This is a genomic window from Massilia agilis, from assembly GCF_024756255.1.
GTDB lineage: Bacteria > Pseudomonadota > Gammaproteobacteria > Burkholderiales > Burkholderiaceae_D > Telluria > Telluria agilis.
In genome coordinates this window covers 1,313,416-1,369,098 of the sequence record NZ_JANUHB010000001.1, presented here as the reverse complement: position 1 = coordinate 1,369,098, position 55,683 = coordinate 1,313,416, and the positions used below count along the sequence as shown (strand labels likewise).

Here is a 55,683-nt window from a genome sequence, read left to right as displayed (position 1 = left end):
CCTCCTGCCCGAGCGCAACCGCGCTCTTGCCGCGCACGCCCACGCGCAGGAAGATGGCCAGCAGCTCGGCGCTGGACAATGCAGCCGGCCCTTCGCGCACGAGCCGTTCACGCGGGCGCTCCTGTTCCGGCCAATCGCTGATTCCCATGCACGGCTCTCCCGTTCAAGCCCAGCGGCGCGATTGGCTGCTGCGGCGAAGCAGCATTATGGGCATGGCCGCCGTTGCAGGCTTGAACGTGGCGCAAAGCGGGTAAGGCTCAGCGCATCTGGAACAGTTCCTGGTGAAAGCGTTGTTCGGGCAAGCCCATCGCCGCCAGCCCTTGCTTGATGGATTTGCCGAATCCGGCCGGGCCGCAGAACCAGATATCGGCCTGGCGCCAGTCCGGCACGTTGTCGGCGATGCGTTGCAAATCCAGCCTGCCGTCGCGTTCGTCCCACAGCACGTGCAGCCGCACGCCGGCCTCGGCCGCATCGTGGGTGAGCCGGCCGATGGCTTGCGGATCGTAGGCCGCGGTGGTGTGGAACAGGTCGATGGCGCGCCCGTCGCGGTGCCGGGCCAGCGCCTGCATGCGCGCGATGAAGGGCGTGATGCCGATGCCGCCGCCGATCCAGATCTGGCGCCGCGCCGGGCCGTCGAAATTGAAGCGGCCGTAGGGGCCTTCGACCTTGACCGCGTCTCCCGGCTTGAGCAGCGACGGCAGCCGCCGCGTGAAGTCGCCCAGCCCTTTGACGATGAAGCGCAGCCGGCGGTCGCCTTGCCAGGCCGAGGCGATCGTGAACGGGTGCGCACCCTCGCGCCCCGGCAGGGTCAGGAAGGCGAACTGCCCGGCCTCGTGTCCCGGCCATGTGCCGTCCAGTTCGACGTCGATCGCGACCACGCCAACCACCGGTTGGTGTTCGACGCCCACGATATGGCCCGCAACCGGGTTGCGCCCGGCACGGCGCCTGAGCAGGGACATTACGGCGGCCACGCTGCCGAGCGCCATCAAGAGCGCGACGGCGATGCCGGCCGGTCCCGTCCAGTAACTGAACTTGAGCAGGAACACCGAGTGGAACACCAGCACGAGGTAGGCTGCCGCCAGCAGCTTGTGGACCGGCACAAAGCGGTTGTACGGAAAGCGTTTGATGAGCGCGAGGGCGATCAGCACCACCGCCGCGTAGAAGGCCCATTCACCGACCGATTCGGCCAGGTGGCGCTGCTGCAGGAACAGGCGCTCTACCGGGTCGTCGGGCAGCACGCGCGGCCCGCGCGCCGGGCGCGTGAGCAGGCCCAGGTCAATCAGCCAGTGCGGCGCCTTGGCAATGGCCCAGTGGCTGATCGAGAGGACCAGGCCTGAGATGCCCAGCCATTTGTGCAGCCGGAACATCTTGTCCAGCCCGCCCAGCCAGGGCTCCAGGATCACCGGCCGCACGGCAAGGATCATGGCCAGGCTCATCACGCCGATGCCGATCACGCCGGTGTTCTGCATGAGCACATCGCGCCACTGGAAAAAGGTCTGCTGGCTGGACAGGGCGCCCGGGTCGGTAGCCCACCACACGCCGAACAGCAGGACCAGGGAGCCCCAGAACACGCGCTCGATACTTCTCATGGCACAACTCCATCTTGTTTCCACAACCTGACAGCCTACGCCGCCATTTCCCCGAGGATAAATCGCTTTGCACCTTGTTACAGGTGTGGTCATGCGAAACCAAACCCAGGTCAAGAATCGCGGCTGGCTGGGCCAAAAAAAGAGGCAGCGGCGGGCGGCAGGCCCCGCCGTGGCTTACAATAAGGGTTTGCCCGCCAGAAGAACGAATATGTCCAACGCAACTACCGCAGCCGTCAACGAAACTTCCTACCTGACCCTGCATTACCGCCTTGCCGCCGCCGACGGTACCGATATCGTCACCACCTTCGGCGGCACGCCTGCGACCCTGCTGATGGGCCAGGGCCAGCTGGCGCCGTTCCTGGAGCAGCGCCTGCTCGGCCTGCCTGAAGGGACGCACCAGACCTTCACCTTGACCGCGGCAGAAGGCTTCGGCGAGCGCAATCCGGACCTGATCCAGGCGGTGTCGAAGGCGACCCTGCTCGAAAATTCGGTGCCGGACGAGGAATACAGCGTCGGCGACCTGGTCACCTTCAATGCGCCGGGCGGCGGCCAGTTCGCCGGCGTGCTGCGCGAGCTGCGCGGCGAAACCGCCATCTTCGACTTCAACCACCCGCTCGCGGGCCAGACCCTGCAATTCGAAGTACAACTGATTTCGGTTCTGTAAAGGACACGCATGGAAAACGAAATTCTGCTTGCCCAGCCGCGCGGCTTTTGCGCCGGCGTTGACCGCGCGATCGAGATCGTCGAGCGCGCGCTGCAGCAGTTCGGCGCTCCCATTTACGTGCGCCACGAGATCGTGCACAACGCCTATGTGGTCAACGACCTGCGCAACAAGGGCGCGATCTTCATCGAGGAGCTGGACGACGTGCCGGCCGGGAACACGCTGGTGTTCTCCGCGCATGGCGTGTCCAAGGCGGTGCGCCTGGAAGCCGAGGCGCGCGGCCTGAAGATCTTCGACGCGACCTGTCCGCTGGTGACCAAGGTGCACGTGGAAGTGGCCAAGATGCGCAAGCAGGGTTGCGAGATCGTGATGATCGGCCACAGCGGCCACCCGGAAGTGGAAGGCACGATGGGGCAGGCGGACGAGGGCATGCACCTGGTCGAGACGGTCGAGGACGTGGCCGGGCTGCAGGTGGCCAACCCCGACCTGCTGGCCTACGTGTCGCAGACCACGCTGTCGGTGGACGACACGGCCGATATCATTGCCGCGCTCAAGGCGCGCTTCCCGAACATCATCGAGCCCAAGAAGGGCGACATCTGCTACGCGACCACCAACCGCCAGGAAGCGGTCAAGTTCATGGCGCCGCAGGTGGAAGTGGTGATCGTGGTCGGCAGCCCCAACAGCTCGAACTCGAACCGGCTGCGTGAAGTGGCCGAGAAGAAGGGCACGCCGGCGTACATGGTGGACAATGCGGACGCGATCGATCCGAACTGGGTCAAGGGCAGGCATCGCGTTGGCGTGACGGCCGGCGCGTCGGCGCCCGAGGTGCTGGTGGCGGCGGTAATCGACCGCCTGAAGTCGCTGGGCGCGGCAAGCGTGCGCACGCTCGACGGCGCGATCGAGAACGTGACCTTCCCGCTGCCGAAAGGGCTGGACGGCGGCAAGGCCGACGCGGCCTGAATCCAAGCTGACTGCTTACGCACGTAACCCCGGCGTAGGCCGGGGTCCGGACTCGCACAAGCCGCGTTACGTCAGACTCGGCATGGATCCCGGCTTTCGCCGGGACGACGGTGATTGCACGGTGACCGAATTCCCGTCGCTCCCGCGCAGGCGGGAACCCATGCCGAGCGTACTGTCCCGCGGTCTTTGGGTTCCCGCCTGCGCGGGAACGACGGTTATATGTGAGCGGCGCGTGGCCAGCGTCGCCTGAATGCCAGCTTGGCATGGATCCCGGCTTTCGCCGGGACGACGGTAGGTGCACGGTGGCTGGGATTTATTGCATCCCGGTGGTGCACCCGCACTCCCTCCCGCACCAGCACCTCACACTGTTGCGCCGCGCCATAGTTTATTCCCGCCAATTCTTAATTTCTGATATTAGTTTTTGCGAAACCTCGCTATGATGGCAACGCTCGGAATTCTATCGTTTGCGTCATAGCGAACGGTTGCGGCAACACCACTTTGTCAGGCCAGAGCGGCACTTCGGGAACGGGGTGCCGTTTTTGTTAGTTGAAGAAAAGGCAAGCAATACATGGAGACTTTCATCCAGCAGATCCTCAACGGTCTGGTGCTAGGGAGTATGTACGCCCTGGTCGCGCTCGGCTACACGATGGTGTACGGGGTGCTGAACCTGATTAACTTCGCCCACGGCGACGTCCTGATGATCGGCGCCATGGCCGGCCTGTCGATCCTCAAGCTGCTGGAAGCTTACGCGCCTGGCCTGCCGGGCTACGTGCAACTGGCCATTGCGATCCTTGGCGCCATTCCGGTGTGCGCGCTGGTCAACGTGCTGATCGAACGCGTCGCCTACCGCCGCCTGCGCAACGCGCCGCGCCTGGCGCCGCTCATCACCGCCATCGGCGTGTCGATCCTGCTGCAGACCATCGCGATGATGATCTGGGGCCGCAGCCCGCTGCCGTTCCCGCAACTGCTCTCGTCCGAGCCGATCGTGATCGCCGGCGCCATGATCTCGCAGACCCAGGTGCTGCTGCTGGTGCTGGCCGCCGTGGCGATGTTCGGCCTGGTGCTGCTGGTCGAGCGCACCCGCCTTGGCCGCGCGATGCGGGCAGTAGCCGAGAACCCGCGCGTGGCCGGCCTGATGGGCGTGGATTCGAACCGCGTGATCGTGGCGACCTTTGGCATCGGTGCGGCGCTGGCCGCGGTGGCGGGCGTGATGTGGGGCGCGAACTATGCGTCGATCCAGTTCGCGATGGGTACCGTGCCCGGCATGAAGGCCTTCTCGGCCGCGGTCCTGGGCGGTATCGGCAACATCTACGGCGCCATGATCGGCGGGATCGTCCTGGGCATCATCGAGAGCCTGGGCGCCGGCTACATCGGCGACCTGACCGGCGGCTTCTTGGGCAGCCACTACCAGGACATCTTCGCGTTCGTCGTGCTGATCCTCGTGCTCACCGTGCGCCCCTCGGGCATCATGGGCGAGCGGGTCGCCGACCGCGCCTGAGGGAGGAATCGCACATGGCTCTCCTCACGTTCGACACCCAGCACAAGCCGCGCCAGTCGTACGCCAGCATGGCGGTGCTGCTCGCGGTGATGATCGCGTTCCCGTTCTTCGCCAGCCACTACGGCAACTCGTGGGTGCGCATCCTCGACATGGCGCTCCTGTACATCATGCTGGCGCTGGGCCTGAACATCGTGGTCGGCTTCGCGGGCCTGCTGGACCTGGGCTACATCGCGTTCTTCGCGGTGGGCGCCTACCTGACGGGCCTCTTGGCGTCGCCGCAGTTCGCCACGCTCTTGCAATCGATCGTCGATAACTACCCGGCGCTGGGCGAGGCGCTGGTGGCGATGATGGGGCCCGAGATCGTCCAGAACGGCATCCACCTGTCGGTGTGGTTCATCGTGCCGCTGGCCGCGGCGATCGCGGCGCTGTTCGGCGCGCTGCTGGGGGCGCCCACGCTCAAGCTGCGCGGCGACTACCTGGCCATCGTGACGCTCGGCTTCGGCGAGATCATCCGCATCTTCATGAACAACCTGAACGACCCGATCAACTTCACCAACGGGCCGCAGGGCATCAACATGATCGACCCGATCCGCATCGTTGGCGTGTCGCTGGCGGGCGAGGCCGGTTCGGGCGCCACGGTGAACGTGCTCGGGCTGTCCATGCCGTCGGTGAACGCCTACTACTTCCTGTTCCTGCTGCTGTGCATTGCGACGATCTTCATCACCGGCCGGCTGCAGCATTCGCGCCTGGGCCGCGCGTGGGTCGCGATCCGCGAGGACGAGATCGCGGCCAAGGCCATGGGCATCAACACCCGCAACGTCAAGCTGCTCGCGTTCTCGATGGGCGCGTCGTTCGGCGGTGTGGCGGGAGCCATGTTCGCGGCCTTCCAGGGCTTCGTGTCGCCCGAATCGTTCTCGCTGACCGAATCGATCGCCGTGCTGGCGATGGTGGTGTTGGGCGGCATTGGCCACATTCCGGGCGTGGTCATGGGCGGCATGCTGCTGGCCGCGCTGCCGGAAGTGCTGCGCCATGTGGTCGAACCGGCCCAGCAGGCGGTGTTCGGCAAGGTGGTCATCGAGGCCGAGGTGCTGCGCCAGCTGCTGTACGGCCTGGCGATGGTCCTGATCATGCTGAACCGTCCGGCCGGCCTGTGGCCGTCGCCGAACAAGGAAGACCGCCCGACCGCGGCAACCCAGGACGATGACGTCGAAACGTCGGCAGCGTGAGGGAGAAGACGATGAGTGACCAGATCCTTCTGAACATCGCCGGCGTGAACAAGCGTTTCGGCGGCCTGCAGGCGCTGACCGATGTAGGCATCACGATCAACAAGGGCCAGATCTACGGACTGATCGGCCCGAACGGCGCGGGCAAGACGACGTTCTTCAACGTGATCACCGGGCTGTACCAGCCGGACAGCGGCACCTTCGAGCTGGACGGCAAGCCGTATTCGCCGTCGGCCCCGCACGAGGTGGCCAAGGCCGGCATCGCGCGCACTTTCCAGAATATCCGCCTGTTCGGCGAGATGACCGCGCTCGAAAACGTGATGGTGGGTCGCCATGTGCGCACCCGGCAAGGCGTGTTTGGCGCGATCTTCCGCCACAAGGCCGCGCGCGCGGAAGAGGCGGCGATCCGCCAGCGCGCGCAGGAGCTGCTGGACTTCGTGGGCATCGGCCGGTTTGCCAACCGCACCGCCAAGTTCCTGTCCTATGGCGACCAGCGCCGGCTGGAGATCGCGCGTGCGCTGGCGACCGAGCCGAAGCTGCTGGCGCTGGACGAGCCGGCGGCCGGCATGAACGCGACCGAGAAGCTGGCGTTGCGCGAGCTGCTGGTGAAGATCAAGGCCGATGGCAAGACCGTGCTCCTGATCGAGCACGACGTGAAGCTGATGATGGGCCTGTGCGACCGCATCACCGTGCTCGAATACGGCAAGAAGCTGGCGGAAGGGCTGCCGGCCGAGATCCAGAAGAACCAGGCCGTGATCGAGGCCTACCTGGGAGGTTCGCACTGACATGAGCGAAACGATTCTGAAAGTCGCCGGCCTGAAGGTGGCCTACGGCGGCATCAAGGCGGTCAAGGGCGTTGACCTCGAGGTGCGCAAGGGCGAGCTGGTGACGCTGATCGGCGCCAACGGCGCGGGCAAGACCACCACGCTCAAGGCGATCACCGGCACGCTCCCGCCGTGCAAGGTGGACGGCGCGATCTCGTACCTGGGCCAGCCGCTGGCGGGCAAGCAGTCGTTCCGGCTGGTCGAGCAGAAGCTGGCCATGGTGCCGGAAGGGCGGGGCGTGTTCACCCGCATGACGATCCACGAAAACCTGTTGATGGGCGCCTACACGCGCCGTGACCAGGCGGGGATCGATGCCGATATCGAGAAGTGGTACGCGGTGTTCCCGCGGCTGAAGGAGCGCTCGGCGCAGCTGGCCGGCACGCTGTCGGGCGGCGAGCAGCAGATGCTGGCGATGGCGCGCGCGCTGATGTGCCATCCCACCCTGCTGCTGCTGGACGAGCCGTCGATGGGCCTGTCTCCGATCATGGTGGAGAAGATCTTCGAGGTGATCCGCGATGTGAGTAAGCAGGGCATCACGATCCTTTTGGTGGAGCAGAATGCGAAGCTGGCGCTGCAGGCGGCGCATCGCGGCTATGTGATGGATTCCGGCGCGATTACCATGACCGGCAATGCCCAGGACATGCTGCACGATCCGCGGGTGCAGGCGGCGTACCTGGGCGAATAGCGACCACAAGCGTTGGCACGTCGTCCCCGCGAAGGCGGGGACCCATGCTGAATGTGCTGGCTCGCGGCTCCTTCGCAGTTCGGCCAGCTCAGCATGGGTCCCCGCCTCCGCGGGGACGACGGTTTTATAGCTAACAATGAAAAACGGGGCGGAACCGCGCAGGTTCCACCCCGTTTTTTTATAAACCGTTTGGCCGATTACGCGGCAGCAGCGGTCGCCTTTTTCGCAGCCTGGTTGAACTGGGCAAAGGCGGTGTTGAAGTTCGACTCCATTGCTTCGGCAGCCTGCTTGGCGGTCTTGGTGAACTGCTCGTAGCCGGCGTTGGCGTTGCTGATCGCGGTCTTGACCGCGGCGACAAAGTTCTCCGAACCGGCCGGGGCGTTCTTGCTCACTTCGTCCACCAGCGAGATCACCTTGCGGTTCGCTTCGACGATCTGGTTTTCTGCCGCTTTCGACAGCTCTGCGCCGGCGCCCACCGCGATCGATGCGAGCTGGCGACCGTACGACAGCGCCTTTTCGGCGGTCGGCTGGGCCTGGGCGGCGGTCAGCGAGAAGAATTCTTGCGGGTCTTTCGCTTGCAGCAGCTGGCGGGCGGCAGCCGAGGATTCTTCCAGCGTGGCCTTGGCGGCGCTGATGTTCAGGTCGACCAGCTTCTCCATGCCCTCGAAGGTCTTGGAGGTGAGCGAAGACAGCATGGCGAACTGGGTTTCGAGGTTGGCCTTGGTGGCGTTCGAGAACTGCTCAGGGATTGCAAACATGTGGTTCTCCAATTCTAGGCATTGAGGGATGATTGCCGTGTACTCGGTGAGGCAGAAAACAGCGTTGCTACCTGGCGGCGCTGCGCTATGGTGCACCGCAACAGAATCAATTTTTACTGAGATTGCCGAACACGTCAAGAAGATTTTGATGCGCCGCACAATGTAAAGTTCAAGTGTTGCAAACTTGCATCGGAAACAACGCTTCCTGCATAAGAAGTAACTGCAGTGCAACACCGAGCGGCGCCGCCGCAGTCCCAACCCGCAGAGGGGCAGGATGTGCTCATGCTAGACTGCAATCTTTTCTCTCTGCTAGCTCGTCTGTGACCATCCCCGCCGCCCGCGCGACGCACGCCTGGCTCGCTCCCGTCCCGATCTTCTTCGTGTTCCTGTGGAGCACCGGATTCATCGTTGCCAAATATGGTTTGCCGTATGCGCCGCCGCTGACTTTCCTGATCCTGCGCTGCGGTGCGGCAGTGCTGGCGCTGCTGCCCGCGGTGGTGGTCGCGCGCGCCCCGTGGCCGACGGGCCGCATCGGCCACGTGGCGGTGGCCGGGCTGCTGCTGCAGGCGGGGTACCTGGGCGGGGTCTGGTCCGGCATCAAGCTGGGCATGCCGGCTGGCTTGACCGCGCTCATCGTTGGCATGCAGCCGATCCTGACCGCCTTCGCGGCGCCGCTCATCGGCGAACGGGTACGCCCGCGCCAGTGGCTGGGCCTGCTGCTTGGATTGTCCGGCGTGGCGCTGGTCGTCTATGCGAAGATCAGCCTTGCGGGACTATCGCCGGCGGCCATCGCGTATTGTGTGTTTGCGCTCCTGTCGATCACGGCGGGAACGCTGTACCAGCGGCGCTACTGCCCCCGGTTCGACTTGCGCACCGGCACCGTCATCCAGTTCAGCGCCACCGTGGCCGTGCTGGTGCCGCTGGCGGTGGTGCTGGAGGGCCTGGATCTGCGGCTGTCGCAGGTCCAGTGGAACGTCCATTTCGTCGGCTCGCTGCTGTGGTCGGTGTTTGCGCTGTCGATCGGCGCCATCTTCCTGCTGTTTAAGCTGATCAGCCGCAACGAAGCGACGCAAGTCACCAGTTTGCTTTACCTGACGCCGCCAACGACGGCCATCATGGCATGGTTGATGTTTGGCGAAGCCTTGAGCCCGGCCGGATTGCTGGGCATGGCCATCGCCGTGGCCGGCGTCGCCTTTGTAGTCAAGAAATAGGAGAAACAATGATTCACAACCCTCAGCAGGAAGCGGTCGATGCCGCGATCACGTCGCGCCGTTCGATCCGCGCGTACCTGCCCACCCCGGTCGCGCGCGAGGATCTCGAGAAGATCCTGGAGGTCGCCGCCCGCGCGCCGTCCGGCACCAATATCCAGCCGTGGAAGGTGTATGTGCTGACCGGGGCGAAAAAGGAGGCGCTGTCCGACGCGATCCTGGACGCCTACAACGATCCGGAAAAGAACAAGGAGCATAGCGAGGCCTACTTCTATTACCCGCGCCAGTGGGTGTCGCCGTTCATCGAGCGGCGCCGCAAGGTGGGCTGGGACTTGTACGGCCTGTTGGGCATCACGCGCGACAACAAGGCCGGGATGGCCCACCAGCACGGGCGCAATTTCCGCTTCTTCGATGCCCCGGTGGGCCTGATCTTCACGATCGACCGCGTGCTCGAGCAGGGTTCCTGGATCGATTACGGGATGTTCCTGCAAAACATCATGGTCGCGGCCCGTGCACGCGGGCTGGACACCTGCCCGCAAGCGGCCTTCATCCATTATCCGCGCATCATCGCCGAGCACCTGGGCCTGGGTGAGAACGAAACGGTCGTGTGCGGCATGTCGCTCGGCTGGGCCGACCCGGACAAGGTGGAAAACTCGCTGGTGACCGAACGTGAGCCCTTGGACGCATTCGTGCGCTTTATCGAGTAGGGCATACTAGCGGAGGCCGCCGCGTCAAGCTTTCCCTGCTTGTTTGACGGCGGCTGTTGCAGCTTGGCAAAAGGCGGCGTTCAATAGGAATTTCGCTTGCGCTCGCATCCTGTTTGGATACACTTTCATGCAGTACTCATCAGTTCGCATCGAGGGTTTTTCAGATGTATAAGTTTGCGTTCGCCACTGTCGCCTTCTTGCTGTTCGCCACCGAGCCTGCCGTGGCGGCCGGCACGTCCGCCAAGAGCGCTGCCAGTGCCAAGCCGGCCCGGCACCACATCCACAAGGCCAGCGCCAAGCGCAAGGACCTGGCCCAGCAGATCGCCGACGACAACCGCGAACGCATGGTGCGCCGTATCGAAATGGTCCACGGCAAGCGCAAGGTGACGTGGCAGCGCGTGCGCCGCGCGGCGCCGGCGGTGGCGGCCCTCAGCGCCGGCGACCTGGCGGGCCTGAACCTGACCCATGATCCGCTCGACCTGCGCTCCAACGTGGCCCTGGTGCTCGATCAGGAAACGTCCGAGGTGTTGTTCGAAAAGAATTCAAGCGTGGCCCTGCCGATCGCGTCGATCACCAAGCTGATGACGGGCCTGGTCGTGGTGCAGGCGCACCAGGACATGGACGAGGTGCTGACCGTGACCGAGGCCGATGTGGACCGCCACAAGTTCACGAGCTCGCGCCTGCGCGTGGGCGCGCGCATGAGCCGGCGTGACCTGTTGCACATTGCGTTGATGAGTTCCGAAAACCGCGCCGCTGCCGCGCTCGGGCGCAATTATCCGGGTGGCATCTCGGCCTTCGTGGCGGCCATGAACGACAAGGCGCGCGAGCTGGGCATGAACGACACGCACTATGTCGATTCCAGCGGGCTGTCGAGCGACAACGTGTCGAGTGCGCGCGACCTGGCCAGGCTGGTCGCGGTCGCGCACCAGGAACCGACGCTGCGCGACTACACCACGTCGCCCAACTATGTGGTGACGGCGAACGGGCGGCCCATGCGGTTTGGTAACACCAACTACCTGGTGTCGCTGCCGGACTGGAATATCGGGCTGCAGAAGACCGGCTTCATCAACGAAGCGGGGCGCTGCCTGGTGATGCAGGCGCTGATCCAGGGCCGCAACGTGATCATGGTGTTCCTGGATTCCAAGGGCAAGATGTCGCGCACCGCCGACGCGGGCCGCATTCGCCGCTGGCTCGAGGCGCTCAAGCCGTCCAGCTTCTCGGCGGCAGAGCCGGCCACCACGCTGTCGTCGGTAACGACGGCGCCGGACGTCCGCTGATTTCGTAGTGCGTAGGGTGGGCTCCCGAGCCCACGCTGTCGCACGGGCCGCGTATCGCGCGTGGGCTCAAGAGCCCACCCTACGCTGCGTGGCGGTTCAGGCCGCGCTGGCGGGGCGGTAGCCAAGCGTGGCCGAAATCTGCGCTGCGGTGCTGACCAGATCTTCCAGCCAGTCCTCCTGCAGGCGGTCGGCCGGCGCCGAAATCGACAGGCCGGCAACCAGCTTGCCGGTGTCGTCATGGATGCCGGCTGCCATGCAGCGTACGCCCAGTTCCAGCTCTTCGTTGTCGCGCGCATAGCCACGCGCGCGCACCAGCGACAGCTCGCGTTCCAGCTTGGCCAGGTCGGTGATCGAGTTCTTGTTGTGGCCCGCCAGGCCGGTGCGGGTGGCGTACGCGCGGATCGCCTTGGGCTCATCGACCGACAGGAACAGCTTGCCGGTGGAGGTCAGGTGCAGCGGGGCGCGCCCGCCGATCGCGCGCACCACCTGCATGCCCGAGCGCTCGGAGAAGGAACGGTCGATGTACACGAGCTCGTCGCCCTGGCGGACCGACAGGTTGATGGTCTGCTGGGTTTTCTTGTGTAGCGCGCGCATGAAGTCCACGGCGGCTTCGCGTACCGACAGGCGGCTCTTGACCACGTTGCCCAGTTCGAGCAGGCGCATGCCGAGGCGGTAGGTGCCCGGCTCGACCCGATCGACGAAGCGGGTCACGACCATGTCGTTGAGGATGCGGTGGGCGGTGGAGGGATGGAGCCCGGAGATCTTGGACAGTTCCTTGAGGCTTACCGGGTCCGGATAGGCGGCCAGCGCATCGAGCAAGGCAACCATGCGCTCGATCACCTGGATCGATGTCTTGGCCGGTTCTACGGTGTCCATTTTCATGATGTGGTTGGTGCACTGCAGTAAATCTGCTTCTTTATACCATATGCTGAAACGCGAAGGCAAACACTTAGCCGTTTGACCAGCATGGACTGCCCGGCCGCGCCGCGCACAGGCATAATGGGAGTAGTGCATAATCGGACAATCCATGGACAACCTGACCAGCGAATTCAAGAGCAAGAGCGGGCTGCGGCGCATCCTCAACGCTTTCTACAACTCGTTTGACGGCTTCAAGGCCGCCTGGAGCACGGAATACGCGTTCCGGCAGGAGATCCTGGTGTTCACCATTGCGACCGCGGTGGCGCTGTCGCTGCAGGTGTCGGGCTTCCAGAAGCTGGTGCTGATCGGGGTGCTGGTGGTGGTGCTGATCGTCGAGCTCATCAATTCGGCGCTGGAGGCAGTGGTGGACCGCATTTCGCTGGAGCGCCACCCGCTGTCGAAAAAGGCCAAGGACATCGGCAGCGCCGCGGTGGCGCTGTCGATCGGGCTGGCCGCGGTGACCTGGGCGGTGGTGCTGTACACCCGTTACTTCTAGCAGGTTTGCGCCGGTTCGATCTGGCGCACAATGCCGGTCCGGCTTCACGGCATGATGGCGTTTTACCCTTTCACCTGAGGAGATGACCATGAGCTTACGCTTGGGCGATACCGCCCCCGATTTCGAGCAGGATTCCTCCATCGGCAAGATCCGTTTCTACGACTGGGCAGGCGACTCCTGGGTCGTGCTGTTCTCGCATCCGGCCGACTTCACGCCGGTGTGCACCACCGAACTGGGCCTGACCGCCAAGCTCAAGCCCGAGTTCGACAAGCGCAACGTCAAGGCGATCGCGCTGTCGGTCGACCCGGCCGAGTCGCACAAGCTGTGGACACGCGACATCGAAGAAACGCAGCAGTGCGTGGTGGGCTTTCCCATCATCGCCGACCAGGACCAGAAGGTCGCCAAACTGTACGACATGATCCACCCCGAGCAGTCGCAAACCGCCACGGTGCGCACCCTGTTCGTGATCGACCCGCGCAAGAAGGTGCGCCTGATGATTGCGTACCCGATGAGCACCGGCCGCAATTTCGACGAGGTGCTGCGGGTGATCGACGCGCTGCAGCTGACCGACAGCCACAACGTGGCCACGCCGGGCAACTGGAAGCAGGGCGGCGACGTGATCATTCCGCTGTCGGTCAAGGACGAGGAAGAGATCAAGCGCAAGTACCCGAAGGGGTACACCGCGCCGCGGCCTTACCTGCGCATGACGCCGCAGCCGAACAAGTAAGCGGCTGGTAGGGTGGGCTCTTTAGCCCACGCCGTTGCACGCGGTGCGTGACAAGCGCGTGGGCACGAGTGCCCACCCTACAACCGCGAGAACACGCATAAGCAAATAAGGAAGCTGTTGTTTGCATAACGGCGGCAGCCATTTACCCTTGAGCCAAACTTGAGGGTAAATGATGTCGTTGACTTACGTTATGAGTGGTTTTGCAGTCGGCCTGCTGGTCGGAATGACCGGCGTGGGCGGCGGCTCGCTCATGACGCCGCTCCTGACGCTGCTGTTCGGCGTCACGCCATCGGTTGCCGTCGGCACCGACCTGGCCTTTGCCTCACTGACCAAGACTGCCGGCACCATCACCCACCGCTCCAAGGGCAATGTGCAGTGGGGTATCGTGCTGCGCTTGTGCGCCGGTGCCTTGCCGGCCGCCCTCGTCGCCACCTTCGCCTTGCATCAGTTTGGTGCGCTCACCCCCGCCATTGGCCTGGTGATCCGTTATTCGATCGCCGTTTCGGTGCTGCTGACGGTGGTGGCGTTGATCTTCCGGTCGCGTATGCTTGCCTGGGTGCATGCCAGCCCTGGTCGCCAGCTGCACGGGCGTGCGCTGTCGCTGGCCACCGTGCTTGCCGGCGCCGTGCTTGGCACGCTGGTGACCATTTCTTCCATTGGCGCCGGCGCGATCGGCGCCACCATCCTGCTGATGCTGTACCCACGCCTGACGCCGGCCGAAATCGCGGGCACCGACATCGCCTACGCGGTCCCGCTGACCGCCATCGCCGCCGCCGGGCACTGGTGGCTGGGCTCGATCGACTGGCTGCTGCTGGCCACCTTGCTGGTGGGCTCGGTACCGGGCATCACGCTCGGCGCCTGGGCCTCGCGCGCGGTGCCGGAGCGGGTGGCGCGCACGCTGCTGGCCGTCACGCTGACCGGTGTTGCCGCAAAGCTCATCTATTGAAGACTTCGCTACATAGCCAAATCGTCATATGCAAATGAAGAATGCTTCGTTTGGTTTATGAGTTGGCAGTGCGATGATGGGGACCCTTTAGAAGGAAATGTAATAAGGTCCCCATGTCCCTGTTTTCCGCGCCGCGCAGCAGCCCCGGCCGGGTCATCCCCGGATTCGGGCTCTCGCTCGGCTTCACGTTGTTCTACCTGGCGCTGATCGTCTTGATCCCGCTGTCGGCGGTCTTCCTCAAAACCTTTACCCTCACCTGGGATGCGTTCTGGAGCGCGGTCAGCTCGGAGCGGGTGGTTGCGTCCTATCGCCTGAGCTTCGGCGCCGCGCTAATCGCCGCCTTCCTGAACGTGATCTTCGGCGGCATCGTTGCGTGGGTGCTGGTGCGCTACCGATTTCCCGGCAAGCGCTTCATCGATGCGCTGGTAGACCTGCCGTTCGCTCTGCCCACTGCGGTGGCGGGCATTACGCTCACCGCGCTGTATTCGCAAAACGGCTGGATCGGCCAGTACCTGACCAAGTTCGGGTTGAAGGTGGCGTTCACGCCGCTGGGGGTGGTGGTCGCGCTCACCTTCATCGGCCTGCCGTTCGTGGTACGCACGGTGCAGCCGGTGCTGGAGGAATCGGAGCGCGAGCTGGAAGAAGCGGCCGCCAGCCTGGGCGCCTCGCCGCTGCAGACCTTCGTGCGCGTGGTGCTGCCGTCGATCGTGCCGGCGCTGCTCACCGGCTTTGCGCTCGCGTTCGCGCGTGCCACCGGCGAATACGGCTCGGTGATCTTCATCGCGGGGAACATCCCGATGGTGTCCGAGATCACGCCGCTCTTCATCATCACCAAGCTGGAGCAGTACGACTACGCGGGCGCCACGGCGATTGCCGTGGTGATGCTGATCGCGTCGTTCATCATGCTCCTGACGATTAACCTGCTGCAGTCGTGGGCACGCAAACGGGCGGGCAAGAAATGAGCGCGGTCATCGATCAACAAGCCGCGCCGGCCCGCCAGCAGGCGAGCACCGACCTGCTCGAGCCGGGCTGGGTGCGCTATGCGCTGCTCACGGTGGCGCTCTCGTTCCTGACGCTGTTCCTGTTCGTGCCGCTGGTGGCCGTGTTCACCGAGGCGCTCAAGGGCGGCTGGCATACCTATGTCGAAGCTATCCTCGACCCGGACGCCATCTCGGCCATCAAGCTGACGCTGATCGCGGCCGGCATCTCGGTGCCGCTCAACCTGGTGTTCGGCGTGGCCGCGGCCTGGTGCATCGCCAAGTTCGATTTTCCGGGCAAGAGCGTGCTGCTCACGCTGATCGACCTGCCGTTCTCGGTGTCGCCGGTGATCGCGGGCCTGATCTACGTGCTGCTGTTCGGCGCGCAGGGTTGGCTCGGTCCGTGGCTTTCGGATCACGACATCAAGATCCTGTTCGCCGTGCCGGGCATTGTGCTGGCGACGATCTTCGTCACCTTCCCGTTCGTGGCGCGCGAGCTGATCCCGCTGATGCAGCAGCAGGGCACCGAGGAAGAAGAGGCGGCGCTGGTGCTGGGCGCATCGGGCTGGACCACCTTCCGCAAGGTGACGCTCCCGAACATCAAGTGGGGCCTGCTGTACGGCGTCATCCTGTGCAATGCGCGGGCGATGGGCGAGTTCGGCGCGGTGTCGGTCGTCTCCGGCCACATTCGCGGCGAGACCAACACCATGCCGCTGCAGGTCGAGATCCTCTACAACGAATACAACTTCACCGCCGCGTTCGCGATCGCGTCGCTGCTGGCGCTCTTGGCGCTGGTCACGCTGGCGGTCAAGTCCTTCATCGAATGGCGCCTGCACACGGCCGGCCAGCCGGGCGCCGACGGCAATACGGAGCAATAGCATGACGATCGAAGTCCAACACATCCGCAAGCAGTTCGGCCAGTTCACGGCGCTGGACGACGTGTCGCTGCAGTTCCCGGACGGGCAGCTCACCGCGCTGCTCGGGCCTTCCGGCTGCGGCAAGACCACGCTGCTGCGCATCATCGCGGGCCTGGAACATCCGGACGCTGGCAGCGTGCTGCTCGACGGGCACGATGCGTCGCGCCGCCATGTGCGCGAGCGCCAGGTCGGCTTCGTGTTCCAGCACTATGCGCTGTTCAAGCACATGACGGTGTTCGAGAACGTCGCGTTCGGCCTGCGTGTCAAGCCGCGCAGCGAGCGGCCCAGCGAAGCGCAGATCCGCGCGAAGGTAAAGCAGCTGCTGGAGCTGGTGCAGCTGGACTGGATCGCTGACCGCTACCCCCCGCAGCTGTCGGGCGGCCAGCGCCAACGCATCGCATTGGCGCGCGCGCTGGCGGTGGAGCCGCGCGTGCTGCTGCTGGACGAGCCGTTCGGCGCGCTGGACGCCAAGGTGCGCAAGGAGCTGCGCCGCTGGCTGCGCCGCCTGCACGACGAGCTGCACGTGACCTCGATCTTCGTCACGCATGACCAGGAGGAAGCGCTGGAAGTGGCCGACCAGGTGGTGTTGATGAACAAGGGCCGGGTCGAGCAGCTGGGTACGCCGGACCAGGTGTACAACCAGCCGGCCTCGCCCTTCGTGTACGGTTTTTTGGGCAACGTGAACCTGTTCCACGGCCGCGTGCGCGAAGGCGTGCTGGCCAGCGGCAGCGTGGAGCTCGAGGCGCCGCAGCATGCGAATGTGGCCGATGCGCAGGCCGTGGGCTACGTGCGGCCGCATGATTTGGAAGTGGAGCGCTACACGCCGGACGCCGAGGGCATCGTGGTCACGCTGCGCCGTGCGCACGCGATCGGGCCGCTGGCGCAGCTGGACCTGGAGCGGCTGGATAACGCGGAGCTGATCGAGGCCGTGATCCCGAACGAGCGCTATGGCAAGCTCGCGCTCAAGGAAGGCGAACAGCTCGTGGTGCGGCCGCGCCGCATGCATGTGTTCGTGGACGAGGGGAGCAACATATGAACTTCCAGCAGTTGCGCTCCGTACGCGAGGCTGCGCGGCGCGGCTTCAACCTGACCGAGGTGGCCAACGCCCTGTTCACGTCGCAGCCCGGCGTGTCGCGCCAGATCCGCGAGCTGGAGGAAGAGCTCGGGGTGGTCATCTTCGAGCGCAACGGCAAGCGCCTGACCGGGCTGACCGCGCCCGGCAAGGGCATCCTCAAGATCGTCGAGCGGCTGCTGGTGGAGGCGGAGAACCTGCGCAACGCCAGCGCCGAATACGCGGCCCAGGACAGCGGCACGCTCACCGTGGCCGTCACGCACACGCAGGCGCGCTACGCGCTGCCCGAGGCGGTGCAGGCGTTTCGCATGGCGTTCCCGAACGTGCGCATCGCCTTGCAGCAGAGCGCGCCGGAGCATATCGCGGAGCTGGTGCTGTCCGGGCGCGCGGATATCGGGATTGCGACCGAAGGCCTGTCGGCGTTCCCGGAGCTGGTGTCGTTCCCGTGCTATCGCTGGAGCCACCTGGTCGTGGTGCCGGAAGGGCACGAGCTGCTATCGAAAACGCCGCTGCGGATCGAGGACCTGGCGACGCACCCGATCATCACTTACGACGTCGGGTTCACCGGACGCGGGCACATCGACTCGGCGTTTGTCGAGGCCGGGATTGCGCCGGACGTGGCGCTCACGGCGATGGATTCGGACGTGATCAAGCAGTATGTGGCGCTGGGCATGGGCGTGGGGATCGTGGCGTCGATGGCGTTCGACCACGGGCGTGACAAGGGCCTGCGCGCGATCGGCGCGTCACACCTGTTCGCGCCCAACGTGACGCGGCTGGCGCTGCGGCGCGGCGCGTACCTGCGCGACTATGCGTATCACTTCATCGAGCGCTTCGCGCCCAAGGTGACGCGCGGCGAGATCGAGAAGGCGCTGCTGCCGATGGGAGAGGCGGCGTAGGGCTTGAACGGCGGCCAACGCCGGCTCGTCGTCCCGGCCCAGCTAACTCAAGCACGGCGTCCTGGCGAAAGCCGGGACCCATGCCGAGCGTGGAACCACGCGGCTTACAAATATCGCGTTAGCCTCAAACCGTCGTCCCCGCGCAGGCGGGGACCCATGGACCGTTTGCACGATATGGAAAAGCGCCGACAGTCCGCGCGCTCAGCATGGGTCCCCGCCTGCGCGGGGACGACGGTTTTGGGGGCGGTGGCTTGTGCGAATGCAGGTTGGCTTCACGCGCAGCATGGGTCCCGGCTTGCGCCGGGACGACGGTTTTTTTGGGGGGGCTTGTGCGGACGCAGGTTGGCTGCACGCGCAGTATGGGTCCCCGCCTGCGCGGGGACGACGGTTTTGGGGGCGGGTGCTTGTGCGGACGCAGGTGGGCCGCACGCTCAGCATGGGTCCCGGCTTGCGCCGGGACGACGGTTTTTTTGGGGGGCTTGTGCGGACGCAGGTTGGCTGCACGCGCAGCATGGGTCCCCGCCTGCGCGGGGACGACGGTTGTGGGGGCGGTGGCTTGTGCGAATGCAGGTTGGCTGCACGCGCAGCATGGGTCCCGGCGTGCGCCGGGACGACGGTTTTACTGGCCGGGGTTGGTGTAGCGCGCGTGGATCGCGTCGATCTGGTCCAGCACGTGCTGCGGCAGCGTGATCTGCTCGGCGTCGATGTTTTCCTTCAGCTGCGCCAGGCTGGTCGCGCCAATGATGGTCGAGGCCACGAACCAGCGCGAGTAGCACCACGCCAGCGCCATCTGCGCCGGGCTCAATCCGTTGGCACGCGCCAGCGCCGCATATTCCTTGGTCGCCTCGATCACCGCCGGGCGCAGGTAGCGCGGGCTCCACGTGGGCGGGAAGATCGACAGGCGGCCCACCGCCTTCGGGTCGTCGATGTACTTGGCCGTCAACTGGCCGAACGCGAGCGGACTGTAGGCCAGGAGGCTCACCTTCTCGCGGTAGCAGGCTTCGTCCAGCAGGCTGGTTTCGAACGCGCGCGCGGTCAGGTTGTACAGGTTCTGGATGGTGGCGATGCGCGGCAGGCCCTTGGTCTCGGCCTGCTTGACGTACTCGCACACGCCCCAGGCGCTCTCGTTGGAGACGCCCACGTGCCGGATCTTGCCGGCCTTGACCATCTCGTCCAGCGCGCCCAAGGTCTCTTCGATCGCCACGCCCGGGCGCTCCTTTTCGGGCACGAACGCGTTGGCGCCGAAGATCGGCAGGTTGCGGCTGGGCCAGTGGACCTGGTACAGGTCGATGTAGTCGGTCTGCAGGCGGCGCAGGCTGTCCTCGACCGCCTGGCGCACGTCGGCCGCGCCCAAGTTGTGCTGCGCGCCGCGGATCCAGTCGATGGCCGGATTCGGCCCGGCGATCTTGGAAGCGAGGATGATCTGGCTGCGTTTTCCGCTTTTCTTGAGCCAGCTGCCGATGAAGCGCTCGGTCGAGCCCTGCGTCTCTGCGCGGCCCGGCACCGGATACATCTCGGCGGTGTCGACGAAGTTGATGCCGCGCTCGAGCGCGTAGTCGAGCTGGCTGTGGGCATCGCCCTCGGTGTTCTGCTGGCCGAAGGTCATCGTGCCCAGGCAGACCCGGGTCACGTGCAGGTCGGTGCTGCCTAGCTGGTGCTTTTGCATGGGTACTCCAATCAGGCTTTGAGGGCCGCCGCGCATTCGCGCACGAGGGCCGGGCCGGCGTAAATCAGGCCGCTGTACAGCTGCACGAGCGACGCGCCGGCGTCGATCTTGGCTTGGGCGTCGCCGCCGCGCATGATGCCGCCCACGCCGATGATCGGGATCTCGTTGCCAAGCTCCTGCTTCAGGCCGCGGATCACGGTGTTGGACAGCTCGAATACCGGCGCGCCGGACAGGCCGCCGGTCTCGCTCCCGTGGGGCATGCCTTGCACGGCATCGCGCGAGAGGGTGGTGTTGGTGGCGATGACGCCGTCGATCTTGTGGCGCAGGAGCGCGTCGGCGATGTTGCGGACCTGGTCGGCGTCGATGTCGGGCGCGATCTTGAGCGTGATCGGCACGTAGCGGCCGTGCTGGTCCGCCAGGCGCGCCTGCTCGCTCTTGAGCTGCGACAGCAGGGCGTCCAGTTCGGAAGCGCCCTGCAGCTGGCGCAGGTTCTTGGTGTTGGGCGAGGAGATGTTGACCGTGACGTAGCTCGCGTACGGATAGACCTTGCGCAGGCAGATCAGGTAGTCGTCGGCGGCGCGCTCGATCGGGGTGTCGGCGTTCTTGCCGATGTTCAGGCCCAGCACGCCGAGCTTGTCCTGGTAAAAGCGCGAGGCCTGGACGTTGGCGACAAAGGCGTCCACGCCGCCGTTGTTAAAGCCCATGCGGTTGATGATGCCCTGCGCCTGCGGCAGGCGGAACATGCGCGGGCGCGGGTTGCCCGGCTGCGCGCGCGGGGTCACCGTGCCCACTTCGATGAAGCCGAAGCCCAGCGCGGCCAGGCCATCGATGTAGGCGCCGTCCTTGTCCAGGCCGGCCGCCAGGCCCACCGGGTTGGGGAAGGTGATGCCCATGACGGTGCGCGGATCGGGCGCCGGGCGCGCGTGGTGGCGCAGCAGGCCCAGGCTTTCGGCGCGGCGCAGCGCCGGCAGGGTCAGGTTGTGGGCCGTTTCGGGGTCGAGGGAAAACAGCAGTGGGCGGGTGAGGGCGTACAGGAGCTTGTCGGACATGGGGCACTCGAAAAGGAATGCCCGACATTTTACCGTAGGGTGGGCGGGTCTCCCGCCCACGCGTTCAGATCAGGTCAATCCGGCCTGCGCCCCGGGCAGTTCCAGCGAAGCGTGAACGCGTGGGCAGGAAACCTGCCCACCCTACGGGAGCCGGTCGCGTTCAGCGGTCCAGCACGTCCCACACGCCGTCGATGCGCGCTTCCAGCGGCCGGAAGTTGATCTTGTAGGCCATCTTGGGGCTCTGCTCGATCCAGTAGCCCAGGTACACGTAGGGCAGCCCGAGCTCGTGCGCCTGGTCCACCTGCCACATGACGTTGTAGGTGCCGTACGAGGCGCCGGGCACGTCGGGATCGAAGAAGGTGTACACGGACGAGAGCCCGTCGGACAGCACGTCGATGATCGACACCATGCGCAAGGTGCCGTCCGGCTCGCGGAACTCAACCAGGCGGGTGTTGACGCGGCTTTGCAGCAGGAACTGCGCGTACTGGTCGCGGCTGTCCTGGTCCATGCCGCCGCCGGCGTGGCGCGTGGTCTGGTAGCGCAGGTAGAGCGCGTAGTGCTCGTCCGAGAACGACAGGTTGGCCACCATGGCCACCAGGCCGGCGTGGCGCTTCCAGGCGCGGCGCTGGCCGCGGCTGGGCGTGAAGTCGGCGGTGCGCACGCGCACCGGGATGCAGGCGCGGCAGCCGTCGCAATACGGGCGGTAGGTGAAGATGCCGCTGCGGCGAAACCCGTTCTTGACCAGTTCGGAATACACGTCGGCATTGATCAGGTGCGACGGGGTGGCGACCTGCGAGCGCGCCTGGCGCGCGTCGAGGTAGCTGCACGGGTAGGGCGCCGTCGTGTAGAACTGCAGCGTAGAGAAGGGCAGGTCGTTTAGGTGCGTCATGCAAATGCTCTCTTGGCGACGTGTGAGCTCATTCTAGCGAAAGTTCGCAATTCTCAGCGTTCGGCAGCGAACGGTGGCACCACTTGCCAGTCGGTGATCGCCGGCTCGCGGATGGCTGCGCGCAGGTGCTGGACGAAGCGCTCGCGCGAAATCGGCGCCGCGCCAAGCGAAGCCAGGTGCGCCGTCTCCTGCTGGCAGTCGATCATGCGCACGCCATGCTGGCGCAGGAATGCGACCAGGTAGGCCAGCGCGACCTTGGACGCGTCCGACACGCGCGCGAACATCGACTCGCCGTAGAACATGCGGCCAATGCACACGCCGTAGGCGCCGCCGACCAGCTGGCCGTCCAGCCACACTTCGGACGAGTGCGCGTAGCCCATCTGGTGCAGGCCGGTGTAGCCGTCGATGATGTCCTCGGAAATCCAGGTGCCGGGACCGTCCTTGCGCGGGGCGGCGCAGGCGCGCATCACGGCTTCGAAGCAGGTGTCGAAGCGCACGTCCCAGCGTCCGCCGGCGGTGCGGCTGCGCTCGACGCGGCGCAGCGTTTTCTTGAGGCTGTCGCTGATCTTGAAGTCATCGGTGTACAGCACCATGCGCGGGTCGGTGCTCCACCACAGGATCGGCTGGCCCTCGGAGAACCACGGAAAGATCCCGTTCTGGTAGGCCAGCAGCAGCCGCTGTGGCGACAGGTCGGCCCCGGCCGCAAGCAGGCCCGGCGCGTCGATGGTCAATGCCTCGGACACGTCGGGGAACGGCGTATTTGTCTCGAGCCAGGGGATCATGGGGGTCAGCCGGGGGCGCCGGCCATGCGCATGGGGCGCACGATGTCTTGACTATGGAAACCGTAGCTGCCGCCTTCCCTCATTTTGACGCGGTCCGCAAAGAACAGTTCCAGCGTGGTACGGATGGTCGGGAAGGCGAGCTCGTCCCAGGGGATCTCGCGCTCGGAAAACAGCTGCACCTCGAGGCTTTCGATGCCGGGCGCAAAGTCGAGGTCGCGCAGGCGGGCCAGGTAGAACAGGTGCACCTGGTGCACATGGGCAACGTTGAGCAGGGTGAACAGTTGTCCGAGCTCGATGTGGGCCCCGGCTTCCTCCTCGGTTTCGCGCACGGCGGCCTCGGCGGTGGTCTCGGCGTTTTCCATGAAGCCGGCCGGCAAGGTCCAGTAGCCGTAACGGGGTTCGATCGCGCGCTTGCACAGCAACACCTTGAGTTCGCCGTCGCCTTCCCAGACCGGGATCGAGCCGATCACCAGCTTGGGATTCTGGTAATGGATGGCATCGCAGTGCGTGCACACGTAGCGCGGCCGGTTGTCGCCTTCGGGAATGGCCAGCGCGACCGGGTGGGCGCACTCGGAACAGAATTTCATAGGTAGCGCGAGAAATGGTATTGCGCTTACTTTACACTGATTGCGCCCGCTGCGCCGCAGTTGACGGACGCGCCAACCCGGCAGTACCGCGCGTCGCATCTGCCGCCACCATGCGCGCCTGCCGGCAACAATGCGTCTTGCATGTGCGCTGCCGGAGGTCATCTGCTGCAATCGCACATCGCGGAAGGATTAAGTTTGCCTAATCCAGCGAAGGGGCGTATAATGCGAAGCATCAGACGCGGGGTGGAGCAGTCTGGCAGCTCGTCGGGCTCATAACCCGAAGGTCACAGGTTCAAATCCTGTCCCCGCAACCAGATTCAAAACGCCGCCGGTGCTTACAGCCCGGCGGCGTTTTTCATTTCCGTCCTCAAAATCGCATGCCGAGCCCGGCATACAGGCCGCCCGTCTTCAGGTTATACATGAGCTGGGTCTTCTGGAAGTCGGTGCTCAGGATGCGGTAGCCGAATTTGGCATTGATGTCCTCGTCGATGCGCCAGGTGGCGCCCAGCAAGGCCTGCCAGGTGCTGTTGCTGCCACCACCGCCATAGTCGGCGTAGATGTTGATCCACCAGTCGCGGTCGAGCCGGTGCTCGACGCGAAAGCCGGCAATGCCGTCGGTCCAGTGTTCATTGTGGCTGCACTTGACGCACGAGAACTGGGCGACGCTCTGCGGCTGGGTCACGTCGATGTCGAGCGAGGAAAAGCGCACCCCGGCCACCAGGTCGAAGTGGGTGTCCGGGTCGTTCGACAGCCGGTAGGCGCCGGCCAGCTGCGCGACGCTGTAGGTGCCATCGGGCGAAGTGCGGCCAGGCTCGCCGTGGCGCAGCGGGTCGGAGTCGCGCGACTGGCCGATGCCGGTGAGGTTGACCAGCACGCCCCAGCGGCCGCGGCCCGCGTCCATGCTGAAGCTGGCTGCGTTCAGGCGCATGTTGCCGAAACTGTCGTTGAAGTGCGCGACCGGCGCCGCCGGGGATGGCCGCAGGTAGCCACTGGCGGCGGTGGCCCACAGGGCCGGACCGACCTCGAACTGCCATTGATCGGACATGGACTCTTGCGCGTGCGCTGCCGCCACCAGCGCGAAGGCGCCGATGGCCAGGCCGGGCTTGCTAAGCGGGTGCGACATGGCGTTGCTCCTCGGACGGGGGACGCGCGCGGCCGGCGCGCCTGCTCTGCCATTTGGAGACGCCGGATGCGGCGGCGGTTGCAGCCGCCGCTCTGACAGGGATCAATGCGCCCGTGAAGCTGGTTACGGCGTGCCGCCCTGGCTGGCGCTCTCGACAGTGTAGCCGCGGCTCGTCATGCACCTGGCAAACGCGCGGTTGAAGACATCGGCAGTGTTGTTTTGGGCCATCTGGGTGCCGCCGGCGCCGGTTGCACCTGCCGCACCGCTTGCTCCCGTTGCGCCGGCGCCCGACATGCCCGCACCAGCCGCGCCGCCGGTCGATGCCGCCCCAGCAGCGCCCGTTTCACCGGTACTGCCGCTGGCGCCCATGGCACCGCCGCCGCCCGCCATGCCGCCCTGGGCGCCCGTCTGCCCGCCACCGGCCATACCGCCCTGCGCGCCCATCTGGCCGCCACCGCCGCCGGTTTGCCCGCCGCCCGACGTGCCCATGGCGCCCGCTTGCGCAGGCTGGGTGCCGGTTTCGCTGCCGGCGCCGGTTGCGCCGCCACCGGACGAACCCATCGCCATCGTCGGCGCTTCAATCGGGACGCTGGTAATACCCTTGCCCGGTTGCAGGGGCGTGGCGTTTTCGGCCAGGACGTAGGGGTCCAGTCCGGTACGCTTGCGCGCGGTGGTAACGCAGGCCGATTCGTCCCTGCTTTGCCGGTCCGCGCTCTGGCCATGGGCTGGCCGGGCCTGCGGCAGTTGCATCTGCGCCTGGGCCTGCGCCAGCGCGCCCCCGGTCGCGGCCAGCAGCGCAGCTGCCAGCGCTAAACGTATTGTTCGGTTCATGACAAAAGTCTCCTGTATCCGGTGGCGGATTGCCTGCCGCTGCATCGAATGTAGGCAAGCGGCACCGCCGCGCCAATTGGACCTTGGCCTTATCGTTTTCCCCTGAGCAGCTTCAGTTCGTTTGTCTGCGGCAAGCGTCGGCGCCCTCGATTTGCATCAAGTCCCGTGCATGCTGACGCGACAGTAGCGCACCGGCGCTGTCGAAGGAGTTGCTGGGGCTGCCTGAGGGCGCCCGTGGTATTCATGGATGCGGAGCGTGATCGATGATTACTGTTGACGAAATTAACGAAGCGTGGGGTTGGTGCGGGCTGACCGCCGTCGAAGTGCTCGGTGAAAACGCCTTCGGCAACCTGATCATCCGCGACGAGGATGGCCGGTTCTGGCGTCTGCGGCCGCAGGACCTGTGCTGCGAGCCACTGGCCGAGGACCAGGCGGCGTTCGACGCGCTGGCCTACAACCAGGCTTTCCTGAACGACTGGTACATGCCCGAGGTGGTGCACCTGGCCGAGACCACGCTGGGGCCGCTGGCGGCCGGGCGCAAGTATTGCCTCAAGATACCGAGCGCGCTGGGCGGCCATTACGGGCGCGACAACCTGGCCACCGTGCCATTGACCGAGCTGATCCGTTTTTCGGGGGAGGGCGCGCAGCAGTTCGACGGCCTGCCACGCTGGGACTGAGCGGTTCGGCCAGGCGCCAATGTGTTTGCCGCACGGGCGCTAGTTGCCGAAGGCGTGGCTCAGGCCCAGGTGGAACAAATCGCGGTCGTTCGATTCGCGAAAGGTTTTCACCCGGTGGAACGCAAACCAGGCCTTGGTGTTCTCGGACAGGTTGCGTTCGAACTGCAAGGTGATCAGCCCGTGCACGCCGGTGCGGTTGCCCTCGCGTCGGTTTTCCGCAAAGTAGGGGCCGATGCCGGCCTGGGCCGACCAGCTGGGCGTGAGCGGCTGCACGAACCAGAACTGCGCCGCCACGCCGCGCCGGTCCACGCGCACCCGGTCGTCGCCTTCGAAAATGCCCTTGAACGACATGGCCCACTTGCCGCCATACTGCTTGGCTTCGAAGATGGCGCCGTTGGCGTCCTGGGTGCCGGACTGGCTGGTGAACGAGCGGCCATACGAGGCGCCGAGCCACAGGCGGCTGCGCGCGAAGTCGGTTTCCGGAAACGGCGGCACGTCCGTGAAATGGCGGCCGATGCCGACCATCAGCGCGTCGGAATGAAAGGTGTCGCGAATTGCTACGTGGTTGTAGCCCAGCCGCAGGTGCGCGCCCTTGGCCCACCAGTCGAGCGGGTAGCACAAGGCCGCGCTGTACAGGATGCCGCGGCGCGCCTGGTCGATCTGCACGCCGCCCTGGGTGGTGGTGTTCATGCTCGTGTACGGCCCCACCGACAGTTCGGCCGTGAGCGCATCGCCGAACCGGCGGGTGTAGGTGAACTGGAAGGCGAAGCCGTCACGGTGGTTGTTGTCCGGGTGGCCCTCGTTGTAGTACACGAAGTCGATGCGCGCAGTGGATTTGCCTTCGATCGTATCCTCGCCGACGATGTGCGGGTTCAGGTCGCGGCCGGCGCGCACCTCGAAGGCACGCCAGCGCATCCCGGTGTGGCCGGTGGCCTGGGGGCCGTCGATGTGGCCGTTGCCTGCCTGGACGGACAGGTAGGCGCCGCGCTGGTCGGCGTCGAACAGTTGCGCGTACGACGGCGCACAGGCGGCGAGCAGCGGCAGCAGCAGGAGTTGCGATTTCATCGTCATGCCTTTCCCCGTGGTTCTAGCCAAGGGGAACAGTATCGCGACCGGGCTGTCAGGCGGTTTGCGCTAGGGCAAGACTAGTTCGCTTGAGCCTGCTTGCATGGATCAGCCGGCTGGCTGGTTGAGGCTGGCCCACAGGTAGGCGGCGGCCATGGTCCGGTGCGGCGCGTAGCGCGCCAGCAGCACTTCGGTGCGCGCCAGGTCGGGCTTGCTGTCCTCGCCCAGCAGGCGCTGCAGCGCCGCGCGGATCGCCACGTCGCCATGCAGCGAGCAGTCGGCGTAGCCGTAGCCGCGCAGCAGGGTGTAGTTGACGGTCCAGGGACCAATGCCTTTGACCTCCAGCAGCGCGTGCGCGGCGCGCACCGGATCGTCGTCGCGCGCGAGCGACAGTTCGCCGCTGTCCGCCAGCCGCGCCACGCGCAGCAGCGTCTCGGCCTTGGCGCGCGAGAACTTGCGGCTGGTGAGGGCGTCGAGATCCAGTCGCGCCACGTCGGCCGCCTCGGGATAGCACCACAAGCCGCTCGCGTGCTGGCGTCCGGCCTGCTGGATGAAGGTGCGGCGCAGTGCGATCGCAAACGGCAGGTTGATCTGCTGGCCGATGATCGCCCAGGTGAGTGCCTCGAACACGGTGGCCGACTGCACGATGCGCAGGCCCGGCATGCGCTGCACGACCGCGCCGAGCAGGGCGTCGCCGTGCACTGCTTGCATGAACGGTGCGGGATCGATGCGCAGGCCGAGGATGTTCAGGAGGGCCTCGTGCGCCACCGCGTGCAGCCGCTTGCTGACTTTGCCGCCGGTGTCGATGCGGCATTGCGCGGCCTGGCTGCCGATCTCCACCTCGAGTACGACCGGCACGCCGTCGAACATCACGCCCTTGCGCAGGGAGGTGGCCGCTACCTGTTCGGCGACGCACTCGCCGTCGCGGCGATGGAAGTCGAGCACGTCCTCGCTGCGGTAGGCAGCGGGCAGCGGGATCGCCAGCGTGGCCGCCATCTATTTGCCCGCGGCCACGGCCGGGGCGCGGCCGAAGCGCGGCGTGAAACCGGTGACGAGGGCGGTCCCGACCAGCACGATGGCCGCGCCGGCGACGGTGTACCAGCCGACCACTTCGCCCAGGAACAGCGAGCCCCACAGGATGCGGAACACCGGGTTGAGGAAGGTGACGGTCAGGGCCGAGGTGGGGCCGATCTCCTCGATCAGGCGGAAGTACAGCAGGTAGGCGATGCCACTGCACAGCACGCCAAGCGCGACCACGCTGGCCGCGACGGTGAGCGTGGGTTGGCCTGGCTGCGGGAAGAACGGCAGCGCAGGCAGCACCAGCAGGGCCGCGGCCCACATCGAGCCGTGGGCGTTGGCGAACGGCGCCACGCTCCTGGCCGAGCGCGCGTAGGTGGTCGCAATGCCGTAGCTGCAGGCGGCGGCGAGCGTGGCCACCAGCGCGATGCCGGCGCCGGGCTTGGCGGACACCTTGTCGAAGCCTGCCAGCACGGCCACGCCAACGGTGCCCAGCACCAGCCCGAGCGCCGTGCGGGCCTTGATCGGCTGGCGACCCCAGACCGCGCCGATGATGGCGCCCCACATCGGCGCGGTCGCGTTCACCACCGACATCACGGACGCGGACAGCGTGCGCGCCGAGAACGCGAACAGCAGGAAGGGCAGGGCGGAATTGAAGAAGCCAAGGACCAGGAAGTGCTTCCAGTTCTCGCGCAGGTTCAGGGGAGCGGCGCGGCGGCGCAGCACCAGCCCCACCACCATCAGGAACAGCGCGGCGAGCAGCACGCGCCATTCGATCAGCACGGCCGGGCCGAGCACCGGTGCGCTGATGCGCATGAACAGGAACGAGCCGCCCCAGATGGCGGCGAGCGTGACGAGTCGAATCAGGTTGGCAGTGTTCATTCTTGTTGTGTGGTGTGACCAGGCGCGTATTGTGACGACGGCCGGCGCGCGCGGCCAGCCGTTTCTTGCGTTCGAATCAGGGCAGGGTGCAGCCTGCGGTGCCAGCCGGCGCGGCCACCGCGTGCGGCACCAGCAGGCCGGCAGGGACGGCGTTCTTCACCGCCGTCATCTCGGCCAGGATCGAGATCGCGATTTCGGCCGGCGTCTTGCTGCCGATGTAGATGCCGACCGGGCCGTGCAGGCGTGCCAGCTGTTCGTCGGTGAGGTCGAACAGCTTGAGGCGTTCGCGGCGCTTGGCGTTGTTCAGGCGCGAGCCGATCGCGCCGACGTAGAAGGCATCGGACTTGAGCGCCTCCATCAGCGCCAGGTCGTCGAGCTTGGGGTCATGGGTGAGCGCCACCACGGCGCTGCGCGCATCCAGGTGTGCCTCGATCACCAGGTCGTCGGGCATCACATGCACCAGCTCCACGCCGGGCACGTCCCAGCCGCTGCGGTATTCCTCGCGCGGGTCGCACACCGTGACCCGGTAGTCCATGGCGCTGGCGACCTGCGCCAGGAAGCGCGACAACTGGCCGGCGCCGATAATGAACAGGCGCCAGCGCGGGCCGTGCACGGTCACCAGCAGGTTGCCGTCGATATGCAGCGCGCTGTCGGCGCTGGCGCTGGCCAGGCTGACCGCGCCGGTCCGCAGGTCGATGCGGCGCTCGACGGTGTGGCCGTGCGCGAGCCGGTCGAGCAGTTCGGGAATGCCGCTGGCGGCCGACAGCGGCTCGACCACCAGCTGGATCGTGCCGCCGCAGGGCAGGCCGAAGCGGCGTGCCTGGTCGGCGCTGATGCCGTAGTCGCGCAAGTAGGGGATGGTCTGGCTGATGCCGTCGCGCGCGACGCTGGCGATCAGGTCGTCCTCGATGCAGCCGCCCGAGACCGAGCCGACGATCTCGCCGCCCTCGCGGATCGCCAGCATGGCGCCCGGCGGGCGCGGGCTCGAGCCCCAGGTCTTGATGACGGTGACGAGTTCGCAGCGGTGGCCGGCAGCAAGCCAGGCGGCGGCGGTTTTCAGTACTTCGAGGTCGATGCTGTCCATGGGCGATTGCCAGTGCCGTCGATGCGGAAATGGCAATCATAGCGTAGGGTGGGCAGCTTTGCTGCCCACGCGTCCAAACAATCTCGGCACAGCCCGTGGGGCGGTAGCATCGGCGGCGCTTGAACGCGTGGGCAGCAAAGCTGCCCACCCTACGCCATCACGGAACCAGCGGCCTTTTGGAGGAGCGCTTGGTTTTCACTTCGGCGACGGCCCGGTTGATGGCAGCAACGCGCGCATCCACCGACGGGTGGTTGGCGGTGTACCCGTTGAGCACGGTGGCGGGCACGGTGGACGCAAGCCGCTTCCAGAAGTCGTCGTCGCCGTCGATGTTGTAGCCGGCGCGGGCCAGCATGTACACCGCCAGCCGGTCGGCCTGCGCGTCCATGTCGGCGGGCATGGCCTTGATGCCGCCGCTGCCGATCAGCATGGAGTCGTCCGGCTTGACGCGCACCAGGTTGTCGATGATGCTGCCGATGGTGGCCGAATTGCGCTGCGCCGCGGCGTGGCCAAGCACGTTGTGCGCAAGCCCGGTGGCGAGCACGTAGGCCAGTTCGTCGTCGCCGCGGGTGAACTCCATCATCCCGCGCGTGACCATGATGCGCTGGCCGTCGGCATAGGAGTTGACGTTGTCGGCGTTGCCCAGCTCGATGGCGTAGGCGCAGGCGCGCGTGACAGGAATCGTCAGCTCGCGGGTGGCGCCCTTGCGTTCGATGGTGAGCGGCAGCGCAGCCTGCGATGCGACCAGCGGCGCGAAGATGGCGCCGGCGCCGGACAGCGCATGGCGGCCGGTGGGCAGCGGCTTGGCGCCGGCGGCGACCAGGCCGTCGCCGACCTTCAGGCCCGCGCGCGCGGCGCCGCTGCCGGCGAGGACTTCGGTGACCTGCAGGCGCTCGTCCATGCCGAAGGCGACGTGCGCCGCTTCGTTGTATTCGCCCGGGTAGGAGTAGCGGTTCTTGGCGGTGAAGCCGAGCAGGTTGCGCGCGTGCGTCTTGCACAGCTCGGCGTTTTCGATCAGGAGCGGCGCCGCCACGTGGTACAGGCGTTCCTGCAGGGCCGCCATGCGCGTGAGGGTCTCGACGTTGGCGGCCATCTGCGGCGTCATGGCCGGCGCTTCGCGCGTGGGCTGGGCCGCGGTGGACGGGCCGGTCGGCTTCATCGGCGCCTGGGTGGCGCAGGCCGACAGCAGCAGGGCAACGGTGATTCCAAGCGCCGCGGGGCGCAGGCGATGGATGCGGCTCATGATTCTCCTCATTTATCCTTTTCCGGTGCTGCCGAAACCGCCGGCGCCCCGTTCAGTCGATTCGAACTCCTCCACCACGTTAAAGCCCACCTGCAGTACCGGGACGACGACCAGCTGGGCCAGCCGGTCCATGGGCTGCAGCGTGAAGGCCACCTGGCTGCGGTTCCAGGTCGAGACCATCAGCTGGCCCTGGTAATCGGAGTCGATCAAGCCTACCAGATTGCCCAAAACAATGCCGTTCTTATGGCCGAGCCCGCTGCGCGGCAGGATCATTGCCGCGTAGCCAGGGTCGGCCAGGTGGATCGCCAGGCCAGTGGGCACCAGGACGGTCTGGCCCGGTTCCAGCGTGAGCGGGGCGTCGATGCAGGCGCGCAGGTCCAGCCCCGCGCTGCCGGGCGTGGCGTACTGCGGCAGCTGGTCCTTCATGCGCGGGTCGAGGATCTTGATGTCGATGGATTTCATGCGTTGTTGTCAGGTAAGCAAAGAGCGCTGTTCGAGGCGCTTGGCAATTTCGGAGACCAGCTGGCGCGCCAGCACCAGCTTGGGGGCGCGCGGCAGGACCGTGTGGCCAGTTTCGTCGAACAGCACGATGCTGTTGTCATCCTGCCCGAAAGTGTGGTGGCCGATATTGCCGACCAACAGAGGAATGCCTTTTTTCTCGCGCTTGGCCGCGCCAAATTCGAGCAGGTTTTCCGATTCGGCGGCAAAGCCCACGCAGTAGGGCCATCCGGAGATGCTGGTGGTGGCGGCCACGGTGGCCAGGATGTCCGGGTTCTGCTCGAACCGGAGCTGGGGCGGCGCGCCGCCTTCCTGCTTCTTGACCTTCTGGTCGCTCGGGTTGGCCACGCGCCAGTCGGCCACGGCCGCCACGCCCACGAAGATATGCTGGCCGGGTACGGCGGCCATGACCGCGTCGTACATCTGGCGCGCGCTCTGCACGTCGATGCGGCGCACGCCGTGCGGCGTGGGCAGGGTGGTGGGGCCGGACACCAGCAGCACCTCGGCGCCGGCCTCGCGCGCGGCGCGCGCGACCGCATAGCCCATCTTGCCAGAGGAGAGGTTGGTGATGCCGCGCACCGGGTCGATCGGCTCGAAGGTCGGGCCGGCGGTGATCAACACGCGCTTGCCGGCCAATACCTTGGGCTGGAACGAGGCCACGAGCTCGTCGAGCAGGTCTTGCGGCTCGAGCATGCGGCCCAGGCCGGTTTCGCCGCAGGCTTGCTCGCCGGCGGCAGGACCGAGCACCTGGACGCCGTCCGCGCGCAGCCAGGCGACGTTGCGCTGCGTGGCCGGGTTCTCCCACATCTCCACGTTCATGGCGGGGGCGACCAGCAGCGGTACGTGGCGCGGGCGCGCCAGGCACAGGGTGGAGAGCAGGTCGTCGCAGGCGCCGTGCACGAGTTTGCGAATGAAGTCGGCCGAGCAGGGTGCGATGAGCACCGCGTCGGCCCCGCGCGTGAGGTCGATGTGGGCCATGTTGTTGGCCACGCGCGGGTCCCACTGATCGGTATAAACCGTATGTCCCGACAGCGCCTGCATGGTGACCGCGCCGATGAAGTGCGTGGCGGCCTCGGTCATCACCACCTGCACGCTGGCGCCTTGCTTGACCAGCGCGCGGCACAGCTCGGCGGCCTTGTAGCAGGCCACGCCGCCCGACAGGCCCAGTACGATCTTCTTGCCGTTCAGGTCCAGGCTCATTGGAGTGCCCCCCTCATTGCTTGTTCACGCGGCGCAGCTCGTCGAAGATGAACAGGATCGCGCCGATGGTGATCGCCGAGTCGGCGATGTTAAAGGCCGGGAAGTGGCCGAAGCCCTCCCAGTGGAAGTCGAGGAAGTCGATCACGTGGCCGTAGGCCAGGCGGTCGATCGCGTTGCCCAGCGCCCCACCCATGATCAGTGCGAGCGCCCAGCAGAACAGGCGCTGGCCGGCGGCGCGGCGCAGCAGGTAGAGGATGAAACCGACCGCGCCGATCGCGATTGCGGTGAACAGGTAGCGCTGCCAGCCGCCCTGGTTGGACAGGAAGTTGAAGGCGGCGCCCTCGTTGTAGGCCAGCACCAGGTTGAAGAAGCTGGTGATGGTCTTTTCCTCGCCGTGCATGAACAGCGTGGTGATGGTGATCTTGGTGAGCTGGTCGAGGAGGATGACGATGAAGGCGATGCCCAGCCACGGCATCAGGCTGTTGGCGCGGGAAGCGGGGGCGCTTACGAAGGCCGGTTTCTTTTTGGTTGCCATATTGTCGTTGTCAGGGTCGAGGGCCGCCCGCATCGCTTGCCGGGGTGCGGGCGGGACCGATCACTTTACGCGAAGCGGCGATCTTCGCCGGCGCCGAACAGGTTGCTCACGCAGCGGCCGCACAGGCCCGGATGCTCGTGGTGGCTGCCCACGTCGGCGCGGTAGTGCCAGCAGCGCTCGCACTTGGGCGCTTCGGACGCGGTGACGGCAACCGATTCCTCGGCCTCGCTGGCGGCCTGCAGCGCCTTGGCCTGCGAGGTGATGAACACGAACTTGAGATCGTCGTCCAGGCTGGCGAGCAGCTTGTACTTCTCGCCGGCAGCCTTGATCACGAGCTCGGCCTGCAGCGACGAGCCGATCTTGCCTGCGGCGCGCAGCTCTTCCAGCTCCTTGGTCACGGCGGCGCGTACGGCGCGCAGCTCGGTGTACTTGGCCAGCAACGTTTCGCCATCGGCCACCTGGGGGAAGGTCCACAGGGTCTGGGTGAAGATGGTCTCGTCGCTGGCCTGGTAGCCTTCGCTTCCTGCGAACACGGCCCAGGCTTCCTCGGCGGTGAAGGACAGGATCGGGGCCATCACGCGCAGCAGGCTGTGCGTCATGTGCCACAGCGCGGTCTGGGCCGAACGGCGCGCCTTGGAATCGATGGCCGTGGTGTACAGGCGGTCCTTGAGCACGTCGAGGTAGAAGCCGCCCAGGTCTTCCGAGCAGTAGTTCTGCAGGCGCGCCACGACCGGGTGGAACTCGTAGCGGTCGAAGCTGGCGGCCACGTCCTTCTGCAGCTGTTCGGTCATGGCGATCGCCCAGCGGTCGATCTCGAGCATGTCCGCGACCGGCACGGCGTTGGTGGCCGGGTCGAAGTCGGAGGTGTTCGCAAGCAGGAAGCGCAGCGTGTTGCGGATGCGGCGGTAGGCTTCGGTCACGCGCTTGAGGATCTCTTCGGACAGGGCCAGCTCGCCCGTGTAGTCGGTCGAGGCCACCCACAGGCGCAGGATGTCGGCGCCCAGCGTGTCGCTGATCTTCTGCGGCGAGAGCACGTTACCGAGCGACTTGGACATCTTGCGGCCGTGCTCGTCGACGGTGAAGCCGTGCGTGAGCAGGGCCTTGTACGGCGGGCGGCCGTCGAGCATGGAGGCGGTCAGCAGCGACGAGTGGAACCAGCCGCGGTGCTGGTCCGAGCCTTCCAGGTACAGGTCGGCCGGGAAGTGCGACTCTTCCTTGTGCGAGCCGCGCAGCACGGTGAAATGCGTGGTGCCGGAGTCGAACCAGACGTCGAGCGTGTCGCGGTTTTTTTCGTAGTGGGCGGCGTCCTCGCCCAGAACGTCTTTCGGATCGAGCTTGTGCCAGGCGTCGATGCCGTCTTTTTCGATCAGCTTGGCCACCTGCTCCAGCAGTTGCGCGGTGCGCGGGTGCAGGTCGCCGGTTTCCTTGTGGATGAAGAAGGCCATCGGCACGCCCCACTGGCGCTGGCGCGACAGGGTCCAGTCCGGACGGTTGGCGATCATGCCGTGCAGGCGCGCCTTGCCCCAGTCGGGGAAGAACTGCGTCTGTTCGATGCCCGCGAGCGCGGTCTCGCGCAGGGTGGCGCCGCCGTCCTTGGGCGTGACGTCCATGCCGGCGAACCACTGGCTGGTGGCGCGGTAGACGATCGGGGTCTTGTGGCGCCAGCAGTGCATGTAGCTGTGGTCGAACATCTTCAATTCGAACAGCGCGCCCGCTTCGGTCAGCGCGGCGCAGATCGGCTTGCTCGCCTCCCAGATCGTCATGCCGCCGAAGAGCGGCAGGGTCGAGGCGTAGCGGCCGTCGCCCATCACCGGCTTCAGGATCTCGTCGTCCTTCATGCCGTGCGCTTTGCAGGACTGGAAGTCCTCGATGCCGTAGGCCGGCGCCGAGTGGACCACGCCGGTGCCGCTGTCGGTGGTGACGTAGTCGGCCAGGTAGACCGGCGAGGTGCGGTCGTAGAACTTGTCGGCCTGGTTCAGCGGGTGCTTGAAGCGGATGCCGGCCAGCGCTTCGCCGACGGTGGTGGCGATGACCTGGCCTTCCAGCTTGTAGCGTTCCAGGCACGACTGGACCAGGTCTTCGGCCAGGATCAGCAGGATCGGCTTGCCGTCACGCTCGGCCTGCACCAGGGCGTAGGTCACTTCCGGATGCACGTTGAGCGCCTGGTTGGACGGGATGGTCCACGGGGTGGTGGTCCAGATGACGATGTAGCCGTCCCACTGCGGCAGCTTGGGCAGCGCGAACGCGGCGGCCAGCTTCTCGGGTTCGGCAAACGGGAAGCCGACGTCGATGGCCGGGTCGCGCTTGTCCTGGTATTCCACTTCCGCCTCGGCCAGCGCCGAGCCGCAGTCGAAGCACCAGTTCACGGGCTTCAGGCCGCGGTACACGTAGCCCTTGTCGAGGAGTTTGCCCAGCGCGCGCAGTTCGTCGGCCTCGTTACCGTGGGCCATGGTCATGTACGGGTTTTCCCACTGGCCGAGCACGCCCAGGCGGATGAAGCCGGCGCGCTGGCGGTCAATCTGTTCAATCGCGTAGGCGCGTGCCTTCTGCAGCACTTCGGCGGTCGGCAGGTTTTTACCGTACAGCTTTTCGATCTGGATCTCGATCGGCATGCCGTGGCAGTCCCAGCCCGGCACGTAGGGCGCGTCGAAGCCGGCGATGGTGCGCGACTTGACCACCATGTCCTTGAGGATCTTGTTGACCGCGTGGCCCAGGTGGATGTCGCCGTTGGCGTACGGCGGGCCGTCGTGCAGCACGAACTTGGGGCGGCCGGCGGCAGCCTTGCGGATGCGCTGGTAGATTTTCTTGTCCTGCCACTGCTTCACCCAGCCCGGCTCGCGCTTGGCGAGGTCGCCGCGCATCGGGAACGCGGTGTCGGGCATGTTGACCGGGTATTTGCTCTGGGGCTTGTCGGCCGCCTTGGCGGGCTTGTTCTGGACGGGTTTGCTGTTATCGGACATATGCTGTTTCAAAAGTGGATTCGGTCGTGACACACAGGTGCGCGGCGCTGGCCGCTGGGCGCGGGCGTCAAATTCGGTCGGTGGCGGTCAGGGCTCCGGCGCGCTGGGCAAACCAGGCGCGCGCCTGCTGGCCATCGTGCTCGATCGCGGCGGTGAGCGTGGCCAGGTCACTGTATTTTTCTTCGTCGCGCAGGCGGGCCAGGAACTCGACGCGCACCAGCTTGCCGTAGCACTCCTGGTGGAAGTCGAACACGTGTACTTCCAGCAGGGTGCGGCCCTGGTCCTCGACGGTGGGGCGCACGCCCAGGCTGGCGACAGCGGGCAACGGCCGGTCGGCCAGGCCATGCACCTGCACCACGAAGACGCCGGACAGGGCGGGGCGGTGCACGACGCGCAGGTTCATGGTCGGGAAGCCCAGCGTGCGGCCGAGCTTGGCGCCGTGGATGACGTGGCCGGACATCGAATACGAGTGGCCGAGCAGGTCGCGCGTGGTGTCGAAGTCGCCGCGGCCGAGCGCGGCGCGCACTTCGGATGAGGAGATGCGCAGCGGCCCGTGCATCACGGCGGGCAGGGACTCGACGTGGAAACCGTACTCGCGGCCGGCCTCGATCAGCGTCTGCACGCTGCCGGCGCGCCGGGCGCCGTAGCAGAAGTCCTCGCCGACCATCAGCCATTTGACGTGCAGGCCCTGCACCAGCACGCGCTCGGTGAACTCGCGCGGGGAGAGGGATGCGAAGTGGTCGTTGAAGTGTTCGACGATGACGCGGTCGACGCCGGCATTGTCGAGGGCGCTGAGCTTGTCGCGCAAGTTGGCGATGCGCGCCGGCGCCTTCGATTCGTCACCCATCTTGGCGGCGAAGAACTCGCGCGGGTGCGGCTCGAAGGTCATCACGGCCGCTTCCAGCCCGAGCCGCGCCGCGGCGCCGGTTACGTGCGCCAGCAAAGCCTGGTGGCCGCGGTGGACGCCGTCAAAGTTGCCGATCGTGAGCGCGCACGGGGCACGGGCCCTGTCGTTGGGAAGTCCGCGAAATACCTTCATTCGGGTGCTGGGTCAATCCGGAGCGAAATATCAGATTATACGGTCAAGTGGGCTGTTGCACAGTGATGAAGCGGGGAAAGGGCGAATTCGGGCGTGTCCAGTGGCAGGGGCGGGTAGGGTGGGCAGGTTTTCCTGCCCACGCGTTCAGCGGGAAGACGGGTAGGGTGGGCAGATTCTGCCCACGCGTCCAGCCAGCAGCAGCGCCGCCCGGGACGTCATCTTGACGCCGGCGTGTGTTGAACGCGTGGGCAGAATCTGCCCACCCTACGGGAACAGGCGAAAAAAAAGCTGCCGGCGCGGAGCCGGCAGCTTTCAGCGATGCTTCAGAACCGCGATCAGGACATCGGGTGGTTGATGGCCATGATCCAGTAACGGGCCAGGTCGGCGGCGCCTTCCTTGCCTTCCACGCCCTTGAGCGTGTTGATCGCCTGCTGTTTCTTGCCGGCGACGGCGTACGCTTCGCCCAGGTGCAGCTTGGCGTCCTCGATGTTCTTGACGGTGCCCGACTTGATCGCCTCGTCCATCATCTTCAGGCCCTTGTCGGTCTGGCCAGCCTGCACCAGGCCGTAGCCCAGCGCGACCAGGGCGTCGCCGTCCTTCTGCTTCTTGAACTCGGCTTCGTCGGTGGCGGCGTTCTTGTTCTGCTCGGCCAGGGTCTTGGCAGCCAGGTCCTTCAGGCGCTGGTGACGCGCCGCGTCCGGGCCTTGGCCGAGCGCGCCGGCCTTGTAGCCCTTGTCGATCACCTTGACGGCTTCGGCCGGAGCCTTGGCTTGCAGCACCAGTTGGCCCATTTCCATGAACTCGCTCGGCTTCTTCATCAGGTTGTTGGCCAGCTTCAGGCGGTACACGTCCACCAGCAGGCGGCCGGAGAAGCCCGGCTTGCCCTGCACGCGGTTGAGCAGGTCGTCCCAGTAGCGCGCCTTCGGATAGCTGGCGGCCAGTTTCTCGATCGTGTTGACGTAGCCGGCCTTGTCGTTCTTCTTCAGCTGCACGTTGGCCAGCATGCCCAGCTGGTCTTCGTTCAGGCCGCCGCGCTTCTCGGCGCTCTTCAGTTCGGTCTCGAGCGCGCTCCAGTTGCCCTGCTTGTAGTAGTTCTGCAGCAGGTAGGCGCGCAGCTTCGGATCATCCTTTTCCTTGAGCTGCTTTTCGATCGCGGCGTTTGCCTTGTTCAGGTCGCCACCACGCATGTAGATGCCGATCAGGCCCTCGGAGAACTGGGCGCGCTCGGTGGCCGACAGCTTGCCCGAGGCGAGCAGGGCTTCGAATGCCTTGGCGGCCTGGTCGTAGTCGCCGGCGGCCGAGGCAGCGGCGGCGCGGGTGCGCTCGATCAGGTAGGTTTCGTTCGGGGTCTTGCCGCTGACGCTGTCGAGCGAGTGCAGCCTGGCCAGCGCGTCTTTGTTCTTGCCTGCCTTCATCAGCTGCTGGGCTTCCTGCAGCGGCTTGCCGATTTCGGGGCGCACGGTTTCGGCGGCGTAGGCAGGGGCCAGGCCGACGACCGGGGCAGCAGCAGTAAATCCGAGTGCGGCCATCACGAGGCCGAGGTGTGCGAGACGGAACTTGGACATGTTTGTGAAAATCTTTCCTCAAAATAGACACGGCAGGGAAACCCTGCCGTGTTCGTCACAGTCTTAACTGCTTACTGGAACTGCTCGTTGCCAACCATACCGATCTTGGTGACGCCGAGGCGCTGGGCCGAAGCCATCACGCCAGCGACCACTTTGTACTCGACCAGCTTGTTCGGACGCAGGTGCACTTCCGGCTGATCTGGCTGGGCGGCCACATTGGCAAGCTTCGCTTCCAGTGTAGCACGATCCGGCACAGGAACATTATCCCAGAGGATAGTGCCGTCGAAGTCCACGTCGATCGTCACCACCGTCGGTGGCGTCGTCGGCGGCGGAGGGTTACCGACCGGCATGTTCAGGTTGACCGAGTGCATCTGCTTCGGAATGGTGATGATCATCATGATGATCAGCACGAGCATGACGTCAATCAGCGGCGTCATGTTCATTTCCATCATCGGTTCCGGATCAGCGTTGCTTGCTCCGGAGCCCGAGCCGACGTTCATACTCATAGTGTTTCCTTTCTGGTGACTGGTAGCCGCCGCGGCCCGGGGGCCGCGGCGAGGGACTTAGCCCTTGTCAGGCGGTTCGATGACGAAACCGACCTTCTGCACGCCAGCACGTTGTGCGGTATAGATCACGCGGCCGATCGACTCGTAACGCGTGCTCATGTCACCGCGCACATGGACTGCCGGCTGAGGGACCTTGACCGATTCTTTCTTCAGGTTCTCAAACAGCTCGTCCGTGTTGGCCATTTTCTTCTGGCCCCAGTAGATGTCGCCATCCTTGCTGACCACGATGTTCACGTCTTCCGGCTTGTTCTTGACAGGCTGGTTGACTTCGTTCGGCAGCTTGATCTGCAGCAGGTGCATCACTACCGGGCTGGTGATCAGGAAGATGATCAGGAGAACCAACATGATGTCCACGAGGGGCGTCGTGTTGATCTCCGACATCACGGTATCTTCTTCTCCGCTATCGGAGCCGACACTCATCGACATGATTAGCCAACCTTCTTAGCGCCTGCTGCAGCGTTTGCGGTGCTCATCACGCCCGACACCAGCACCGAGTGCACGTCAGCCGAGAACGAGCGGATGTCTTCCATGGCCGACTTGTTGCGGCGGACCAGCCAGTTGTAGCCCAGCACGGCCGGCACTGCCACGAACAGACCGAAGGCGGTCATGATCAGTGCTTCACCCACCGGACCTGCGACCTTGTCGATCGAGGCGTTACCGGTCATACCGATGTTGGTCAGCGCGTTGTAGATGCCCCAGACGGTACCGAACAGGCCGATGAACGGCGCGGTCGAACCGACGGTTGCCAGGAACGACAGGCCGTCTTGCAGGCGCGATTGAACCTTGTCAACCGAACGCTGGATCTGCATGGTGACCCAGGTCGACAGGTCGATCTGCTCGAGCAGGGCGCCATCGTGATGCTGGGTGGCCTTGGTGCCGGTTTCAGCGATGAAGCGGAACGGCGAGCCGTCTTTCAGGGCAGCCGAGCCGGCAGCGATCGACGGGGCTTTCCAGAACTTGGCAGCGGTTTCCTTCGACTGCTTGAAGATCTTCATCTGGTCGAGCAGCTTGGTGATGATGATGTACCACGAGCCCATCGACATCAGCGACAGGATGATCAGGGTGCCGCGCGAAACGACGCCGCCGTTCCAGACGGCCTGGAAGCCGAACGGGTTCTCTGCTTCTTCAGTGGTGGTCTTGGCAGCAGCCGGAGCCGAAGCTTCAGCAGCCGGGGCAGCCGCATCAGCGGCAGCTGCCGGAGCGCTTGCCGCCGGGGCCGAAGCCTGGTCCTGGGCGTAGGCCGGTGCGGACACCAGGGCAGTAGCCGCCGACACCGAGAACAGGACAGCCGCCAGGAGAGCGGACAAACGGGTATTCTTAAACATGCTTCCTCCAAAAATTAAAATAGACAGTTCGCTGAACAAATGACAACGAAATTTAACTAAGTGAGACGAACAGCGGTCTCGGTTAATCCAGCGTCCAGACGTACTGCACCGGCTGCCAGGTTTCTACCGGCTGGCCATTTTCAGTTGCCGGCTTGAAGCGGCACCTGCCCAGCGCTGCCTGAGCAGCCTTATCCAGGTCACGGAAGCCGCTCGACTTCGTAATCTTGGAATCTTTCACGCTGCCGTCAGCGCCAATCAGGAACGACACCGTCGACGTACCGGTCTCCTCGTTACGCAGCGACGATTTCGGGTAGTCCGGCTTCGAGCACGTATTGAAGTCCACCACCGCCGCGGTCTTGCTCGGGCCAGCGGCCTTCGCGGGGGACGGCGGGGCCGGCGGGGCCGGGCGCTGCAGCTGGTTGGTCGGCGGCGCCACGGAAGTGGCGTTGCTGATCGGGCTTTGCTGCGGCGGCGGCTGCTGCACCTGCACTTCCACCGGCGGGATGAACGGAGGCGGCGGGGCCTTCATCTCGGGCGGCGGCGGCGGGGGCGGCGTCTCGGGCGGTGGAGGAGGTTTGACGTCCTCGATGATCTTTGTTTCCACTGCCTCTGCCATCTTTGTGATCATACGCTTGCCGAGACCGTTGATGATCCCCCAGGCGACAATCACGTGCAAGACGATGACAATGGCGATACCAGTGAAATTCTTCCCGGGTTCCTTCTCGTGCGAAAAATTCATCCTGCTTTCTCCAATACCAACTCTCTCGTTTTGGTCCAACTAAACCCACAAAACACGACAAAAAACTAGGGCCGCATCCGGGACATCGCGGAATTATACCTACGAATTCTTTTTTGCACAGACATTTTTGGGGGGGCAAAAGCTCGCCTATTTCCCTGTAAAAAGGGCCTAAAAGCACGCATTCTCACGGGGTCACCCCTTGCTACAGGTCGGTGATCAGTCTATACAAATCGAGACGTCTGCATGGGGTGCTTCCTGGATGTGTAGAAGATCAGGGCGTTTTCGCCGGTTTGCCAAATTTTTCACGCCGTTTTTGCTGTTCAGCAAATATCATATGTTGCCAAAGTGGCGTTTCTACTAACTATAGCCAGTTTCAGTCGAGGGCGTCGTACTATTGAAAGTCGCTCCCCTAGGAGAGGGCATGACTTCAGGTGATAGGGTGGCAATTTATTGATATGCGTCAAAGACAACAGTGCCGCCAGGAAATAGTCTGGGCGGCGTCGGAGGACGCCGCCCAGGGGCGGCGGGGAGCCGCGGCGAAAGCAGGCCAGGCGGCCGGCTCGGGGCGCCGGACCGTGGGCGCGGCGCTGTGCTTCGGCTAACTCGGCATGGGTCCCGGCCTGCGCCGGGGCGACGGTGCAAGCGCGGGAGGGGCCGGCCAGCGAGACTTCTACTATTAGTTAACAGGGGAGAAGTCAGCGGCCCCGCTTTTCGCGGCGGCAGTCGATGAAGTTGACCACGTGCCCGCTCGGGTCCATGGTCTCGAGCCGCACGTCGAAACCCCACAGCCGCGCCACGTGCTTGAGCACCTCCTGCGCCTGCTGGTTCAGCGGCCGCCGCTGGAACTGGGTGTGCCGCAGCGTGAGCGCCCGGTCGTCGCGCGTATTGACTTGCCAGACCTGGATGTTCGGCTCACGGCTGCCCAGGTTGTACTGCTCGGCCAGCTTCTGGCGCACGTAGCGGTAGCCCGACTCGTCGTGGATGGCCGAGACCAGCAGCTTGTCCTGGCGGTCGTCGTCCAGGATCGAGAAGAAGTGGAAGTCGCGGATCAGCTTGGGCGACAGGTACTGGGCGATGAAGCTCTCGTCCTTGAAATTGCGCATCGCGAAGTCGAGCGTCTTGATCCAGTCGCTGCCGGCAATGTCCGGGAACCAGGCGCGGTCCTCCTCGGTGGGCTCCTCGCAGATGCGGCGGATGTCGCTCATCATGGCAAAGCCGAGCGCGTACGGGTTGATGCCGCTGTAGTAGGGGCTGTTGGCGGGCGGCTGGTACACCACGTTGGTATGGCTCTGCAGGAACTCGAGCATGAAGCCGTCGCCGACGATGCCCTCTTTATATAGTTCGTGCAGGATCGTGTAGTGCCAGAACGTGGCCCAGCCCTCGTTCATCACCTGGGTCTGGCGCTGCGGGTAGAAATACTGCGAGATCTTGCGCGTGATGCGCACCAGTTCGCGCTGCCATGGTTCGAGCAGCGGCGCGTACTTCTCGATGAAGTAGAGCAGGTTTTCCTCGGGCTCGGGCGGGAAGCGCTGCGGCGCATAGCCGGCGCCTTCCTCCTCTTCCTCGCGCCGCGGGATCGTGCGCCACAATTCGTTGACCTGCGACTGGGCGTATTCCTCGCGTTCCTTCTGGCGCGCCGTTTCCTGCGCCATCGACAGCTTGGCCGGGCGCTTGTAGCGGTCCACGCCGTAATTCTGCAGCGCGTGGCAGGAGTCGAGCAGCTCCTCGACCGCATCGATGCCGTGCCGGCGCTCGCACTCGGCAATGTAATTCTTGGCAAACACCATGTAGTCGACGATCGCCTCGGCGTCGGTCCAGGTGCGGAACAGGTAGTTCCCCTTGAAGAAGGAGTTGTGGCCGTAGGCGGCGTGCGCGATCACCAGCGCCTGCATCGTCAGGCTGTTTTCCTCCATCAGGTAGGCGATGCAGGGGTTGGAGTTGATGACGATTTCATACGCCAGGCCCATTTGCCCGCGCCGGTAGCTCTTTTCGGTGCTGAGGAAGTGCTTGCCGAACGACCAGTGGCTGTAGGACACCGGCATGCCGACCGAGGCGTAGGCGTCCATCATCTGCTCGGCCGTGATGATCTCGAGCTGGTTGGGGTAGGTGTCGAGGCCGAACTTGGCGGCCACGCGACGGATTTCTTCGTGCGCCTGCTCGATCAGGTCGAAGGTCCACTCCGACTGTTCGGGCAGGGCGCGCGGATGGCGGGGATCTCTTGGCATGATTGCCTCTGCTTAGCGTGTGGCCTGCTTCTTGAACAGTTCCCGGAACACAGGGTAGATGTCGGCCGGCGTGATGATCTTTTGCATGGCGAAGTTGGCATTGTTCTCGGCCACTTCGGTATATTGCTCCCACAGGTTCTGCGGCGGGCCGTCCGTGATCTCGACATAGGTGTAGTACTGCACCCGCGGCATGATGTGGTTGACCAGGATCTGCTTGCACAGCACCGAGTCGTTGTCCCAGTTGTCGCCGTCGGAGGCCTGCGCCACGTAGGCGTTCCAGTCGCCCTGGCCGTAGCGCTCGGACAGGATCTTCTGCAGCATGTGCAGCGCCGACGACACCACCGTGCCGCCCGACTCGCGCGAGTGGAAGAACTCGTCCTCGTCCACCTCGGCCGCAGCCGTGTGGTGGCGGATGAAGACCACTTCGATTTTCTCGTACACGCGTTTCAAGAACAGGTACAGCAGGATGAAGAAGCGCTTGGCGGTGTCCTTGCGCATCTCGTCCATGGAGCCGGACACGTCCATGATGCAGAACATCACCGCCTGGGTGCTGGGTTTGGGCACCTTGATGCGGTTGGTGTAGCGCAGGTCGAACGGGTCGATGAACGGGATCGCCAGCAACTTGGTGTGCAGGTGGTGGATCTTGTGCTTGAGCTCGAGCACGCGCACGTCGTCGTCATCAAAGCCGAGCTCCTGCAGGCGCTTGAGTTCCTGCTCGGCCTGCTTCATGGCCTTGCGCGTCGGCCCGCCCACCGCGATGCGGCGGCCGAGCGCGCCGCGCAGCGAGCGCAGCACGTGGATGTTTGATGGCGTACCGGACACGTTGTAGCCGGCACGCTGGTTCTTGAACTCGACCGTCTGCGCGAGCTGGGTCTTGACCATGTTCGGCAGTTCAAGATCCTCGAAGAAATAGTTCATGAATTCTTCGCGCGTGAGCTCGAAGATGAAGTCGTCCTCGGTGGTCTGCTCGCTGTTGCCGGCGCGCCCGCGCCCCGATCCGCCGCCGCCCGACTTGGGCCGGTTGATCTGGTCGCCTTTCTGGTATTCGGTGTTGCCCGGGCTGACGACCTCCCAGACGCCGCCGTGGGCATGGCCGAAGTGCGGCTCGTTCACGTCCTTGACGGGAATCGAGACCTTCTCGCCGTTTTCGATATCGGTGATCGAGCGGCCTTTGATCGCGCGCCCGACCGCATCCTTGATCTGCGCCTTGTAGCGACGCAGGAAGCGCTCGCGGTTGACCGCTGACTTATTCTTGCCTTGCAAGCGTCGGTCGATGAGGTAAGTCAAAACATGCCTCCTGGTTATCGCGGCGGGCCGGGTGCCCCGGTCCCCCTATCTTAATACGCTGCGTGGCGGCGTGTTGGCTGCGCACGGTTGCAGGCAGGGCCAGTGTGCGCGCGCAGCAGGCGCATGCACATCGGTCAATGTCCTGCGCCGGCGTGGGACACTTCCCACTCAGCCACGGCTGTGCGCTGACGCTCGGCGGTGCGGCCATGCACCCGCTGCTCGAACGCGTGGGCGGGGAACCCGCCCACCCTACGCGGGAACGGCAGGGTGGGCAGGGCGTCCTGCCTATGCGTTCAACGCATGCGCGCGTGCGCGCGCCGACAGCCTTACGACGATTTCCTCACACGCAGATACCATTCGCACAGGAGGCGAACCTGCTTGGCGGTATAGCCTTTCTCGACCATGCGGGCGACGAAGTCGGCATGCTTGTTGGCGTCTTCGGCGCTGGCCTTGGCGTTGAACGAGATCACCGGCAGCAATTCCTCGGTGTTCGAGAACATCTTCTTCTCGATCACGGTGCGGAACTTCTCGTAGCTGGTCCACGCAGGATTCTTGCCGTTGTTCGTCGCCCGCGCGCGCAGGCAGAAGTTGACGATCTCGTTGCGGAAATCCTTCGGGTTCGAGATGCCGGCCGGCTTTTCGATCTTCTCCAGCTCGCTGTTGAGCGCCTCGCGGTCGAACGACTCGCCGGTGTCCGGATCGCGGAATTCCTGGTCCTGGATCCAGAAGTCGGCAAACGTCACGTAGCGGTCGAAGATGTTCTGGCCGTACTCGGAATAGCTTTCCAGGTAAGCCGTCTGGATTTCCTTGCCGATGAAGTCCACGTAGCGCTGCGCCAGGTGCTCTTTAATATAGGAGAGGTAGCGCTGCTCGGTCTCGGGCTGGAACTGTTCGCGCTCGATCTGCTGTTCGAGTACGTACAGCAGGTGCACCGGGTTGGCCGCGACCTCGGTGCTGTCGAAGTTGAAGACCTTCGACAGGATCTTGAAGGCAAAGCGCGTGGACAACCCATTCATGCCTTCGTCCACCCCGGCGTAGTCCACGTACTCGTGCAGCGACTTGGCCTTGGGGTCGGTGTCCTTCAGGTTCTCGCCGTCGTACACCAGCATCTTGGAGAAGATGCTCGAGTTCTCGGGGTCCTTCAGGCGCGACAGGATCGCGAACTGCGACATCATGCGCAGCGTGCCCGGGGCGCACGGCGCCTTTTCGAGCGACGAGTTACGCAGCAGCTTGTCGTAGATCTTGATCTCATCGGACACGCGCAGGCAGTACGGCACCTTGACGATGTAGATACGGTCGAGGAACGCCTCGTTGTTGCGGTTGTTGCGGAAGGTCTTCCACTCCGACTCGTTCGAGTGCGCGAGGATGATGCCCTCGAACGGGATCGCGCCAAAGCCCTCGGTGCCCTTGTAGTTGCCTTCCTGCGTGGCAGTGAGCAGCGGGTGCAGCACCTTGATCGGCGCCTTGAACATCTCGACGAATTCCATCAGGCCCTGGTTGGCCAGGCACAGGCCGCCGGAGTAGCTGTAGGCGTCCGGATCGTCCTGCGGGTATTCCTCGAGCTTGCGGATATCGACCTTGCCGACCAGCGAGGAGATGTCCTGGTTGTTCTCGTCGCCTGGCTCGGTCTTGGCGATCGCGATCTGCTTGAGGATCGACGGATAGCGCTTGACCACGCGGAACTGGTTGATGTCGCCGCCGAACTCATGCAGGCGTTTGACTGCCCACGGGCTGGGAATGGTGCGCAGGTAGCGGCGCGGAATGCCGTAGTCCTCTTCGAGGATCGTGCCGTCTTCATCTTCGTTGAACAGGCCCAGCGGCGATTCGTTCACCGGCGAGCCCTTCAGGCAGTAGAACGGCACCTGCTCCATCAGCTGCTTGAGTTTTTCGGCGATCGATGACTTGCCGCCACCAACCGGGCCCAGCAGATACAGGATCTGCTTGCGCTCCTCGAGCCCTTGCGCGGCGTGGCGGAAGTACGAGACGACCTGCTCGATCACTTCCTCCATGCCGTAGAACTCGCGGAATGCCGGATATATCTTGATGACCTTGTTGGCGAAGATGCGCGACAGCCGCGGATCGAGGCGCGTGTCGACCAGGGTCGGCTCGCCGATGGCGGCCAGCATGCGTTCCGGGGCGCTGGCGTAGGTCAGGGGATTCTTCTTGCAGAGTTGCAAGAACTCGGACAGTGAATATTCCTCTTCCTTGGTACGCTCATAGCGGGCGGCGTAGTTGTCAAATATGGTCATGTGCATGTCCTCTAATGTGCTTAACAACGATCACTGTCACGGCAGTGCGTTGGCGACTGCCCAGGCCCCGGTCTTTTGGCGTACTCCTTTTTTGGGTCGCTACCGCAGTGGCGTCAGGATGCTGACGTTGACGACGGTGAGCGATTTTCTTGTTGTTGTACCGGATTTGGCTCCGGTCCCCCCGCGCATGTTGAGAGCGTCTTCTTACGTTTATGAAATTCACTATATGCCTATTGGTGCCGGAAGTCAAAGCAGTGTCGTGCGTGCCTGCATGGTGGTGGTAACCTAATGATTTTTAAGATAAAACTCCATTTTTAATTGGCCGCGAAAACGCCTTTGAATGCCCCGTTTTTGGCCCTCTTGAGGCCGCCAAAAAAGCATTTTCGGAGGCCGTTTTCACAATCCCGATTTCACAAATGGTAAGTCGATATTGCACGATATGGCCAAGCTGTGGCGCACCGTTACCGCAGCCGTTTTTGCAGAAATTCCAGAGTGAAACGAGACGTCGGCGCGCATGCGCTACACTTGTCGGCGCGCTCCTACTTAACTGATCTCTGACAGGAAAAACCTATGCTGACTGACCAGCTCCGCAACATTGTTGAACGGATGCCAAAGGCCGAATTGCACATCCATATCGAAGGCTCGCTCGAGCCGGAGCTGATTTTTGCGATGGCGCAAAGAAACGGCGTTTCCTTGGCCTATCCCTCGGTGGAAGCGTTGCGCCAAGCGTACGCGTTCACCGATCTGCAGTCGTTCCTGGACATTTACTACGCTGGCGCCAGCGTGCTGCTGACCGAGCAGGACTTCTACGACATGACCGCGGCCTATCTCGCACGCGCGCATGCCGACAACGTGCGCCACGCCGAAATCTTCTTCGACCCGCAGACGCATACCGCGCGCGGCGTGCCGTTCGAGACCGTCATCAACGGCATCTCGCGCGCCTGCCACGACTCGCCCGTGAGTGCGCAGCTGATCATGTGCTTCCTGCGCCACTTGTCCGAGGAAGAGGCGATCGCCACGCTGGAGGACGCCGCGCCGCACCGCGACAAGTTCATCGGCGTGGGCCTGGACTCGTCCGAGGTTGGCCACCCGCCGGAAAAGTTTGCACGCGTGTTCGACCGCGCGCGCGAGCTTGGCCTGCACCTGGTGGCGCACGCCGGCGAGGAAGGCCCGCCGGCCTACATCCGCAACGCGCTGGATATCCTCAACGTCGAGCGCATCGACCACGGCGTGCGCTGCCTGGAAGACCCGCTGCTGGTTGAGCGCTTGGTGCGCGAGCAGGTGCCGCTGACGGTGTGCCCGCTGTCGAACATCAAGCTGCGCGTGTTCGACGTGATGGGCAAGCACAACCTGCGCGACTTGCTGGACAAGGGGCTGGTGGCGACCGTGAATTCGGACGACCCCGCGTACTTCGGAGGCTACGTCAACGACAACTACGAGGCCGCTTTCGAGGCGCTGGACCTGGATGCATCGCATGCGAAGCAACTGGCCAGGAACAGCTTTGCGGCTGCGTTCCTGGAGCCGGAGCAGAAGCGCGCGTTCCTGGCCGAAGTCGATGCCTTCTTCGCTCAGCACCCTTAATCAACGTCGTCCCCGCGTAGGCGGGGACCCATGCTGAGCATGCGGCTACGCTACGCAGCCATTCACCGCTGACGTTCTATGGGTTCCCGCCTCCGCGGGAACGACGTGTCGGGGCTAACAATGGAAACTACCGAAGCATGTTCACCCAATCCCTGCGCATGACCTTGCGCGACTGGCGCGCCGGCGAGCTGCGCTTCCTGCTGGTGGCGCTGATTGTCGCCGTGTCGGCGCTGTCCGCAGTCGGCTTCTTCGTCGACCGCATGCGCACCGCGCTCAATCGCGATGCGCACCAGCTGATCGGCGCCGACCTGCTCGTGAGCGCCGACCAGCCGGTGCGCGCCGACTGGCGCCGCGAGGCCGAGCGGCGCGCTCTCGTGCTTGCGGACACTGTGACCTTCCCCAGCATGGCGCAGGCAGGTGAGGGCGATGCCTCGGTCGCCCAGCTCGCTTCGGTGAAGGCGGTCTCGAAGGGCTACCCGCTGCGCGGGCAAATGCGCATTTCCACCAATGCCGACGACGCCAGCGCGGCGATCGGTGCAAAGACCTCCGCGATTCCGGCGCCAGGCACGGTATGGGTGGACCCCAACCTGCTGGTGAGCCTGAAGCTTGGCGTCGGCGGCACGATCCAGCTGGGCGACAAGCGCTTCGTGATCGCGCAGCTGATCGCGGCGGAGCCGGACCGCGGCTCGGCGATCGTCAACTTCGCGCCGCGCGTGATGCTGTCGATGGACGACCTGCCCGCCACGCACCTGGTGGACGACTTTGCGCGCGTGACCTGGCGCATGCAGGTGGCGGCGCCCTCGACCAACGACCTGTCGCGCGTGGACGAGTACGAACGCTGGCTGCGCGCGCAAATCGACAGCGGCGCCGTCAAGGGCGTGCGCATCGAATCGCTGGAAAACGGCCGGCCCGAGATGCGCGCAACGCTCGACCGTGCGGACCGGTTCCTGTCGCTGGTCGGCCTGCTGTCGGCCATGCTGGCGGCAGTCGCGGTGGCGATGGCCGCGCGCCGCTTCATGCAGCGCCACCTGGACGCATGCGCGATGCTGCGCTGCCTGGGCATGACCCAGAACCAGGTCGGGTTCATGTACCTGCTCGAGTTCGCGCTGGTGGGGCTGGCTGGCAGCATTCTCGGCGTGCTGGTCGGACTGGCCGCCCACTACGTGCTGGTTGCCCTTGTCGGCAACATGATCACCACCGACCTGCCGCCGCTTTCGCTGCTGCCCGCCCTGCAGGGCATCGCGACCGGGCTGCTGCTGCTCGTCGGCTTTGCGCTGCCGCCGGTGCTCCAGCTGCGCAACGTGCCGCACAACCGCGTGATCCGCCGCGAGCAGGCCGCGCCGCGGCCGATGGCGCTGGCCACCTATGGGCTCGGTGTTGTGGTGTTCATCGCGCTGCTGCTGTGGCAGGTCGGCGATCCCAAGCTCGCCCTGATCACGGCCGGCGGCTTCCTCGGCGGCTTTGGCCTGTTCGCGCTGGTGGGCTGGCTGGCGCTGCTGGTGTTGCGGCGGTTGCGTGGCCTGTCGAAACGCCAGGGCTGGCGCTTTGCGCTCACGTCGCTGCAGCGCAGGCCCGGTGCGACGGTGGTGCAGGTGGTCGCGTTGTCGCTTGGCCTGATGGCGCTCCTGCTGCTGACCGTCGTGCGCGGCGACCTGATGAAGGCATGGCAGGTCTCGCTGCCGCCGGACGCGCCGAACCGCTTCATCATCAACATCCAGCCGGACCAGAAGCTGGCCGTGGCGCGCCAGATCCAGGACGCCGGCGTGGCGAACCCGGTGCTGTACCCGATGATCCGCGGCCGGCTCACCGCCGTGAACGGCAAGCCGGTCACGCCGCAGACCTACACCAGTGAAGACGCGCGGCGCCTGGCGGACCGCGAATTCAATCTTTCGACCATGGCGCAGATACCGGAGCAGAACGAGATCGTGTCCGGCCGCTGGTTCAACGACGGTCCCGGCGTGGCCGAGGCCTCGGTCGAACAGGGGATCGCGCGCACGCTGAACCTGAAGCTGGGCGACGTGATGCGCTTCGATATGGCGGGGCAGGTGGTCGATGCGAAGATCACGAGCCTGCGCAAGCTGGAATGGGGCTCCATGCGCGCCAACTTCTTCGTCATCATCAACCCGGCCGCCATGACGAATGCGCCGCAGACCTTCATGACCGCGTTCCACCTGCCGCAGCGCGGCGCGGCGCTGGCCAACACGCTCACGCGCGCCTATCCCAATCTCACCGTGATCGACGTTTCCGGCATCATCCACCAGCTGCAGGAGGTGCTCGACCAGGTGGTCACGGCGGTCGAATTCCTGTTCCTGTTCACGCTTGCTTCCGGTGTGCTGGTGCTGTACGCGGCGCTCATGGGTTCGCAAGCCGAACGCACGCGCGAAGCGGGCCTGCTGCGCGCGCTCGGCGCCACCCGCGCGCAGCTCGCGCAGGCGCAGCGCATCGAGTTCCTGATCGTGGGCGGGCTTTCGGGCGTGCTGGCGGCATCGGGCGCGGCTGGGCTGGGCTGGGCGCTCGCCACCTACCAGTTCAAGTTCCCGTGGTCGTTCGAGCCGGGGGTGTGGGCTGCCGGACTGGTGGCAGGTGCCGTGTGCGCCCTGGTCGGCGGTTGGCTGGGATTGCGCAACGTGTTGCGTCAGCCGCCGCTGCAGACGCTGCGCGAGGCTTGATGCTGACGCGCGCTAGCCGGTAGGGTGGGCAGCTCTGCTGCCCACGCGTTCTACGGATGCAGGCCCTGCCGCGGGCGGTATTTGGAGATGTTGAACGCGTGGGCAGCCAAGCTGCCCACCCTACCGGTGAGCCCCACGGCGCGCGGCGGCTGCGCTATCATCACAGGATGAGTGACGCACCTACCCCTTACGAAATGATCGGCGGCGAAAGCCGCCTGCGCGAACTGGTCGACCGCTTCTACGACCTGATGGAGCTGGAGCCGGAGTTTGCCGGCATCCACGCAATGCACCCGAAACCGAACGACAGCTCGCGCGAGAAGCTGTTCATGTTCCTGTCCGGCTGGCTGGGCGGGCCTGACCTGTTCATCGAAAAGTACGGCCACCCGATGCTGCGCGCGCGCCACCTGCCGTTCGCCATCGGCAGCAGCGAGCGCGACCAGTGGCTGCGTTGCATGGCCTGGGCCATGCAGGACATCGGCATCGACGAAGAGATGCAGCTGCGCCTGATGCAGTCGTTCTACAACACCGCCGACTGGATGCGCAACAAGGCCGGCTGAGCGCACATGACAGACACCCACTTCCTGATCCTCGCCGCGGCGCTTGCGGCCATCATCGTGCTGCAGCTGGTCGCGCTGTTGCGCAAAGGCGGCGGCCAGCTGGATCGGGTCGAGCGCGAGCTGCGCCTGGAAATGCAGGCGAGCGCGCAGGGCACGCGCCAGGAAGTGTCGGCCCACCTCGCGCAAAACCAGGCGGCGATCGTGCAGCAGTTGGAATCGATGCGCCAGCAGATCCAGCTGCACGCAGCCGGCGGGCGTGAAGAACAGGCGCGCGCGCTCAAGCGCTTCGCCGATACCCTCAACCAAGCCATCGCCGCCCTGACCGAATCGAACGCGCAGCGCATGCTCGAAGTGCGCTCCACGCTGGAAACCAAGATCCGCGACCTGCAGGCCGACAACGCCAAGCGCCTTGAAGAGATGCGCCAGACCGTCGACGAAAAGCTGCACGCCACGCTCGAAACCAGGCTCACCGAATCGTTCCGCCACGTGTCCGAACGGCTGGAAAAGGTCCACCAGGGGCTGGGCGAAATGCAGCAGCTGGCGGTGGGCGTGGGGGACCTCAAGCGCGTGCTCACCAACGTGAAGACGCGCGGCACCTGGGGCGAAGTGCAGCTGGAGATGCTGCTGGAGCAGGTGCTCACGGTGGACCAGTACGCGCGCAACGTCGAGACCGTGAAGGGCACCAACGCACGGGTCGAATTCGCCATCAGGCTGCCGGGCGCGGTCGAAGGTGGCGCGCCGCTGTGGTTGCCGATCGACGCCAAGTTCCCGAAGGAGCAGTACGAACGGCTGGTGGACGCCGCGGAGCACGCGGACGCCGATGGGGTCGCGCGCGCGGGCGCCGAGCTCGAACGCGCGGTGCGGCTGGAAGCGAAGACGATCTGCGAGAAGTACGTGTCGCCGCCGCAGACCACCGACTTCGCGATCATGTTCCTGCCTACCGAAGGGCTGTACGCCGAAGTGATGCGGCGGCCCGGCCTGGCCGACGACGTGCAGCGCACGCTGCGGGTGATGATCGCCGGTCCATCGACGCTGACCGCGCTGCTCAACAGCCTGCAGATGGGCTTCCGTACCCTGGCGCTGGAAAAGCGCTCGTCGGAAGTGTGGCAGGTGCTGGGCGCGGTCAAGACCGAGTTCGGCAAATTCGGCGACGTGCTGGCGGCCACCAAGGCCACGCTGGAGCGCGCCGCCAAGAACATCGAAAGCGCGGAGGTGCGCAGCCGCCAGATGGCGCGCAAGCTGAAATCGGTGGAAGCGCTGCCGAGCGAGGCGGCCCAACTGATGCTCGGGGCCGAAACGGTCGATCGCGACGAGTAAACCCAACCAGGTTCGAAGGAGCGAAGGATGCACAACCGGATTGCGCTGTTTCTCGCGGCAGGCATCGTTGCGCACGCAGCTGCGGCGCAGGACGTCGTCCAGTGTACTGTGATGGCGGATGCGGCCACCGGCGCGATCCTGATCCGCCAGGGCCAGTGCGACCAGCGGGTCACGCCGGCATCGACGTTCAAGATCGCCATCAGCCTGATGGGCTACGACAGCCGCCTGCTGCGCGACGAGCATACGCCGGCACTGCCTTTCAGGCCGGGCTATATCGACTGGCGGCCAGAATGGCGAGCGACGACCGACCCCGCGAGCTGGATGCGCGACTCGGTCGTGTGGTATTCGCAGCAGGTCACGACGGCGCTCGGGGAGGAGCGCTTCCAGGGGTACGTGCGTGGTTTCCAGTACGGGAACCAGGACGTGACCGGCAGCCCGGGCAAACCTGGCCTGACCTACGCATGGCTCGGTTCATCGCTCAAGATCTCGCCGGATGAGCAGGTCGGGTTCTTGCGCAGGCTCGTGAACCGCCAGCTCCAGGTAAGCCCGCAGGCCTATGAAATGACGGGCCGCATCACCAGGGTGGGGTACGCCAACGGCTGGGAAATCCACGGAAAGACGGGCACGGGCTTTCCGGTGCTGCCCGACGGTAGCGCGGATGACGCGCACGCATACGGCTGGTTCGTGGGCTGGGCGAAAAGGGGCGACCACGTGGTGGTCTTTGCGCGCCTGGTACAGGACCAGAAACGCGAACCGGTGCCCGCCGGCCTGCGCGTCAGGGACGGCCTGTTGCGAGACCTGCCGGGAATACTTGGTTCGCTGAAGACCGGTTGACCGCAACCGTTACGTAGGGTGGGCACTTGTGCCCACGCGGGAACGCGTACGCCAAGCGTGGGCACAAGTGCCCACCCTACGATTTTGATTTCGCGCATTAGGCCGACGCCGCCATCATCTACGATGGCGCATCATGTCCCGCTACCGCCGCGTCATTGGCAGCACCTTCTTCTTCACCGTTGTCGCGTATCGTCGGCGGGAGATCCTGTGCGACGAGCGTATCCGGTGCGCGTTAAATCAGGCCATCCGACTGGTTGCCTCGCAGCGACCGTTCGCCATCGATGCGTGGGTGCTGCTGCCTGATCACATGCACGTCATCTGGACGCTGCCTGAAGGCGACCATGATTTTTCCACAAGGTGGTCTGAAATCAAACGCTTCGTTTCAACAAATTGCGGTGGCGCCTTTCATCGTCCCGTCATGCAGACAGAGGCTGCCGTCGCTCGTCGCGAATCGACAATTTGGCAGCGGAGATTTTGGGAACATCGGATTCGTGATGAACACGACTTGGAAATTCACATGGACTATGTGCATTTCAATCCGGTTCGCCATGGATACGTGACGAGAGCGGATCAGTGGCCATTTTCGACATTTCATCGCTATGTCAGCCAAGGAATGTATCCAGTTGATTGGGGCGGCAACGCCCGGGTGAGCGGTTACGATCTCGAATAGTGTGGGGCGCGTGGGCACAAGTGCCCACCCTACACGCCGTGGATTCAGACCAATCCCTCGAACGGCAGCACGTCCACCATGTCGCCGGCCGCGACGCTGCCTTGTTCGTCATGCAGCACCACCATGCAATTTGCCTCGGACATCGAGCGCAGGATGCCCGAGCCTTGCGAGCCGGTGATGCGCACCTGCGGCATGCCGTCCTCGCCGCGCGAGAGGATGCCGCGCTGGTATTCGGTGCGCCCCGGCTTCTTGCGGATCGCGCCCACTGAGCGCGCCTTCAGCAGCTCGAGCGGCGCTTCGGCGCCCATCATGCGCAGCAGCGCATCGCGCGCGAAGAAGTAGAACGACACCATCACCGCGACCGGATTGCCGGGCAAGCCGAACAGGAAGGCGCTGTGGCCGTTCGAGCTGATGCGCCCGAACGCGAGCGGGCGCCCTGGCCGCATGCCGATCTTCCAGAACGTGACGTCGCCCAGCTTGCCCATGATTTGCTTCGTATAGTCCGCCGCGCCAACCGACACGCCGCCCGAGGTGACGATGGCGTCCGCGTTTTCGCAGGCCGCGCGCAGCGCATCTTCGAGCGCCTGCGGATCGTCGCGGACGATGCCCATGTCGATGATGTCGCAACCCAGCCGC

The 55,683-nt window shown here is 65.2% G+C and carries 53 protein-coding genes and 1 tRNA gene (2 of these 54 cut by a window edge); 24 read left to right on the top strand and 30 right to left on the bottom strand.

The genetic code is table 11. From position 1 onward, the window contains the following. Together radC and NX774_RS06195 are read right to left on the bottom strand one after the other, a co-directional pair. Positions 1–148: the 5' end (the start) of a RadC family protein gene (gene radC, locus NX774_RS06200; protein WP_258821280.1), read on the bottom strand. 524 nt of this gene lie to the left of the window's left edge; only the first 148 of its 672 coding nucleotides appear in the window; it begins with the start codon at positions 146–148; its stop codon lies beyond the left edge, outside the window. Between the two features lie 109 nt (positions 149–257). After that, positions 258–1,589, bottom strand: coding sequence for a ferredoxin reductase family protein (locus NX774_RS06195; RefSeq protein ID WP_258821279.1), 1,332 nt, complete (start codon positions 1,587–1,589; stop codon positions 258–260). Between the two features lie 208 nt (positions 1,590–1,797). On the opposite strand from NX774_RS06195, the gene NX774_RS06190 reads away from it, so the two are divergent. From NX774_RS06190 to NX774_RS06165, 6 genes are all read left to right on the top strand, one after another. Beyond that, positions 1,798–2,253 carry an FKBP-type peptidyl-prolyl cis-trans isomerase gene (locus tag NX774_RS06190; protein WP_258821278.1) on the top strand — a complete coding sequence of 152 codons (456 nt, stop codon included), beginning with the start codon at positions 1,798–1,800 and terminating at the stop codon, positions 2,251–2,253. 9 nt (positions 2,254–2,262) lie between these two features. Then, complete coding sequence (gene ispH / locus NX774_RS06185) at positions 2,263–3,210, top strand: 4-hydroxy-3-methylbut-2-enyl diphosphate reductase (RefSeq protein ID WP_258821277.1); 948 nt, start codon at positions 2,263–2,265, stop codon at positions 3,208–3,210. A gap of 568 nt (positions 3,211–3,778) precedes the next feature. After that, on the top strand, positions 3,779–4,708 hold the full coding sequence (locus NX774_RS06180) for a branched-chain amino acid ABC transporter permease (protein ID WP_258821276.1): 930 nt from the start codon (positions 3,779–3,781) through the stop codon (positions 4,706–4,708). 14 nt (positions 4,709–4,722) lie between these two features. Continuing rightward, positions 4,723–5,934, top strand: a complete 1,212-nt coding sequence (locus NX774_RS06175; protein WP_258821275.1) for an ABC transporter permease subunit — start codon at positions 4,723–4,725, stop codon at positions 5,932–5,934. Positions 5,935–5,945: 11 nt separating this feature from the next. Beyond that, complete coding sequence (locus NX774_RS06170) at positions 5,946–6,716, top strand: ABC transporter ATP-binding protein (RefSeq protein ID WP_258821274.1); 771 nt, start codon at positions 5,946–5,948, stop codon at positions 6,714–6,716. 1 nt (position 6,717) lies between these two features. Then, positions 6,718–7,440, top strand: coding sequence for an ABC transporter ATP-binding protein (locus NX774_RS06165; RefSeq protein WP_258821273.1), 723 nt, complete (start codon positions 6,718–6,720; stop codon positions 7,438–7,440). Positions 7,441–7,637: 197 nt separating this feature from the next. Here the strand turns inward: NX774_RS06165 and phaP are convergent, their stop codons facing one another. Further along, positions 7,638–8,198, bottom strand: a complete 561-nt coding sequence (gene phaP, locus NX774_RS06160) for a TIGR01841 family phasin (protein WP_258821272.1) — start codon at positions 8,196–8,198, stop codon at positions 7,638–7,640. Positions 8,199–8,518: 320 nt separating this feature from the next. On the opposite strand from phaP, the gene NX774_RS06155 reads away from it, so the two are divergent. The 3 genes from NX774_RS06155 to pbpG all read left to right on the top strand — a co-directional run bounded on the left by NX774_RS06155 (position 8,519) and on the right by pbpG (position 11,390). After that, complete coding sequence (locus NX774_RS06155; RefSeq protein WP_258821271.1) at positions 8,519–9,409, top strand: DMT family transporter; 891 nt, start codon at positions 8,519–8,521, stop codon at positions 9,407–9,409. Between the two features lie 8 nt (positions 9,410–9,417). Beyond that, entirely contained in the window at positions 9,418–10,113 is a 696-nt protein-coding gene (locus tag NX774_RS06150; protein ID WP_258821270.1) for a nitroreductase, read from the top strand. A gap of 164 nt (positions 10,114–10,277) precedes the next feature. Further along, positions 10,278–11,390, top strand: a complete 1,113-nt coding sequence (gene pbpG / locus NX774_RS06145) for a D-alanyl-D-alanine endopeptidase (RefSeq protein ID WP_258821269.1) — start codon at positions 10,278–10,280, stop codon at positions 11,388–11,390. Positions 11,391–11,486: 96 nt separating this feature from the next. Here the strand turns inward: pbpG and NX774_RS06140 are convergent, their stop codons facing one another. Continuing rightward, the gene (locus NX774_RS06140) at positions 11,487–12,272 is read right to left on the bottom strand and encodes an IclR family transcriptional regulator (RefSeq protein ID WP_258821268.1); all 786 of its coding nucleotides are present in this window, start codon (positions 12,270–12,272) and stop codon (positions 11,487–11,489) included. A gap of 145 nt (positions 12,273–12,417) precedes the next feature. On the opposite strand from NX774_RS06140, the gene NX774_RS06135 reads away from it, so the two are divergent. The 7 genes from NX774_RS06135 to NX774_RS06105 all read left to right on the top strand — a co-directional run bounded on the left by NX774_RS06135 (position 12,418) and on the right by NX774_RS06105 (position 18,339). After that, complete coding sequence (locus NX774_RS06135) at positions 12,418–12,804, top strand: diacylglycerol kinase (protein ID WP_258821267.1); 387 nt, start codon at positions 12,418–12,420, stop codon at positions 12,802–12,804. Positions 12,805–12,892: 88 nt separating this feature from the next. Then, complete coding sequence (locus NX774_RS06130; RefSeq protein ID WP_258821266.1) at positions 12,893–13,531, top strand: peroxiredoxin; 639 nt, start codon at positions 12,893–12,895, stop codon at positions 13,529–13,531. A 172-nt stretch (positions 13,532–13,703) separates the two neighbouring features. Next, positions 13,704–14,477: a sulfite exporter TauE/SafE family protein gene (locus tag NX774_RS06125; protein ID WP_258821452.1), complete on the top strand. Its 774-nt coding sequence runs from the start codon at positions 13,704–13,706 to the stop codon at positions 14,475–14,477. A 113-nt stretch (positions 14,478–14,590) separates the two neighbouring features. Next, complete coding sequence (cysT, locus tag NX774_RS06120; RefSeq protein WP_258821265.1) at positions 14,591–15,439, top strand: sulfate ABC transporter permease subunit CysT; 849 nt, start codon at positions 14,591–14,593, stop codon at positions 15,437–15,439. Next, entirely contained in the window at positions 15,436–16,332 is an 897-nt protein-coding gene (gene cysW / locus NX774_RS06115) for a sulfate ABC transporter permease subunit CysW (protein ID WP_258821264.1), read from the top strand. Before cysT ends, cysW begins: the two co-directional genes overlap by 4 nt. Position 16,333: 1 nt before the next feature. Next, positions 16,334–17,407 (top strand): sulfate/molybdate ABC transporter ATP-binding protein, encoded by a 1,074-nt coding sequence (locus NX774_RS06110; protein ID WP_258821263.1) that lies wholly within the window; start codon positions 16,334–16,336, stop codon positions 17,405–17,407. Next, the gene (locus NX774_RS06105; protein WP_258821262.1) at positions 17,404–18,339 is read left to right on the top strand and encodes a CysB family HTH-type transcriptional regulator; all 936 of its coding nucleotides are present in this window, start codon (positions 17,404–17,406) and stop codon (positions 18,337–18,339) included. The genes NX774_RS06110 and NX774_RS06105 overlap by 4 nt, the downstream gene beginning before the upstream one ends. A gap of 619 nt (positions 18,340–18,958) precedes the next feature. On the opposite strand, the gene NX774_RS06100 is transcribed toward NX774_RS06105, so the two are convergent. The 5 genes from NX774_RS06100 to NX774_RS06080 all read right to left on the bottom strand — a co-directional run bounded on the left by NX774_RS06100 (position 18,959) and on the right by NX774_RS06080 (position 23,312). Further along, positions 18,959–20,005 (bottom strand): aldo/keto reductase, encoded by a 1,047-nt coding sequence (locus NX774_RS06100; protein ID WP_258821261.1) that lies wholly within the window; start codon positions 20,003–20,005, stop codon positions 18,959–18,961. Positions 20,006–20,016: 11 nt separating this feature from the next. Further along, positions 20,017–21,054, bottom strand: a complete 1,038-nt coding sequence (locus tag NX774_RS06095; RefSeq protein ID WP_258821260.1) for a quinone-dependent dihydroorotate dehydrogenase — start codon at positions 21,052–21,054, stop codon at positions 20,017–20,019. Between the two features lie 160 nt (positions 21,055–21,214). After that, positions 21,215–21,943 (bottom strand): arginyltransferase, encoded by a 729-nt coding sequence (locus NX774_RS06090; protein WP_258821259.1) that lies wholly within the window; start codon positions 21,941–21,943, stop codon positions 21,215–21,217. A gap of 53 nt (positions 21,944–21,996) precedes the next feature. After that, on the bottom strand, positions 21,997–22,725 hold the full coding sequence (gene aat, locus NX774_RS06085) for a leucyl/phenylalanyl-tRNA--protein transferase (RefSeq protein WP_258821258.1): 729 nt from the start codon (positions 22,723–22,725) through the stop codon (positions 21,997–21,999). A 5-nt stretch (positions 22,726–22,730) separates the two neighbouring features. Beyond that, positions 22,731–23,312, bottom strand: coding sequence for an NUDIX hydrolase (locus NX774_RS06080; protein ID WP_258821257.1), 582 nt, complete (start codon positions 23,310–23,312; stop codon positions 22,731–22,733). Positions 23,313–23,549: 237 nt separating this feature from the next. On the opposite strand from NX774_RS06080, the gene NX774_RS06075 reads away from it, so the two are divergent. Next, positions 23,550–23,626: transfer RNA gene (locus NX774_RS06075), tRNA-Met, on the top strand. A 53-nt stretch (positions 23,627–23,679) separates the two neighbouring features. On the opposite strand, the gene NX774_RS06070 is transcribed toward NX774_RS06075, so the two are convergent. Both NX774_RS06070 and NX774_RS06065 read right to left on the bottom strand, forming a co-directional pair. Further along, the gene (locus NX774_RS06070) at positions 23,680–24,435 is read right to left on the bottom strand and encodes a porin family protein (protein WP_258821256.1); all 756 of its coding nucleotides are present in this window, start codon (positions 24,433–24,435) and stop codon (positions 23,680–23,682) included. A 123-nt stretch (positions 24,436–24,558) separates the two neighbouring features. Next, positions 24,559–25,266: a hypothetical protein gene (locus NX774_RS06065; RefSeq protein WP_258821255.1), complete on the bottom strand. Its 708-nt coding sequence runs from the start codon at positions 25,264–25,266 to the stop codon at positions 24,559–24,561. 263 nt (positions 25,267–25,529) lie between these two features. Between NX774_RS06065 and NX774_RS06060 the strand changes: the two genes are divergently transcribed. Continuing rightward, the gene (locus NX774_RS06060) at positions 25,530–25,943 is read left to right on the top strand and encodes a T6SS immunity protein Tdi1 domain-containing protein (RefSeq protein ID WP_258821254.1); all 414 of its coding nucleotides are present in this window, start codon (positions 25,530–25,532) and stop codon (positions 25,941–25,943) included. Positions 25,944–25,982: 39 nt separating this feature from the next. On the opposite strand, the gene NX774_RS06055 is transcribed toward NX774_RS06060, so the two are convergent. From NX774_RS06055 to NX774_RS05970, 18 genes are all read right to left on the bottom strand, one after another. Next, positions 25,983–27,008 carry an outer membrane beta-barrel protein gene (locus tag NX774_RS06055; RefSeq protein ID WP_258821253.1) on the bottom strand — a complete coding sequence of 342 codons (1,026 nt, stop codon included), beginning with the start codon at positions 27,006–27,008 and terminating at the stop codon, positions 25,983–25,985. Positions 27,009–27,116: 108 nt separating this feature from the next. Beyond that, the gene (locus NX774_RS06050; RefSeq protein WP_258821252.1) at positions 27,117–28,004 is read right to left on the bottom strand and encodes a DNA-3-methyladenine glycosylase family protein; all 888 of its coding nucleotides are present in this window, start codon (positions 28,002–28,004) and stop codon (positions 27,117–27,119) included. After that, the gene (locus tag NX774_RS06045) at positions 28,005–28,907 is read right to left on the bottom strand and encodes a DMT family transporter (protein WP_258821251.1); all 903 of its coding nucleotides are present in this window, start codon (positions 28,905–28,907) and stop codon (positions 28,005–28,007) included. It lies immediately after the preceding gene. Positions 28,908–28,983: 76 nt separating this feature from the next. Next, positions 28,984–29,991 carry an XdhC family protein gene (locus NX774_RS06040; RefSeq protein WP_258821250.1) on the bottom strand — a complete coding sequence of 336 codons (1,008 nt, stop codon included), beginning with the start codon at positions 29,989–29,991 and terminating at the stop codon, positions 28,984–28,986. Between the two features lie 157 nt (positions 29,992–30,148). Continuing rightward, entirely contained in the window at positions 30,149–31,231 is a 1,083-nt protein-coding gene (locus tag NX774_RS06035; RefSeq protein ID WP_258821249.1) for a M48 family metallopeptidase, read from the bottom strand. A 12-nt stretch (positions 31,232–31,243) separates the two neighbouring features. Then, complete coding sequence (dut, locus tag NX774_RS06030; protein ID WP_258821248.1) at positions 31,244–31,693, bottom strand: dUTP diphosphatase; 450 nt, start codon at positions 31,691–31,693, stop codon at positions 31,244–31,246. A gap of 9 nt (positions 31,694–31,702) precedes the next feature. Continuing rightward, positions 31,703–32,923, bottom strand: coding sequence for a bifunctional phosphopantothenoylcysteine decarboxylase/phosphopantothenate--cysteine ligase CoaBC (gene coaBC / locus NX774_RS06025; protein WP_258821451.1), 1,221 nt, complete (start codon positions 32,921–32,923; stop codon positions 31,703–31,705). 19 nt (positions 32,924–32,942) lie between these two features. Then, positions 32,943–33,464, bottom strand: coding sequence for a signal peptidase II (lspA, locus tag NX774_RS06020; RefSeq protein WP_258821247.1), 522 nt, complete (start codon positions 33,462–33,464; stop codon positions 32,943–32,945). Between the two features lie 65 nt (positions 33,465–33,529). Continuing rightward, entirely contained in the window at positions 33,530–36,424 is a 2,895-nt protein-coding gene (gene ileS / locus NX774_RS06015) for an isoleucine--tRNA ligase (RefSeq protein ID WP_258821246.1), read from the bottom strand. 67 nt (positions 36,425–36,491) lie between these two features. After that, entirely contained in the window at positions 36,492–37,463 is a 972-nt protein-coding gene (locus tag NX774_RS06010; RefSeq protein WP_258821245.1) for a bifunctional riboflavin kinase/FAD synthetase, read from the bottom strand. A 335-nt stretch (positions 37,464–37,798) separates the two neighbouring features. After that, a complete protein-coding gene (locus tag NX774_RS06005; protein ID WP_258821244.1) occupies positions 37,799–39,028 on the bottom strand; it encodes a hypothetical protein in 1,230 nt (409 codons plus the stop codon). Between the two features lie 71 nt (positions 39,029–39,099). After that, on the bottom strand, positions 39,100–39,534 hold the full coding sequence (locus NX774_RS06000; RefSeq protein WP_258821243.1) for an ExbD/TolR family protein: 435 nt from the start codon (positions 39,532–39,534) through the stop codon (positions 39,100–39,102). 57 nt (positions 39,535–39,591) lie between these two features. Beyond that, positions 39,592–40,020: an ExbD/TolR family protein gene (locus NX774_RS05995; RefSeq protein WP_258821242.1), complete on the bottom strand. Its 429-nt coding sequence runs from the start codon at positions 40,018–40,020 to the stop codon at positions 39,592–39,594. 2 nt (positions 40,021–40,022) lie between these two features. Beyond that, complete coding sequence (locus tag NX774_RS05990) at positions 40,023–40,919, bottom strand: MotA/TolQ/ExbB proton channel family protein (RefSeq protein ID WP_258821241.1); 897 nt, start codon at positions 40,917–40,919, stop codon at positions 40,023–40,025. 82 nt (positions 40,920–41,001) lie between these two features. Next, complete coding sequence (locus tag NX774_RS05985) at positions 41,002–41,658, bottom strand: energy transducer TonB (protein ID WP_258821240.1); 657 nt, start codon at positions 41,656–41,658, stop codon at positions 41,002–41,004. Between the two features lie 695 nt (positions 41,659–42,353). Further along, positions 42,354–43,883, bottom strand: a complete 1,530-nt coding sequence (locus NX774_RS05980) for a SpoVR family protein (protein WP_258821239.1) — start codon at positions 43,881–43,883, stop codon at positions 42,354–42,356. A 12-nt stretch (positions 43,884–43,895) separates the two neighbouring features. Continuing rightward, a complete protein-coding gene (locus NX774_RS05975; RefSeq protein ID WP_258821238.1) occupies positions 43,896–45,170 on the bottom strand; it encodes a YeaH/YhbH family protein in 1,275 nt (424 codons plus the stop codon). Positions 45,171–45,496: 326 nt separating this feature from the next. After that, the gene (locus tag NX774_RS05970) at positions 45,497–47,419 is read right to left on the bottom strand and encodes a PrkA family serine protein kinase (RefSeq protein WP_258821237.1); all 1,923 of its coding nucleotides are present in this window, start codon (positions 47,417–47,419) and stop codon (positions 45,497–45,499) included. A 570-nt stretch (positions 47,420–47,989) separates the two neighbouring features. Here NX774_RS05970 and NX774_RS05965 point away from each other — a divergent pair. The 6 genes from NX774_RS05965 (at position 47,990) to NX774_RS05940 (ending at position 55,047) form a co-directional block, all read left to right on the top strand. Then, positions 47,990–49,000 carry an adenosine deaminase gene (locus tag NX774_RS05965; protein ID WP_258821236.1) on the top strand — a complete coding sequence of 337 codons (1,011 nt, stop codon included), beginning with the start codon at positions 47,990–47,992 and terminating at the stop codon, positions 48,998–49,000. Between the two features lie 137 nt (positions 49,001–49,137). Continuing rightward, complete coding sequence (locus NX774_RS05960) at positions 49,138–51,669, top strand: ABC transporter permease (protein WP_258821235.1); 2,532 nt, start codon at positions 49,138–49,140, stop codon at positions 51,667–51,669. A 167-nt stretch (positions 51,670–51,836) separates the two neighbouring features. Further along, a complete protein-coding gene (locus tag NX774_RS05955; protein ID WP_258821234.1) occupies positions 51,837–52,226 on the top strand; it encodes a group II truncated hemoglobin in 390 nt (129 codons plus the stop codon). 6 nt (positions 52,227–52,232) lie between these two features. Further along, positions 52,233–53,543, top strand: coding sequence for a DNA recombination protein RmuC (locus NX774_RS05950; protein ID WP_258821233.1), 1,311 nt, complete (start codon positions 52,233–52,235; stop codon positions 53,541–53,543). A 27-nt stretch (positions 53,544–53,570) separates the two neighbouring features. Then, positions 53,571–54,377, top strand: a complete 807-nt coding sequence (gene blaOXA / locus NX774_RS05945) for a class D beta-lactamase (RefSeq protein ID WP_258821232.1) — start codon at positions 53,571–53,573, stop codon at positions 54,375–54,377. Between the two features lie 133 nt (positions 54,378–54,510). Beyond that, on the top strand, positions 54,511–55,047 hold the full coding sequence (locus tag NX774_RS05940) for an REP-associated tyrosine transposase (RefSeq protein ID WP_258821231.1): 537 nt from the start codon (positions 54,511–54,513) through the stop codon (positions 55,045–55,047). Positions 55,048–55,091: 44 nt separating this feature from the next. Here the strand turns inward: NX774_RS05940 and moeA are convergent, their stop codons facing one another. After that, positions 55,092–55,683, bottom strand: partial view of a molybdopterin molybdotransferase MoeA gene (gene moeA / locus NX774_RS05935; protein WP_258821230.1) — the 3' portion only. It continues 1,346 nt past the right edge of the window; only the last 592 of its 1,938 coding nucleotides appear in the window; the start codon falls outside the window, past its right edge — the gene reads right to left on this strand; the stop codon is at positions 55,092–55,094.

Excerpts from the sequence above, each read along its gene's own strand:
- NX774_RS06195 (WP_258821279.1), bottom strand. The coding sequence starts at position 1,589 with ATGAGAAGTATCGAGCGCGTGTTCTGGGGCTCCCTGGTCCTGCTGTTC.
- NX774_RS06190 (WP_258821278.1), top strand. The coding sequence starts at position 1,798 with ATGTCCAACGCAACTACCGCAGCCGTCAACGAAACTTCCTACCTGACC.
- ispH (WP_258821277.1), top strand. The coding sequence starts at position 2,263 with ATGGAAAACGAAATTCTGCTTGCCCAGCCGCGCGGCTTTTGCGCCGGC.
- NX774_RS06180 (WP_258821276.1), top strand. The coding sequence starts at position 3,779 with ATGGAGACTTTCATCCAGCAGATCCTCAACGGTCTGGTGCTAGGGAGT.
- NX774_RS06175 (WP_258821275.1), top strand. The coding sequence starts at position 4,723 with ATGGCTCTCCTCACGTTCGACACCCAGCACAAGCCGCGCCAGTCGTAC.
- NX774_RS06170 (WP_258821274.1), top strand. The coding sequence starts at position 5,946 with ATGAGTGACCAGATCCTTCTGAACATCGCCGGCGTGAACAAGCGTTTC.
- NX774_RS06165 (WP_258821273.1), top strand. The coding sequence starts at position 6,718 with ATGAGCGAAACGATTCTGAAAGTCGCCGGCCTGAAGGTGGCCTACGGC.
- phaP (WP_258821272.1), bottom strand. The coding sequence starts at position 8,198 with ATGTTTGCAATCCCTGAGCAGTTCTCGAACGCCACCAAGGCCAACCTC.
- NX774_RS06150 (WP_258821270.1), top strand. The coding sequence starts at position 9,418 with ATGATTCACAACCCTCAGCAGGAAGCGGTCGATGCCGCGATCACGTCG.
- pbpG (WP_258821269.1), top strand. The coding sequence starts at position 10,278 with ATGTATAAGTTTGCGTTCGCCACTGTCGCCTTCTTGCTGTTCGCCACC.
- NX774_RS06140 (WP_258821268.1), bottom strand. The coding sequence starts at position 12,272 with ATGAAAATGGACACCGTAGAACCGGCCAAGACATCGATCCAGGTGATC.
- NX774_RS06135 (WP_258821267.1), top strand. The coding sequence starts at position 12,418 with ATGGACAACCTGACCAGCGAATTCAAGAGCAAGAGCGGGCTGCGGCGC.
- NX774_RS06130 (WP_258821266.1), top strand. The coding sequence starts at position 12,893 with ATGAGCTTACGCTTGGGCGATACCGCCCCCGATTTCGAGCAGGATTCC.
- NX774_RS06125 (WP_258821452.1), top strand. The coding sequence starts at position 13,704 with ATGTCGTTGACTTACGTTATGAGTGGTTTTGCAGTCGGCCTGCTGGTC.
- cysT (WP_258821265.1), top strand. The coding sequence starts at position 14,591 with ATGTCCCTGTTTTCCGCGCCGCGCAGCAGCCCCGGCCGGGTCATCCCC.
- cysW (WP_258821264.1), top strand. The coding sequence starts at position 15,436 with ATGAGCGCGGTCATCGATCAACAAGCCGCGCCGGCCCGCCAGCAGGCG.
- NX774_RS06110 (WP_258821263.1), top strand. The coding sequence starts at position 16,334 with ATGACGATCGAAGTCCAACACATCCGCAAGCAGTTCGGCCAGTTCACG.
- NX774_RS06105 (WP_258821262.1), top strand. The coding sequence starts at position 17,404 with ATGAACTTCCAGCAGTTGCGCTCCGTACGCGAGGCTGCGCGGCGCGGC.
- NX774_RS06100 (WP_258821261.1), bottom strand. The coding sequence starts at position 20,005 with ATGCAAAAGCACCAGCTAGGCAGCACCGACCTGCACGTGACCCGGGTC.
- NX774_RS06095 (WP_258821260.1), bottom strand. The coding sequence starts at position 21,054 with ATGTCCGACAAGCTCCTGTACGCCCTCACCCGCCCACTGCTGTTTTCC.
- NX774_RS06090 (WP_258821259.1), bottom strand. The coding sequence starts at position 21,943 with ATGACGCACCTAAACGACCTGCCCTTCTCTACGCTGCAGTTCTACACG.
- aat (WP_258821258.1), bottom strand. The coding sequence starts at position 22,725 with ATGATCCCCTGGCTCGAGACAAATACGCCGTTCCCCGACGTGTCCGAG.
- NX774_RS06080 (WP_258821257.1), bottom strand. The coding sequence starts at position 23,312 with ATGAAATTCTGTTCCGAGTGCGCCCACCCGGTCGCGCTGGCCATTCCC.
- NX774_RS06070 (WP_258821256.1), bottom strand. The coding sequence starts at position 24,435 with ATGTCGCACCCGCTTAGCAAGCCCGGCCTGGCCATCGGCGCCTTCGCG.
- NX774_RS06065 (WP_258821255.1), bottom strand. The coding sequence starts at position 25,266 with ATGAACCGAACAATACGTTTAGCGCTGGCAGCTGCGCTGCTGGCCGCG.
- NX774_RS06060 (WP_258821254.1), top strand. The coding sequence starts at position 25,530 with ATGATTACTGTTGACGAAATTAACGAAGCGTGGGGTTGGTGCGGGCTG.
- NX774_RS06055 (WP_258821253.1), bottom strand. The coding sequence starts at position 27,008 with ATGAAATCGCAACTCCTGCTGCTGCCGCTGCTCGCCGCCTGTGCGCCG.
- NX774_RS06050 (WP_258821252.1), bottom strand. The coding sequence starts at position 28,004 with ATGGCGGCCACGCTGGCGATCCCGCTGCCCGCTGCCTACCGCAGCGAG.
- NX774_RS06045 (WP_258821251.1), bottom strand. The coding sequence starts at position 28,907 with ATGAACACTGCCAACCTGATTCGACTCGTCACGCTCGCCGCCATCTGG.
- NX774_RS06040 (WP_258821250.1), bottom strand. The coding sequence starts at position 29,991 with ATGGACAGCATCGACCTCGAAGTACTGAAAACCGCCGCCGCCTGGCTT.
- NX774_RS06035 (WP_258821249.1), bottom strand. The coding sequence starts at position 31,231 with ATGAGCCGCATCCATCGCCTGCGCCCCGCGGCGCTTGGAATCACCGTT.
- dut (WP_258821248.1), bottom strand. The coding sequence starts at position 31,693 with ATGAAATCCATCGACATCAAGATCCTCGACCCGCGCATGAAGGACCAG.
- lspA (WP_258821247.1), bottom strand. The coding sequence starts at position 33,464 with ATGGCAACCAAAAAGAAACCGGCCTTCGTAAGCGCCCCCGCTTCCCGC.
- ileS (WP_258821246.1), bottom strand. The coding sequence starts at position 36,424 with ATGTCCGATAACAGCAAACCCGTCCAGAACAAGCCCGCCAAGGCGGCC.
- NX774_RS06010 (WP_258821245.1), bottom strand. The coding sequence starts at position 37,463 with ATGAAGGTATTTCGCGGACTTCCCAACGACAGGGCCCGTGCCCCGTGC.
- NX774_RS06005 (WP_258821244.1), bottom strand. The coding sequence starts at position 39,028 with ATGTCCAAGTTCCGTCTCGCACACCTCGGCCTCGTGATGGCCGCACTC.
- NX774_RS06000 (WP_258821243.1), bottom strand. The coding sequence starts at position 39,534 with ATGAGTATGAACGTCGGCTCGGGCTCCGGAGCAAGCAACGCTGATCCG.
- NX774_RS05995 (WP_258821242.1), bottom strand. The coding sequence starts at position 40,020 with ATGTCGATGAGTGTCGGCTCCGATAGCGGAGAAGAAGATACCGTGATG.
- NX774_RS05990 (WP_258821241.1), bottom strand. The coding sequence starts at position 40,919 with ATGTTTAAGAATACCCGTTTGTCCGCTCTCCTGGCGGCTGTCCTGTTC.
- NX774_RS05985 (WP_258821240.1), bottom strand. The coding sequence starts at position 41,658 with ATGAATTTTTCGCACGAGAAGGAACCCGGGAAGAATTTCACTGGTATC.
- NX774_RS05980 (WP_258821239.1), bottom strand. The coding sequence starts at position 43,883 with ATGCCAAGAGATCCCCGCCATCCGCGCGCCCTGCCCGAACAGTCGGAG.
- NX774_RS05970 (WP_258821237.1), bottom strand. The coding sequence starts at position 47,419 with ATGACCATATTTGACAACTACGCCGCCCGCTATGAGCGTACCAAGGAA.
- NX774_RS05965 (WP_258821236.1), top strand. The coding sequence starts at position 47,990 with ATGCTGACTGACCAGCTCCGCAACATTGTTGAACGGATGCCAAAGGCC.
- NX774_RS05960 (WP_258821235.1), top strand. The coding sequence starts at position 49,138 with ATGTTCACCCAATCCCTGCGCATGACCTTGCGCGACTGGCGCGCCGGC.
- NX774_RS05955 (WP_258821234.1), top strand. The coding sequence starts at position 51,837 with ATGAGTGACGCACCTACCCCTTACGAAATGATCGGCGGCGAAAGCCGC.
- NX774_RS05950 (WP_258821233.1), top strand. The coding sequence starts at position 52,233 with ATGACAGACACCCACTTCCTGATCCTCGCCGCGGCGCTTGCGGCCATC.
- blaOXA (WP_258821232.1), top strand. The coding sequence starts at position 53,571 with ATGCACAACCGGATTGCGCTGTTTCTCGCGGCAGGCATCGTTGCGCAC.
- NX774_RS05940 (WP_258821231.1), top strand. The coding sequence starts at position 54,511 with ATGTCCCGCTACCGCCGCGTCATTGGCAGCACCTTCTTCTTCACCGTT.